A 46,154-nucleotide genomic window follows, 5' to 3' on the forward strand; every position below is an offset into this window, starting at 1 on the left:
ACCTCGTACGGCTGGACGACGATGAAGTTGCCGGGCGCACCGCGGAACTGGAGGTTCACGGTCTCCCCGCTGTGCCCCGGGTAGGCGTTGCGGTGCAGTCGCACCTGGCTGGTGACGATGACCTGCGCCGCCGCCGACCACGCCACCACCGACTGGGCGTCGGCGAACGTGGTGGGGGTGACGGGGAGGACGACAGGGGTTCCCTGCGTCTTGACCACCACGGTGCCGGTACCGGTGAACTGCATCGTGAACAGCGCGCCACCGGGGATGCCGTGGCCCTCGATCCGGCGGACCTCGTGCTGCAGCGACTCGTCGAAGGCGAGCACGTTGTCGGCCGAGACACAGATCGCGTCGCCCTGCAGTTCCACCGGGTGGACGTGCGCCGCGTTCTCGGCGAAGAACACCTGGCCGCGGCCGCTGCAGCGCATCAGCTGCATCTCCTGGCCGGTGGCGTTGCCGACCACACGGCCGGTGAACCCGGCGCCCTTGTAGGAGAAGTCGACCTTCCCCTGGTAGAGCACCATGCTGCCCTGCTTGGCGAGCACCGGCTGGCCGTCGACGCCGATGTCCGCACGGACGAGGGAGGGATTCTGCAGCGTCCAGCGCTGGCCGGTCGGCAGCTCGTGGTACTTCTGCAGCACCGCGCCCATGCCCGCCGCCGGGCCCTGTGGAATCTGCGGGGCGGCGTAGCCGCCGCCCGGCGCCTGCTGGGCGAACGGATTGGAGAGCTGCTGCCCACCGGGGGGTCCGGGGGGTCCGGGCGGCCCGGGCTGCTGGGGCTGGGGCGGCTGGTGCTGCTGGTATTGCTGCGGCGGCTGTGGGGCCTGGGGCGGCTGGACGGGGCCGGTCATGGTGGGCGCCCCATGGACGTCCGGCGCCACCGGCTGGGGCTGCGGCTGCGGTTGCTGGGGCGTGTACGGCTGCTGCGGCATCTGCGGTTGCTGCGGCACCTGGGGCTGTTGGGCCACCTGCGGCTGCGGGGCCGGAGCCTGCGGGGCCGGAGCCTGCGGGGCCGGGGCTTGCGGAGCCGGAGCCGGGGCAGGCGCCGGGGCGGGAGCCGGGGGCTGAGCCGCCTGGGGCTCCGGCGCGGGAGCCGGCGGAGGGGCGAAGCCGGGCGCGGGCTGCTGCGGCGGCGCGCCCCCTCCCGGTGGCGCGAAACCGGGCGCTGCCTGCGGTTCGGGCGGCTGCTCCTCCTCCAGCACCTCGCCGCCGAAGTGCTTCAGCAGCGCGTCCAGCCCACCGTCGAAGCCCTGTCCGATCGCGGCGAACCGCCAGACGCCGTTCTTCCGGTAGATGTCCCCCAGCATCACGGCGCGCTCGGTGGAGAACTCCGAGCCGTCGAAGGGATAGCGGGCCACCTCCTCGCCGCCCGCCACCAGTCGGATGTAACCGGGCCCGACCTGCGACATCTGGCCCGCTCCGTCGATCGTCGCGGTGAACGACAGCCGCTGCACCTGCTGCGGGATGCGCTCCAGCGTCACCCGGAAGGACTCGGTGTCCCCGGCCTGCGCCCCGAGGAGTTGCAGGGACTCCTCCGGCGACTTGGGCTGGTTGAAGAAGATGAAATAGCGATCGTCGGAGAGCCGTTCCTGCTCGTCCAGCCCGAAACAGCTGATGTCGAAGGAGAGTCCGGCTCCGGCGATCTGTACGCCCACGTACAGATCCGTGCCCGCCGTCAGATCACTGATCTTGGCCTTGTGGCCGCGTTGCAATTCCCTGGGCATACGTAACGACCGTCCCCCATCCCGTGCGGTGCGTGCTTCGACCATGCGGCCTGCGTTCGGCCGTTCCACCACCGCGGTGCGGTCGCGGGACGGCTCCCACAGGCTAATGGGTACCTACGACCGTGGGACCAGGAGTGTTCCCCGGCGCTCTGTACGGACTCCGCGCATGCTGCCCGGTGCCCGCGCCGGGGTGACCGCCCACCCGCGGGGCGAGCCGGAAGACCGCGTATCCGCGTATCCGCGTAACGGTGCGGCACAGGCTGGACACACCGGCCCGGCCGCCCTGTCGTGAGGGGGCGGTTACAGGGGGAGATGCCGAGCCACAGGCATTGTGGGTATCGCCACAAAGGCCGCAATCGATCTTTTCGGGATGGCACTCTGCAGGAAAGCGGTCCTTGAGGCGAGGTGTTCGATTGCCTCGGACCCCACTCCTCCCGGCGCCTTCGACCGGGAGATCCAGCTGCGGCGGACAGGGGTCGCCGCACCCCCCACCCCGTGCCCGTACGACACCCGGGAGCAGGCGACCGCCCGTGACCGCACTTGCCCGTTGGTGCCTGAGGCGCCGCCTTATCGTTCTGCTGCTCTGGCTCGCCGCGCTCGGCGGCGCCGTGACGGCCTCGTCACTCATCGGCAGCTCCTACTCCGACGACTACGGCGCCCAGGGCACCGAGTCGGGCCAGGCGGCGCAGCGCCTGGAGAGCGCCTTCCCCGACCGGGCCGGCGGCAGTGACACGATCGTGTGGCAGACGGACGGGACGACCGTGCGCGCCACCGCCGTCCAGGAGCGGATGGCCGAGACGCTGCGCGAGGTCGAGCAGCTGCCCGGCGTCGCCTCCGTCCAGTCCCCCTACAGCCCGCAGGGCGAGGGACAGATCAGCGAGGACGAGCACACGGCCTACGCCGATCTGACCTTCGACAAGCCCACCGACGAGCTCGGCAAGGAGAAGGTCCAGCGCGTCGTGGCGACCATCCAGGACGCTTCCGACGCGGACATCGGTCTGCAGGCCGAGGCGGGCGGTTCCGGCGTGGCGGCGGCCGAGGCCCCCAAGGCGCACCTGGCCGAGGCCATCGGGCTGGCGGCGGCCGCCGTCGTCCTCTTCCTCGCCTTCGGCTCGCTCGCCGCGACCGCTCTGCCGCTGATCACGGCGGTCGTCGCGGTCGGCACGGCGGCGGCCGGCATCGGACTGCTCAGCCAGGTGATGACCGTGGCGGAGTTCGCGCCGATGCTGGGCATGCTCATCGGGCTGGGCGTCGGTATCGACTACGCGCTGTTCATCGTCACCCGGCACAGACGGGGGCTGCGGGCCGGGCTGCCGGTGGTCGAGGCCGCGCGCCGCGCGGTGACGGTCTCCGGACGCGCGGTGGTCTTCGCGGGGGCCACGGTCTGCATCGCGCTGCTGGGTATGTTCATCCTGCGGCTCGACTTCCTCAACGGAGTGGCGATCGCCGCCTGTCTCACCGTCCTGCTCAGCGTGGCCGCTTCCATCACGCTGCTGCCCGCCCTGCTGGGCTTCATCGGGATGCGGGCGCTCAGCCGCCGTGAGCGGCGACAGCTGACCGAGCACGGTCCGCGCCCCGACCGGCCCACGGGCTTCGCCATGCGCTGGTCGGCCTTCGTGGAGCGGCATCCCAGGCTGCTGGGTGCGGTCGCCGCGGTACTGATGGCCGTGCTCGCGCTGCCCGCCCTCGGGCTGCACCTGGGCACCTCCGACCAGGGCAACGACCCGGCAGCCAGCACCACCCGCCAGGCCTACGACATGCTCGCGGACGGTTTCGGGCCGGGCACCAACGGCCCGCTGACGCTGGTGGGCGAGTTGGACGGGGCCGGCGACAAGCTGGCCTTCGACCACCTGCGGGGCGAGATCCGGGACACCCCGGGTGTCGCCCAGGTCAGCGGCCCCGAGTTCAACGGCAGCGGCGACACGGGTGTGATCACCGTCGTGCCCGACAGCTCCCCGCAGTCCCGTTCGACCTCGGATCTGGTGGACCGGCTCCGCAGCGACGTGCTGCCGCAGGCCGAGGAGGGCTCGACCATGGAGGTCCTGGTCGGCGGGACGACCGCGGGCCACGACGACTTCGCCGACATCATCGTCGGCAAGCTGCCGCTCTTCGCCGGTGTGGTCATCGGGCTCGGCTGTCTGCTGCTTCTGCTGGCGTTCCGCAGCATCGGCATCCCGGTCAAGGCCGCGGTCATGAACATCGCGGCCGTCGCCGCCGCCTTCGGAGTCGTGGTCGCCGTCTTCCAGTGGGGCTGGGGCAGCGAGCTGCTCGGTCTGGGCAGCGCGGGGCCCATCGAGCCCTTCCTGCCGGTCATCATGATCTCGGTGCTCTTCGGGCTGTCCATGGACTATCAGGTCTTCCTGGTCAGCCGGATGTACGAGGAATGGCGGCTGACCGGTGACAACAGACGCGCCGTGCGGGTGGGCCTCTCGGAGACCAGCCGTGTGATCAACTCTGCGGCGGTCATCATGATCTCCGTCTTCGGTGGCTTCGTGCTCAGCGGTGACCGGCTCATCGCCATGTTCGGCATCGCCCTGGCGGCTGCTGTGGCGCTGGACGCGTTCGTGCTGCGTACGCTGCTGGTGCCGGCCCTGATGCACATGCTGGGCGGCGCCAACTGGTGGCTGCCGCAGTGGCTGGATCGACGGCTGCCGCGCCTGAGCATCGAGCCGGACACCAGCGGCCATGAGGACGGCGACGCCGAGGCCCCGGCGAGCGTGGACGTACCGCTGGTGGGACAGCGCGCCGGGTCTCTCATCGGTCTCTCAGAAACCGCCCCTACGGTGACCGCCCATGGCTACCGAAAGCACGAAGACCACGCAGACCACGACTGAGAAGTCCCCCGCCGACGAGCCGGCCGACGAGGCGGTCGCGGCGGAGGAGACACCTGCCCGACCGGCCGACGGCCTGCGCGGCAAGGAAGCCGCCGACGCCCACGCCGACAACGCCGACGCCGACAATGCCGCCGACGCCGATGACAACGCCGACGACTCCTATGACGGCGACGGCGACGACGAGGCCGGACTCGACGCCCAGGGCCGGGCGGCAGGCCGGCGCAGTGACTGGGCGGGCGGCGCCTTCGCCGTCGTCAGCGCCGGTCTCGGCCTGGCCTCGCTGACCGGCACCTCCTTCAGCGAGATGCTGCGCGAGCGCAAGAGCCTCCTCGGGCAGATCAAGAGCAACGCCCAGGGCTCCGGCGGCTCGGCGGCCGACCAGGTCAACGCTCTGTACGGCGCACCCTGGCACACGGCCGCCGTGGTCAACGGGATCTTCGCCGTCCTCGCGCTCGTGGTGGGCGGTCTGCTGCTGGCGACGCTCAGCGGCCGTCCCGAGGCGCGCGGCTGGGTCAAGGCGGTCGCGCTGGGCGGAGTGGTGCTCGGCCTGATCGGCCTCGTCGTCGCGGGCGGCATGTACTTCGACCTGTTCGCTGCGCAGCCCGAGGTGCCCTCGGCCGGCCAGTGAGGGCGGGCGAGGGTACCTACGCGCCCTGCCCGGTGGTCTAGGGCCGGCAGCGGGCCGGCCTAAGGCTCCCGGGCCGCCAGGACGGGGCAGTTGCCCGATGTGCCGGGACCTCCTCAGGAAGCAGTGTGGGAGTACGCCATTCCGCACCACTCCCCGAGGGGGCCACCGTCATGTTGTACGACCTCAGCAACAGCCGGCACCACTACCGCATGGACGACCTGCGCCGCGAGGCGGAGCACGAGCGGCTGGTCCGTATGGCCAGGGCCGCCCGCCGGGAGCAGCGGGGCACCGCTCGCTCCTGGTTCCGCCGCGGTCGCCGCGGCCGGGACGAGAACGGACCGGTGTGGGTCCGGGCGGCATGAGCGCGGCCGTCCGCACCGCCGGCAGGCGTTCGCCCGCAGACAAGACAGGTGCCCTGGGCCGGTGCCGGATGCCATGCTGAGCGACGTGCCCCTGCAAACCACAGTCAGCCCCGTCTTCGTCGGCCGCACCGCCGAACTCGCCGCGCTCACCGAGGCCCTCGCCGTAGCGGACAACGGCGCGCCCCAGGCGCTGCTCCTCGGTGGCGAGGCGGGTGTGGGCAAGACGCGGCTCCTGGAGGAGTTCCTGGCCCGGGCCCGCGCGTCCGGCGGTGTCACCACCCTCGGCGGCTGTCTCGAACTGGGCGCCGACGGCCTCCCCTTCGCGCCCTTCACCACGGCGCTGCGCGGTCTGCGCAGCGCCGTGCCGCCCGCCGCGCTGGCAGCCGCCGCGGAGGGCCGGGAAGCCGAACTGGCCCGGCTGCTGCCGGACCTGGCGGTGCCGGGGCCGACGGCGCCGCTGCGCGAGGAGCACGACGACGGCGCCGACGGCGGACGTGCCCGGCTGTTCGAGGCGACCGCCCAGCTGCTGGAACGGCTGGCCGCCGACCGCACTCTGGTCGTCGCCCTCGAAGATCTGCAGTGGGCCGACCGCTCCACCCGCGAACTGCTCGGCTACCTCTTCCGCTCCGTACGCGCCTGCCGGCTGGTGCTGCTGGCCACCTACCGCACCGACGACATCCACCGCCGCCACCCGCTGCGCCCCTTCCTCGCCGAGCAGGACCGGCTGCGTACCGTCCTGCGTTTGGACCTGCCCCGGCTCACCCGGGCAGAGGTGCGCGACCAGATCACCGGTATCAACGGCACCGAGCCCGCGAGTGAACTCGCCGCGGAGATCTTCCGCCGCTCCGAGGGCATCCCCTTCTTCGTCGAGGAGCTGACCGCCACCGAGGCCGCCTGCGCGATCAGCGACTCGCTGCGCGACCTGCTGCTCGTCCGCCTCGAAGCGCTGCCCGAGCCGGCGCAGCGCGTGGTGCGGCTAGCAGCGGGCGGGGGATCGACCGTCGAGCACCCCCTGCTGGCCGCTGTCGCCGGGCTGGGCGAGGACGCGCTGCTGGAGGCCCTGCGCTCGGCGGTCGGGGCCAATGTGCTGCGCCCGACCGAGGACGGCTCCGGCTATCTGTTCCGGCACGCCCTGCTGCGCGAGGCGGTACGGGAGGACCTGCTCCCCGGCGAGCTGGCCGGGATCAGCCGCCGCTACGCCGAGGCGCTGGAGGCGGACCCGTCGCTGGTGCGGGCCGAGGAGCGGCTGGCGCGCCTGGCGCACTACTGGCACCGCAGCCGGGACGCGGCCCGGGCGCTGCCCGCCGCGCTCTCCGCCTCGGTCGCGGCCCGGCACCGGCACGCGTACGCCGAGGAGCACCAGCTGCTGGAGCGGGTCATCGAGTTGTGGGACGAGGTGCCCGAGGAGGCCAGGGCCGCGCTGCCGGCGCTGCGCGTCCCGCGGACGTTCCCGGCCGCTCGGGCGGGGGACGGTACCCAGCCCTTCACCCGGCCGCCGTCCTTCGTCGAGGTGCTGGCCGAGGCGGTCGTCGCCGCCCGGATCAGCGGTGATGTGGCGCGTGCCAAGGTGCTCGCCCGCCGTGCGCTGGCCCGGTTGGACGAGGCGAAGGACCCGCTGACCGCCGCCTGGTTCCAGCTGAAGCGGGGGCTGCTGCTGGAGGAGATGGGCAAGGGCGACGGATGGGAGCAGATCGCCAAGGCCCAGGAGCTGGTCCGCGGGCTTCCGCCGTCGGCCGTGCACGCGGAAGTGCTCTCCAGCGCCGCGAGCTGGGGCATGGTCCACCGTCCCGGCCGGGAGGCGCTGGCCACGGCCGTGCGCGCGGTAGAGCTGGCCCGGGTCGTCGGTGCGACCGCCATCGAACTGGAGGCCAGGGTCACCCTCGGCACCCTGCTCGCCGAATCCGGCGATCTGGAGGAAGGCCTGGCCGAGCTGGCCCGGGCGCGGGACGAGGCGGGCGAGGCGGGGGTCACCTCCGTGATGACCTGCGCCGCCATCAACATCGCCGTCGAACTGGAGGCGGTGGGCCGCTCGGCGCAGGCGGCCGAGGAGGCGGCCCGCGCGGCCCGCGTCGCCCAGGAGCGCGGGCGCCCCAACTCCTATGCGGGAGCCCTCGCCGGACAGGCCGAGGCACTGCTGTCGACGGGGGAGTGGGAGCGGGCGGCCGAACTCCTCGACCGGGCCAGGGACGCGGCGCGCGTCGCCGACGTACGCGCCTGGGTCGCGCTGCTGCAGGCCCGGCTGGCCCGTGACCGCGGGGACCTGCCGGGGCTGGAGACCGCCGTGGCGGAAGCGGTGGCCACCATGGGCTCCTCCCCGGCCAACGAGCCGCAGAAGGTGGTAGCGCTGCGGTACTTCACCATGGTGCTGGCGGCCGAGCGCGGCGAACTGGACACCGCACGCGCCGAGCTGGCCTCGGCACTGCGGGAGGGCTTCCCGCCGGGCGCCCACCCGCACGCCTGGGCCCTGCTGTACGCCGCCGCGTCCTGGGAGGCGGAGCTGCGCGGTCTGCCGGACGCGGAGCGGGGGCGGGGCCCGGTGCTGGCCGAAGTGCGCCGCGCCGCCCGGCAGCTGCCCCGGCCCGCACCGGTGTGGGAGGGCTACGCGCTGCTGCTGGAGGCCGAGCTGAAGCGGGCGGAGGGGCGGAACGAGCCGCAGCCGTGGGAGGCCGCGGCGCTGGCCCTGGAACCGGTGGGCCGGCCTCTTCCGCTGGCCCGCGCCCGGCTGCGCTGGGCCGAGGCGCTGCTGGAGGGCGGGGGCACATCGCATGAGGGCTCCCCGCGCCCGGAGGAGCTGCTGCGGCAGGTCCACTCGGTCGCCGAACGGCTGGGTGCCGCGCCGCTGCGGACCGAGGCGGAACAGCTCGCGGTACGCGCACGGATCACGCTGGGCCGCGGGGGAGCGGCGGAGGACGACCGGGCGCGGCCGACGGCGCCCGTGCCCGCCGACCCCGCCGAGTCGTTCGGTCTCACCCGGCGCGAGCGCGGCGTGCTGGAGCTCGTCGCCGAGGGGCGCAGCAACCGGCAGATAGCCGAACAGCTGCACATCGCGCCGAAGACGGCGAGCGTGCACGTCTCCAACATCCTCGCCAAGCTGGGAGTGGCGACGCGCGGTGAGGCGGCGGCGATGGCCTTCCGGCTGCGGCTGGTCGGCGCGAGCGGGCTCAGCGCCCCGGGGGCGCCGAGCGCCGCTCGGGCCGCGGCGGCTCCGGCTCCGGGCGCGGCCCGGGGCACAGCGCCGGCTCGGTCCGCTGCCCGGGTGGACGGATGAGCACCTGGCCGGAGGTCAGGTCGATCGGCCCCTTGCCGGGGTCGTTGCTGCCCTCCTGCACCCGGGTGTGCTCCAGCCGCCGCTGCTCGTCGTCCGCGTGTTTGCTGTTCGGCGAGAACAGCTCCTCGATCAGGTTGAACATCCGACCACCCTCAGCGCACCTGGAGACGCAGGATGCGGTCGTCCCCCTTCTCCGGTGAGCCACGTCCGTCCGTCTCGCTCGTGACCAGCCAGAGTCCGTCGCCACCACCGGTGCCGTGGTCGGCGACGACCGTCCGGAGCCGTCCGTATTTTCCTTTCAGGAACGCTTGGGGGGCCGCCGCGGGTTCCCCGCCCTTGAGCGGAATGCGCCACAGCCGCTCTCCGCGCAGTCCCGCCATCCACACCGAACCCTTGGCGACGGCCAGTCCGCTGGGTGACGCCTCGGCCGTGCGCCACTGCTCGACCGGGTCGCGGAAGCGTTTGTCGTCGCTCTTGCCCTCGGCGTCCGGCCAGCCGTAGTTCTCGCCCGGTTCGATCAGGTTGAGCTCGTCCCAGGTGTCCTGGCCGAACTCGGAGGCCCACAGCCGCTTGTCGCGGTCCCAGCCCAGCCCCTGCACATTGCGGTGTCCCCAGCTGTAGACCACCGAGTCCGGCTCGGGGTTGCCGCGCCCGGGCGGCTCGCCCTCCGGTGTCATCCGCAGGATCTTGCCGCCCAGCGAGTCCTTGTCCTGGGCGAGTTCGCCGTCGCCGGAGTCGCCGGTCCCGGCGTAGAGCATCTTGTCCGGGCCGAACGCGATGCGTCCGCCGTTGTGCAGCTGGCTCTTGGGAATGCCCTTGAGGATGGTGTCCGGGGCGCCGAGCTGCTCGCCGGGTTCCTTCTTGTCGTCGTAGACCATCCGCACGATGCGGTTGTCGGACGCGGAGGTGAAGTACGCGTACACCATCTTCCCGGCCTGCGCCCCGTCCGGCGGTACGGCCAGCCCCATCAGCCCGCCCTCGCCACCGGGCTCCACGCCCGGCACGGTGCCGACCTCGGTCTTCTTGCCGCTGTCGCCGTCGACGCGCAGGATCTCCCCCGTATCGCGTGAGGAGACCAGCAGATCGCCGCCGGGCAGCTGCGCGAGGCCCCAGGGGGTCTTGAGCCCGGTCGTGAGGGTCTTGACGACCTTCACGGAGCCCTTGGCGGGTGCGGCGCGGGGCGTGGCGGCGGCGCTGGAGCGCCCTTCTCCCCGGGAGGGCTCGGCCCCCGCGTCGCCGTCCCCGTCTCCGCCGGAACATCCCGCGCTCAGCGCCAGCGCACAGGCCATCCCGATGCTCACACCCGTCCTACGTCGCACGCTGCGACTCCTCATCCTCGGCAAGCGGCTCCCTCCCACAGGGGACCACATCGTCCCCCGTCCCCGCCCGTGGGACGCGGGGACCGGCCGGTTCCCCGCGCTGCCCGGGTCCGCGAGGGCCTCACTCCCAGGAGCCCTGCGCCGGAGGGAGGGCCGCGATCTCGGCCAGGTCCTCCGCGGTCAGGGCCAGGTCGGCGGCGCGGGCGTTCTCGGCGACCCAGTGGGCCTTCTTCGTCCCGGGAACCGGCACCACATGGCGGCCCTGGGCCAGCACCCAGGCGAGGGCGATCTGCGCGGGGGTGGCGTTGCCGTGGCGTCGGGCCACCCGGCGCAGACCGGCGACGATGGGCTGGTTGGCGGCCATCATCTCGGCGGTGAAGCGGGGGTGCCGGGCCCGTACGTCGTCGGGCTCGAAACCGCCCCCGGTGGTCAGCGCGCCGGTCAGATAGCCGTTGCCCAGCGGCATCGCGGCGAGGAACCCGATGCCGCGCGCCTCGCACCAGGGCAGCAGCGTCTCCAGCGCCTCGCGGGACCACGCCGACAGTTCGGCCTGTACGCCGCTGACGGGGAAGACCTGCTGGACACGTTCGAGCTGTCGTATGGTCCCGTCGTGGATACCGGCGCCCGCCCTTCGGTCCGCGCGGGCGCCCACCGCGCAGAAGCCCAGCGCGCGCACCTTGCCCGCCGTCACCAGCTCCGCCATCGCACCCCAGGTCTCCTCGACCGGTACCTCCGGGTCGGCGCGGTGCAGCTGGTAGAGGTCGATGACCTCGGTCTGCAGCCTGCGCAGCGAGGAGTCGCAGGCGCGTCTGACATAGCTGGGCCGGCCGTTGGCGACGATGTGCTGCTCGCCCACCAGCAGTCCGCACTTGGTGGAGACGAACGCTTCGGAGCGCCGCTCCTTCAACGCCCGCCCGATCAGCAGCTCGTTGGTGAAGGGGCCGTACATGTCGGCGGTGTCCAGCAGCGACATCCCCGCGTCCAGCGCGGTGTGCACCGCGCGCAGCGAGCTCTCACCGTGCTGCTCGGAGGTGGAGTACGCCCAGCTCATCGGCATACAGCCGAGGCCCACGGCGCCCACGCCGAGAGCTGCCGCACCGATTGTCCTGCGCTCCACCTGGTTCCCGCTCCCTCCCGGACGGCCCCCAACGTAACGGTTGCCCCCGGTGCCACACACGTTTGCTTCTGTCACACCGTCCTCCGGGCCTGGTCCGGGGGACACCCCGGACCTGCCGGCGCGGTCCGCCGACTAGTCTCTCCCCATGGCTGCTGCGACAGAGATCTGGCTCTCGCTCCCGCCCGAGAGCGTCGAGGGCCTGCCCAACACCCTGACGTACCGCTACTGGGCCGGGGAGCAGGAGTTCCCCGCGGACCCGGCCGACTGCGCCTTCTACGTCGTCCCCTATTACGTGGGTGCCGAGGTCGCCGTACGGCCGCTCGCGCGGATGACGGGTGTGCGGGTCGTCCAGACCCTCACCGCGGGGATCGACCACATCGCTTCCGCCATCCCACGCCTCCCCACCGGAACGCGGGTGTGCAACGCCCGCGGTGTGCACGACGCGAGCACCGCCGAACTGGCCCTGGCGCTCACCCTCGGCGCCCTGCGTGACCTGCCCGGATGTGTCCGTGCGCAGGACCGCGGCGAGTGGCTGCCGGGGTTCCGCCCGGCGCTCGCGGACCGCACGGTACTGATAGTCGGCTACGGCGCGGTGGGCGAGGCCGTCGAGCAGCGGCTGCTGCCCTTCGAGGTGGCCGCCGTGCACCGTGTCGCCCGCTCGGCGCGAAACGCTCCGCTGGGTCCGGTTCGGCCACTGAGCGAGATCGGCGAACTGCTCCCGCTGGCCGACGTCGTGATAGTGGCGACCCCGCTGACCGATCAGACCCGCGGTCTGGTCGACGCGGACTTCCTCGCCCGGATGAAGGACGGGGCGCTGCTGGTCAACGTGGCGCGCGGGGCCGTGGTCGACACCGAGGCGCTGCTGGCCGAGACCGGCACCCCCGCCTCTGCCCTGGGGGCGGAAGACGGCGTTCCGGGGCGGCTGCGGGCGGCGCTGGATGTGACCGATCCGGAACCCCTGCCCAAGGACCACCCGCTGTGGCGGGTTCCCGGTGTGCTGATCACTCCGCACCTCGGAGGGATCACTTCCGCGTTCCACCCCCGTGCCAGAAGGCTGCTCGTCGCGCAGCTGAGGCGCTGGGCGGCCGGTGAGGAGCTGGAGAACACGATGGCCGTGGCGTAGTTCCGGTAAACACCCTCAGGCCGTCAGGGGCCACTCTACGGATGCGTACGACTGCACCCTGTACCGAGCTTCCCTCTTATGGTTACGGTCTGTATTGGGACTATGTCCCTGAGTGACGAACCTGGTGTATCGTCCCGAGCGGGGGGCGAAACCCGGACACGAGGGGGGCGACGGGCGAATGCACGATCAACGGACGAACTGCCGCGCGGGACGCAAGGACAGCGCCTGCGGACATCCCGACTTCCAAGGACAACCCCCGCGTTGCGGCACCCCGCCGAGCGCGTCCCGCAACGGCCGGGCCGGCTCCGTCAAGTGGCCCCCGTCTCCAGGGGTGGCGCGATGACCACCCATGAAGCGGCCCCCAGGCGGGGCCCGTACTGGAGCGGAACATCTGCCAGGCCGACACGGTCGAGCTCGTCGGAGCCGTGCGGAGGAGGCTCCGACACCGGCGGACGCGTGGTGGTGCTGCCGCAGTTGGCGCTCATCGTGGTCTGCGCGGCCTACGCCGTGGGCGCCGCCTGCGGCTGGGGCTCCGAGACCGTCGCCGTCTTCATGGGCGACTTCGGACTCAGCGCCGCCGCACTGCTGGCCGGCGGCTCGTGCCTGTGGTATGCGCGCACTCAGCGGCGGGAGGCCGCCCAGGCGGCGGACGCCTACGAGTCGGCCGCGCGCGCCCGGCTGGAGGCCAGCCGTCCGGCGTGGGTGCTCTTCGGGGTCTCCTCGCTGATGGCGGCGCTCGGCAACGGGGTATGGGGCTGGTACGAACTGGTGCTCGGCCAGCAGGTGCCGCGCCCCTCCCTCGCCGACTTCTGCTTCCTGCTGTTCGCGCCGCCCGCCATCGTCGGACTGCTGGTGCTCGCCAAACGCCCGGTGACCCGCGCCGGCTGGGTCTGCCTCAGCCTCGACGCCTGGCTGATCGGCGGCTCGCTGCTGACCCTCTCCTGGTCGCTGGCGCTGGCCCACACGTCCTACTGGGCAGGCGACTCGGTGGCCAGGGCGGCGCTGAACCTGGCGTATCCACTGCTGGACATCGTGCTCGTCAGCATGGTGCTGGCGCTGCACTTCCGGCGCTCCTCGGCGCACCGCAGCGCCATCAACACCGCGATCGGGGCGCTCGCCCTCACGGTGCTGTGCGACGCGCTGTTCACCTCGCCGATGCTGCGCGAGCACTACGCCTCCGGACAGCTGCTGGACGCCGGCTGGTTCGCAGGCTCGCTGCTCCTCGCCTACGCACCATGGGTCGGCAAGACCCGCAAGGGCAGCAGAAACGCCACCGACGACAAGAAGGGGAAGGCGGACCTCGTTCCCGCTCAGCCGATGGCCGCAACGGACCGGCAGGCCGAGGCGCGGGCCACCCACCCCAGTCGGCCCATCTCCGGCTCGCTGAGCGCGCTGACGCCCTATCTCGCGGCCGCCGTGTGCACGCTGGGCATCCTCTACAACTCGGTGGACGGCCACGACATCGACCGCGTCGTCCTCTACACCGGCTGCACCGTCGTCCTCGCGCTGGTGCTGCGCCAGGGCATCATGCTGCTGGACAACATCACACTGACCCGGGAGCTGGCGCAGAAGGAGAACCACTTCCGCTCCCTCGTCCAGGGCTCCAGCGACGTCATCATGATCACCGCCGCCACGGGCCTGCTCCGCTACGTCTCACCGGCGGCGGCCGGGGTCTACGGGCGGGAAGCGGAGGACATGGAGGGCTGCGAGCTGTCCTCCCTCGTCCACCCCGAGGACCTGGGCCAGGTCAACCACGAGCTGCGCCGCTTCCTGGCCACCTCGGCGGACCAGGAGTCCAGCACCCGTATCGAGTGCCGCTTCCGGCACGGTGACGGCCACTGGCTCAACGTCGAGTCCACGGTCAACCGCTACCAGGGCGGGCTCATCTTCAACAGCCGGGATGTCACCGAACGGGTGAGACTGCAGGCGCAGTTGCAGCACAACGCCTCGCACGACGCACTCACCGACCTGCCCAACCGGGCGCTGTTCACCGAGCGGGTCCGGCAGGCCATCGGCGGTCGTCGCGGCGGCGACTGCGGCACGGCCGTGCTCTTCATCGACCTGGACGGCTTCAAGGCGGTCAACGACACCGTCGGGCACCAGGCGGGCGACGAGCTGCTGGTGCAGGCGGCGCGGCGGCTGCACGACTCCGTGCGCTCCGGCGACACCGCGGCGCGGCTGGGCGGCGACGAGTTCGCCGTGCTGATCCGCGGCGACGGCGAGCCCGGACGGATGCCGGACGCCGAGCGCGAGCTGCGCATCCACGACATCGCCGACCGGCTGCGGATCACCCTGTCCGACCCGTACCGCGTCGACGGCACGGAGCTGCGGGTCGCCGCCTCCATCGGCATCGCCTTCGCGGAGCCCGGCATCACGCCGAGCGCCCTGATGCGCAACGCCGATCTGGCCATGTACCGCGCCAAGCAGGCGGGCAAGGGCCGGGTGGAGCTGTACGCGCCGCAGATGCAGGCCGAGGTGGTCAAGCGGGCGGAGCTGGCGGCCCGGCTGCGCAGCGCGCTGCACGACGGCGAGTTCGCACTGCTGCACCAGCCGATCGTGGAGCTGGCCAGCGGCAAGATCACTGCCATCGCGGCCGAGGCGCGCTGGCGCTCGGCCCAGGGCATCCTGTTCACTCCCGCGGAGTTCCTGCGCACCGAGGGCGCCTCGGCGCGGGAGGCGCGCGGGGCCGGCGGCGAGCGGGCCGCCGAGGTGAGCCGCTGGCTGCTGGAGGAGGCGGTTCAGCAAGCGGCAGCGCGTCAGCGTGCCGGGTACGGCGCACCGGTGACCGTACGGCTGCCCGCGCGGCGGCTGACCGAGCCGGGCATGGAGCCGCGCAGCATCGGCGCGCTGCTGGCCCGGCACGGGCTGGCGGCGGCACCCGGTCCCACGGGAGGTACCGCGCTGGGTGCCCCCGCGGCCAACGCTGGGGTGCCAGGGGCGCCCGGAGCGCTGATCCTGGAGCTGTCGGACAGCGATCCGCGCATTCCGCTGGACGAGCTGGAGCGGCGGCTCACCGCGCTGCGCCGGCTGGGGGTGCTGATCTCGCTGGACGGCTTCGGCAGCGGCTATGCGGCGATCTCGGCGCTGCGCAGGCTGCCGGTGGACATCCTGCGACTGGATCGGGGACTGACGGACGGGATCCTGGAGTCCACCCGGCAGCGCAAGATCACCTCCGGACTGCTGCGGATCGCGGGGGACCTGGGGCTGACCACCGTCGCGGAGGGCGTCGACCTGCCGGAGCAGGCCACGCTGCTGCGGGAGATGGGCTGCACCCATGGTCAGGGTGCGGTCTTCTCCGGGCCGCTGGACGAGCACCGGCTGCGTGGGGCGCTCGCCCGCGGGGTCTACGCGGTGCCCGAGTCCACCCGCAGCGGAGGGGCCTCCGGGTACGGCGAGGAGCACCCCGAGGGCCGGGACGCGGCCGTGGCCGTCGCGGGGGCGCTGCCCGTCGCGCGGGGCGCCGGCACGCTGCCCGCACAGCAGGAGGGGGTGGCGGACCAGCTGACGCACTCGCCGGCGTCGCCCAAATGCTGAGACGGCCGTCCCACACACTTGACACCCGGGGCTTGACGGGGAGAAGGTCAGTGCCATGCGCACCCGAATTCTCGTACTTGGACAGCGCGTCGGCTGACCGCGGGACCCACTCATCCCGCGACCACCAGCGGCGCGCTCCCCTCGCTTGCCTCACGGCACGAGGGGTTTTTTGTTGCATCAGCACCTGAGCACGAACCAGCAGCAGCTGGAAAAAACCGCCCAAAACGAGCGTCAACCCTCACTCTCCGAGAAGAGATAAGCCGATGACCGAACAGGCCACCGGGGCCCCGAAACCGCAGCCGCGGGCCCGCAACAGCGGACAGTCCAACTCCGTTCCGGCCCAGGCAGCCCCCCGCATCACGGGCGCCCAGTCCCTCATCCGTGCTCTTGAGGAAGTCGGCGCCGACACCGTATTCGGCATCCCCGGTGGATGCATCCTGCCCGCCTACGACCCGATGATGGACTCCTCCCGGGTCAGGCACGTCCTGGTCCGTCACGAGCAGGGCGCGGGTCACGCGGCCACCGGCTACGCGCAGGCCACCGGCAAGGTCGGCGTCTGCATGGCCACCTCGGGCCCCGGCGCCACCAACCTGGTCACCCCGCTCGCGGACGCCCATATGGACTCCGTGCCGCTGGTCGCCATCACCGGTCAGGTCGCCTCCGGCGCCATCGGCACGGACGCCTTCCAGGAGGCCGACATCTGCGGCATCTCGATGCCGGTCACCAAGCACAACTTCCTGGTCAGAGACCCGGACGAGATCCCCAGGACCATCGCCGAGGCGTTCCACATCGCCTCCACGGGCCGCCCCGGCCCCGTGCTGGTGGACATCGCCAAGGACGCGCTGCAGGGCCGGACCACCTTCCAGTGGCCGCCCACCGCCGAGCTGCCCGGCTACCGCCCGGTGACCAAGCCGCACGGCAAGCAGATCCGCGAGGCCGCCAAGCTGCTCACCGAGGCCCGCCGTCCGGTGCTCTACGTCGGTGGCGGCGTCCTGAAGGCCGGCGCCACGGCCGAACTGAAGGTGCTCGCCGAGCTGACCGGAGCCCCGGTCACCACCACCCTCATGGGCATCGGTGCCTTCCCCGACAGCCACCCGCAGCATCTGGGGATGCCCGGCATGCACGGCACCGTGGCCGCCGTCACCGCGCTGCAGAAGGCCGACCTGATCGTCGCCCTCGGCGCCCGCTTCGACGACCGCGTCACCGGCAAGCTGGACTCCTTCGCGCCGCACGCCAAGATCGTGCACGCCGACATCGACCCCGCCGAGATCGGCAAGAACCGCGCGGCCGACGTGCCCATCGTCGGCGACGCCCGCGAGGTGCTGGCCGACCTCGTCGTCGCCCTGCAGGCCGAGGCGGCCGAGCACCCCGGCGAGCCCGGCGACCGCTACGCCGACTGGTGGGCCCTGCTGGACCGCTGGCGCAAGACCTATCCGCTCGGCTACGACCTGCCCGAGGACGGCTCCCTGGCCCCGCAGCAGGTCATCCAGCGCATCGGCGAGCTGGCCCCGGAGGGCACGATCTTCACTGCGGGCGTCGGCCAGCACCAGATGTGGGCCGCGCACTACGTCACCTATGACCAGCCCGCCACCTGGCTCAACTCCGGGGGCCTGGGCACCATGGGTTACGCCGTGCCGGCGGCCCTCGGCGCCAAGGTCGGTATGCCCGACCGCGCGGTGTGGGCCATCGACGGGGACGGCTGCTTCCAGATGACCAACCAGGAGCTGGTCACCGCGGCCCTCAACGGCGCGCCCATCAAGGTGGCGATCATCAACAACGGTGCCCTGGGCATGGTCCGCCAGTGGCAGACCCTCTTCTACAACCAGCGCTACTCCAACACCGTCCTGCACAACGGCGAGGAGGGCGAGCCGAGCCGGGGCACCCGTGTCCCCGACTTCGTGAAGCTCGCCGAGGCCATGGGCTGCGTCGGCATCCGCTGCGAGGACCCCGCGCAGCTCGACGCTGTCATCGAGAAGGCCAACGCCATCAACGACCGGCCGGTCGTCGTCGACTTCATCGTCCACGAGGACGCCATGGTCTGGCCGATGGTGGCGGCAGGCACCTCCAACGACGAGGTCATGGCGGCCCGCGGCGTCCGCCCCGACTTCGGCGACAGCGACGACTGACCGGGAACGCAGGAACGGAAAGGCACTCCAACGATGTCCAAGCACACCCTCTCCGTGCTGGTGGAGAACACCCCCGGCATCCTGGCCAGGATCGCCTCGCTCTTCTCCCGCCGCGGCTTCAACATCGACTCGCTCGCCGTCGGCGTGACCGAGCACCCCGACATCTCGCGCATCACCATCGTGGTGAACGTCGAGGACCTGCCGCTGGAGCAGGTCACCAAGCAGCTCAACAAGCTGGTCAACGTCCTCAAGATCGTCGAACTGGAGCCCTCCTCCGCGGTCCAGCGCGAGCTGGTTCTCGTCAAGGTCCGTGCCGAGGGTGAGACCCGCTCCCAGATCGTGGAGATCGTCCAGCTCTTCCGCGCCAAGACCGTCGACGTCTCCCCGGAGGCCGTCACCATCGAGGCCACCGGCAGCGCCGACAAGCTGGAGGCGATGCTGAGGATGCTGGAGCCGTACGGCATCAAGGAACTGGTGCAGTCCGGCACCATCGCCATAGGGCGCGGCGCCCGCTCCATCACCGACCGGAGCCTGCGCGCGCTGGAACGCTCCGCGTGATCGAGCGCCCCTGACCGACCCCGTCCGCCCGGCCGTCATAGGTTGGGCAGCACCAATCATCAGCACAAGGAGAATCCCCAAGTGGCCGAGCTGTTCTACGACGACGACGCCGATCTGTCCATCATCCAGGGCCGCAAGGTCGCGGTCCTCGGATACGGCAGCCAGGGCCACGCCCACGCGCTGTCCCTGCGTGACTCGGGCGTCGACGTCCGGGTCGGCCTGCACGAGGGCTCGAAGTCCCGGACCAAGGCCGAGGAGCAGGGCCTGCGGGTGACCACGCCCGCCGAGGCCGTCCAGGAAGCGGACGTGATCATGGTCCTGGTTCCGGACCCGGTCCAGGCCAAGGTCTACGAGGAGTCGATCGCCCCGCACCTCAAGGACGGCGACGCCCTCTTCTTCGGCCACGGTCTGAACATCCGCTACGGGTTCATCAAGCCCCCGGCCTCTGTCGACGTGTGCATGGTCGCTCCCAAGGGCCCGGGCCACCTGGTCCGCCGCCAGTACGAGGAGGGCCGCGGCGTGCCGTGCATCGCGGCCGTCGAGCAGGACGCCGGCGGCAACGCGTTCGCGCTGGCGCTGTCGTACGCGAAGGCCATCGGCGGCACCCGGGCCGGCGTCATCAAGACCACCTTCACCGAGGAGACCGAGACCGACCTGTTCGGTGAGCAGGCTGTGCTGTGCGGCGGTACGGCCGCGCTGGTCAAGGCGGGCTTCGACACCCTGGTGGAGGCCGGCTACCAGCCGGAGATCGCCTACTTCGAGTGCCTCCACGAGCTGAAGCTGATCGTGGACCTCATGTACGAGGGCGGCCTGGAGAAGATGCGCTGGTCCGTCTCCGAGACCGCCGAGTGGGGCGACTACACCTCCGGCCCGCGGGTGATCAACGAGCAGACGCGCGCCGAGATGAAGAAGATCCTCGGCGAGATCCAGGACGGCTCCTTCGCCAACAACTGGATGGCCGAGTACAACGCCGGCCTGCCCAAGTACAACGAGTACAAGAAGGCCGACCAGGACCACCTCCTGGAGACCACGGGCAAGAAGCTGCGCTCCCTGATGAGCTGGGTCGACGAGGACAAGTAACCCGCACGCCCTGTTGTGGGCGGTCGTTCCCCCCGGCGGCCCGACCGCCCACACCGGTGTGGACCCAAAGCGCCCACATCGGGGGCGGGACCCTCGATAGACTGCTGAGCCACAGGCTCACAGCGTCGTGCGTCTGCCCCTCCGCCCTCCGCCCTTCCCCCGGACCCCGTCCGGGAGGGACCCCCGGCCCCCGCAGGGAATCCGCAGGGAAAACGCGCCGTCCCAAGAATTTGGAGACCACGTGAGCAAGCCCGTAGTACTCATCGCCGAAGAGCTGTCGCCCGCGACCGTCGACGCGCTGGGCCCGGATTTCGAGATCCGGCACTGTGACGGCGCCGACCGGGGCGAACTCCTCCCCGCTCTCGCCGATGTGGACGCCGTCCTCGTCCGCTCCGCCACCAAGATCGACGCCGAGGCCATCGCGGCGGCGAAGAAGCTCAAGGTGGTCGCCCGCGCCGGCGTCGGGCTCGACAACGTGGATGTCCCCGCGGCCACCAAGGCAGGCGTGATGGTGGTCAACGCGCCGACCTCCAACATCGTCACCGCCGCCGAGCTGGCCTGCGGGCTGCTCGTCGCGACGGCCCGCAACATCCCGCAGGCCAACACCGCGCTCAAGAACGGCGAGTGGAAGCGCAGCAAGTACACCGGGGTCGAGCTGAGCGAGAAGACGCTCGGCGTCGTCGGCCTCGGCCGGATCGGGGTGCTGGTGGCCCAGCGCATGTCGGCGTTCGGGATGAAGGTCGTCGCCTACGACCCGTTCGTGCAGCCCGCACGGGCCGCGCAGATGGGCGTCAAGCTGCTCTCGCTGGACGAGCTGCTGGAGGTGGCGGACTTCATCACCGTCCACCTGCCCAAGACCCCCGAGACCCTCGGGCTGATCGGTGACGAGGCGCTGCACAAGGTCAAGCCCAGCGTGCGCATCGTCAACGCGGCGCGCGGTGGCATCGTGGACGAGGAGGCGCTGGCCGCGGCGCTCAAGGAGGGCCGCGTGGCGGGTGCGGGCCTGGACGTGTACGCCTCCGAGCCGTGCACCGACTCCCCGCTCTTTGCCTTCGACCAGGTCGTGTGCACCCCGCATCTGGGGGCCTCCACCGGGGAGGCGCAGGAGAAGGCGGGCATCGCGGTCGCCAAATCGGTGCGGCTGGCGCTGGCGGGTGAGCTGGTCCCCGACGCGGTCAACGTGCAGGGCGGGGTCATCGCCGAGGACGTGCGCCCGGCGCTGCCGCTCGCCGAGAAGCTGGGCCGGATCTTCACCGCGCTGGCCGGCGAGGTCGCCGTCCGGCTGGATGTCGAGGTGTACGGCGAGATCACCCAGCACGATGTCAAGGTGCTGGAACTGTCCGCGCTCAAGGGCGTGTTCGAGGACGTGGTGGACGAGACGGTCTCCTACGTCAACGCTCCGCTGTTCGCCCAGGAGCGCGGTGTCGAGGTGCGGCTGACCACTTCCAGCGAGTCCGCCGAGCACCGCAACGTGGTGATCGTGCGCGGCACCCTGGCCAACGGTGAGGAGGTCTCCGCCTCCGGCACCCTGTCCGGTCCCAAGCACCTGCAGAAGATCGTCGCCATCAACGAGCACGGCGTGGACCTCGCCGTCGCCGACCACATGGCCTTCCTGCGCTACAGCGACCGGCCCGGCGTCGTCGGCACCGTCGGCCGCATCCTGGGCGAGGCGGGCATCAACATCGCCGGTATGCAGGTCTCCCGCGCGGAGGAGGGCGGCGAGGCGCTGGTCGCGCTCACCGTCGACGACACGATCGGCGCCACGGTGCTGGGCGAGATCGCCGAGGAGATCGGCGCCACCCACGCCCGGGCGGTCAACCTCACGGAGTGAGCGAGTCCCGCCCTCGCCTTTTCCGGCCAGGGGGTGCCCCTGCCTGATATCCGCAGGGTGCGGGTGGGGTGTGGCTTGGCGCGCAGTTCCCCGCGCCCCTTCGGGGCGCGGGCCTCAGCCCAGGCGTTCGGTCTTCAACGCCATGTGGAGAAGGAGCCGGTCCTCGCCCTCGTCCAGGTCGAGCCCGGTGAGACGCTCCACCCGGGAGAGCCGGTAGTAGAGGGTCTGCCGGTGGATGCCGAGCACGGCGGCGGCCCGCCCCGCCTGGCCTGCGCAGTCGAGGAAGACCTCCGCCGTCCGTGCCAGTTCGCGATGGGTGGGGCGCAGCAGTTCCCGTACGGCGGGATCGGGTGGGGAGCCGGGGGTGCGGGGGATGCCGGTGAGCATGCGGTAGGGGCCGATGGTGTCCCACTCGGCGAGGGCGCCCGGTCGGGAGGCGGCGGCTGCCGCCCGGGCCGCGGCGCGGGCCTCGCGCCAGGCGGCGGGCAGGTCCGCCAGGTCGGTACGGGGGCTGCTCAGCCCGGCGGTGGGGCCCGGCCGGGCGGCGCCCTCGGGCTCCGCCGGGGGCGTCGCGGGCCGGCCGGGGGAGCGCAGCAGCCGGTCGGCCGCCGTACGGGCCGCCTCCAGACCGTGCGGGGTACGCAGCCGAACGAGCGCGGCCAGCGCGCCGTCCCGTACGCACTGCGCCGCGAGCCGGGGGAGTGCGGCGGGCGGCGGCGCCGCGGCCGGGTCCTCTTCCTCGGGCCACGGCAACACCGCCACCAGCACCAACGTCCCGGACGCGGCCTCGCCCAGTGCCGTGCGCAGCCCGGCGACCGCCTCGTCCCGTGCGGCCCCGCCGCGCTCGGCGAGCGCGGCGTGCAGCAGCCCTGCGGTCCGCTCCTCGGCGCGGGAGTCCGCCGCGAGCTGGGCGCCGGTGCGGCCGGCGACCGCCATCGCCGCGGCCAGCCGGGGATCGGTCAGCTCCAGCCGGCCGTCGTCCAGCAGCCAGATGTAGCCGTGGACGACCCCGCGGTCGCGCACCGGAAGACAGATCCTGCCGTGCACCACCCCCGCCGCCGGGTCGGGAGGGATCCGGACGGGGCCGTCGGCCCGGGCGATGCCGTAGCTCTCGAAGAAGGCCCGCACGGCCGGGGTGGAGCGGCGCTGCAGGATGGTGCGGGTGCGTACCGAGTCCAGCGCGGGCCCGGTCGCCTGCTCCTCGTCGTCCCCGCCCTCGTGCGCGCCGAAGGCGATCAGCGAGAAGTCCCGGCCCTCCAACGTGGCCGGGGTGCCCAGCAGCTGGGAGACCTCGTCGATCAGCGCCTGATAGTCCTCGCGCATGCCGTGGGCCTCCCGCAGCCGGTGCTGGTGTTGCTCGATGTCTTCCGGCGTCGCCCGGCGCCCCCGAGGGGCCGGTGTGTCGCCGTGTGTCGCCGCCACCATTCTCATACAGATGTCTGAGAGCCGGGCCACGGACGCGTGACACCTGTCGATGGTCCGGCCGGGGAAACGCTCCTTAACTTCGTAGTGGCTCCCGCGTCACGCCTTCGCTGCGCGCGCGTCATCGAGCCGCCCACAAGAACAATCCGTGGAGGTGCCCCGTGCTGGGACCCGTGCTCCTCGCCGCCGCGCGCAGCGACAGCATCCGCCGCCTCGTCTCGGCCGCTCCGGTCACCCGCCCGATGGTGGACCGGTTCGTGGCGGGCGAGCAGCTCGATCAGTGTCTGGCCTCCGTCACGACGCTCGCCGGACGCGGTATGCAGGTCACCATCGACCATCTCGGCGAGGACATCACCGACCGGTCGGAAGCCCTCCGCAACCGTGACGCCTACCTGGCGCTGTGCGACGCGCTGGCCGGTGCCGGGCTCGCGGAGCACGCCGAGATGTCGGTCAAGCTCTCCGCCTTCGGGCAGGCGCTCCCGGGCGGGCACGACCTGGCCTATGAGAACGTCCTGCCCGTCGTGGAGGCCGCCACCGCCGCCGGTACGACGGTCACCCTGGACATGGAGGACCACACCACGATCGACTCCACGCTCGCCGTCCTCGGACAGCTGCGTGAGCGCTTCCCCGGCACCGGCGCCGTGCTCCAGTCGTATCTCTTCCGCACCGAGGAGGACTGCCGCGCGCTGGCCGGCGACGGTTCCCGGGTCCGGCTGGTCAAGGGCGCCTACAAGGAGCCCGCCTCGGTCGCCTACCAGGACAAGCGCGAGGTCGACCGGGCGTATGTGCGCTGTCTGAAGATCCTCATGGCCGGCAAGGGCTACCCGATGGTGGGTTCCCACGATCCTCGCATGGTGGCCATCGCCCAGGACCTGGCCGAGCGTTACGGTCGAAAGCGGGACGACTTCGAATTCCAGATGCTCTACGGCATCCGCGGAGCCGAGCAGGAGCGACTGGTCGCGCAGGGTCACCGGATGCGCGTCTATGTCCCGTACGGCACCGACTGGTACGGCTACTTCATGCGACGCCTCGCGGAGCGCCCGGCGAACATGGCCTTCTTCCTGAGGTCCCTGATCACCCGGAGCTGATCACCCGGAGCTGATCACTCGCCGCCGACCACCCAGCTGAGACGCCGGCACCGACCGACCGCCCGACCCCGACACAAGGAGCAACCGTGGACGCTGTGACCCAGGTCCCCGCCCCGTACAACGAGCCGGTGCACACCTACGCACCCGGCAGCCCCGAGCGTGCGCGTCTGGAGGCCAAGCTCAAGGAGCTGGCCGACAACCCGCGTGAGCTGCCCATGACCATCAACGGCGTCAAGCGCATGGGGGGCGGCGAGCGCGTCGACGTCGTGCAGCCGCACAACCACCAGAAGGTCCTGGGCACCTACGCGACGGCCACCCGGCAGGACGCGCAGGACGCCATCGACGCGGCACTCGCCGCGGCTCCGGCCTGGCGTGCGATGTCCTTCGACGACCGGGCCGCGATCATCCTCAAGGCCGCCGAGCTGCTGTCCGGCCCCTGGCGCGAGACGATTGCCGCCTCCACCATGCTCGGCCAGTCCAAGACGGCCCAGCAGGCCGAGATCGACGCGCCCTGCGAGCTGATCGACTTCTGGCGCTTCAATGTGCACTTCGCGCGCGAGCTGATGACCGAGCAGCCGCTGGTCCAGCCCAACGGGATCTGGAACCGCATGGACCACCGCCCGCTGGAGGGCTTCGTCTATGCGATCACGCCGTTCAACTTCACCGCCATCGCGGGCAACCTGCCCACGGCCCCGGCCCTGATGGGCAATGTGGTGGTCTGGAAGCCGTCCCCGACCCAGACCCACTCCGCCGTGCTGCTCATGGAGCTGCTGGAGGAGGCCGGGCTGCCCAAGGGCGTCATCAACCTGGTGACCGGTGACGGCAAGGAGGTCTCCGAGGTCGCCATCCCGCACCCGGAGCTGGCCGGTATCCACTTCACCGGCTCGACGGCCACCTTCCAGCACCTGTGGAAGAGCGTCGGCGAGAACATCTCCACCTACAAGTCCTACCCGCGCATCGTCGGCGAGACCGGCGGCAAGGACTTCATCGTCGCCCACTCCTCGGCCGACCAGGCCGTACTCAAGACCGCCATCACCCGTGGCGCCTTCGAGTACCAGGGCCAGAAGTGCTCGGCCGCCTCCCGCGCCTACCTGCCCCGCTCCATCTGGGAGGGCGGCTTCAAGGAGGCGCTGGCCACCGAGGTGCAGGGGCTGGCGATGGGCGATGTGACGGATCTGTCCAACTTCATCGGCGCCGTCATCGACGACCGCGCCTTCGCCAAGAACAAGGCCGCCATCGAGCGCGCCAAGGCGGACCCGTCCTGCGAGATCCTGGTCGGCGGCACCTACGACGACAGCGTCGGCTACTTCGTCTCGCCGACCGTCATCGTCTGCTCCGACCCGGAGAACGAGGTCTTCAAGACCGAGTACTTCGGCCCGATCATCGCGATCCACGTCTACGAGGACGAGGAGTGGGACGCGATGCTGGACCAGATGGAGTCGGCCTCCGCGTACGCGCTGACCGGCGCCGTGCTCGCCAAGGACCGGGCGGTCCTGGCCGAGGCCTCCGAGAAGCTGCGGTTCGCCGCGGGCAACTTCTACCTCAACGACCGGCCCACCGGGTCGATCGTCGGGCAGCAGCCCTTCGGCGGCGCGCGGGCCTCGGGCACGAACGACAAGGCCGGCTCGAAGTTCAACCTGATCCGCTGGTCCTCGCCGCGCGCGATCAAGGAGACCCAGGTCGCGCCGACCGACTACCGGTACCCGCACATGGGCTGATGCCCCCGTGACCGCTGTGCGATGAGGGCCCGGCCCCCTTCTCCTCCGTACGGATGGAGGGGGCCGGGCCCGTTCTCGTGTTCGGCTCGGATGTGGGGCTCGTCTCAGATAGTAGGAAGCCCAACTATTTGGCGAGACATCACGGCTGAGGCCTTCTATCTTTGTAGGAAGCCGATCGTCCCGCTCGACCGAGCGCTTCGCGGATGTGGCGCCCGTGCGTCCCAGGCAGGTGATCCCTGCCGCACCGGTTGTCCCCGCACCGTTGGCTGTCCGGCAGATCTCTCCTCGCGTCTTGCGTCAAGCGTCATGCGCCGTGCAGAAGGAGTTGCATTCCTATGGCCACGCCCACAGCCACCCACGTTCCCGCCTCTCGCGTTCGCCGCTCCCGTGCCGCCGCCCGCCTCCGCGAAGAGGACCGCCGCAAGGCGGCCGAAGCGCTGCAGCGCGCCTTCGACCGCCGCTGACCCCTCCGGGGCGCCCAGCCCCGCAGAGGGTTGCCCTTGGGGGCTGGGAGGTGGCCCTTTCAGGGGCGCGGGGAACTGCGCGAGCGACCACAACGCGCCCGCAGCCTGCGACGCGCAGCAAGGGGCAGCCCCTCCCCGATCAGCGGCGCACCACGAAGTGGTCGACGCGGCGGCCCGACCGAGCCAGCGCGGTCACCGAGAGCGACGGCCGCCGCCCGCCCTCGCACTCCACGGCGAGGAACGAGAAGCCCGTGTAGCGGATACGGGACCACTCCACCTCGCCCCGCTCCTCGCGGCGGCCCTCACCCCAGCGGATGCCGGGAACGCTGTCCCGCTCCTCGATGTGCCCCTCGTAGCTGTCCGGCGCCGAGAAGTCGTACAGCTCCCTCCCGCCCCCGCCGGCGGTGACGTAGACCGTGCCGTCGCGCACCGGATCGGTCACGTCGCCCACCCGAACCGCCCGGGTGGGCGCACCGCCCCGCAGGGGATCGGTGCGTTCGTACACATGGTTGTGCCCGTTGATCACCAGGTCGACGTGGTGCTTCTCGAACAGCGCCACCCACGCCTCCCGCACCCCGCCGTCCGAACCGTGGGTGGCGGTCGAGTACGCGCAGTGGTGGAAGAAGACGACGACGAAGTCGATGCCCCGCGCGGCGCGCATCCGCTTGAGCGTGCGCTCCAGCCACCGCGTCTGCGCCCCGTCGGTGTAGCCCCGGTTGGCGGGGATCTCGTAGGAGACGTCGTTGGCGTCCAGGGCGATCACCCCCACGTTCCCGTACTCGAACGTGTAGACGCCGGGCGCCCGGTCGGGGTCCGGGCCGGTGCCGGGCAGGGACCAGCGGGCGGTCTGGCCGCCGTAGCCGTCGGGGGAGTACCACGCTTCCATGTCGTGGTTGCCCGTGGTCACCATCCACGGCACGCGGGAGGCGACCGGTTCGGTCTGGGCCAGGAGCTGGTCCCACAGGCGCGCGTCGTAGGTGTCGGACTTCTTGCCGTGCCCGGTGTCGTCGGCGTAGCAGATGTCTCCCGCGTGCAGATGGAACGCCGGATTCTGGCCGAGCACCGCCTGGCCGCCTGTCAGCGCCTCGGGGCCGACGCCCTGGTCGCCGAAGGCGGTGAAGACGAACGGCTCCGTGCTGTCGGCGGGCGCGGTGGTGAACGACCCCACGGTGCCCAGCCGTTCGGCGGCGGTGGGGTCGAAGCCGTCGTGTCCGACGCCGTAGTAGTACGTCGTGCCCGGGCGCAGCCCGTCCAGGCCGACGTGCAGATAGAGCTGCTCGACGGCGGGCAGCCCACGGCCGAGCGAGGGGGTGTGCAGGTCGCGTACCTCCGCCGGGACCTTCCGGTCCAGCTCCCACGGCTTGAGTCCGACCCGCAGATACGGGCGCCGGACGGCGAACGGCACCTGCCAGGAGACGTTCATCCGGGTCTTCGGGTCGGCGCCGAACGCCAGGTGGCGGCCGAACGGCGCCACCAGCTTGCCGTCCACCACGGCCTTGGACGGCGCCGGCGCGGGAGGCCCACCGGCGTCGGCGGGGTTGCCGGGACCTTGGTCGAGTGCGGTGTCGGAGCCGACGACCAGCCCGGCGGCACCGGCGGCGCCCGCCACCATCAGCCCGCCGCCGCGCAGTACCCCGCGCCGGGTGGGGCCGCTCCGGCCGGTGGAGCGGGGCGAGCGGGTCAGCTTTTCGCGCAGATAGGCGTGCTGCTCGGCCATGCTCATCCGCGCGGCGAGCCGGGCGGGGATCCCGAGGTTCGGCAGATCGTTCGCGGCCATGGGCCCACGGTCTCAATGAGCGCCAACTGCCGGAAGACGCCGACGGGTACGTGTGGTGAACGGCGTTCGTCGGCAGCCGCAACGGTGTGCGCGGGGCCTCGCGCCCTCCGCCGCCGTCCGTCATACGGACAGCCTTATGTCACAGCCTGGGACGGAGAGTAGTGTCGGGCGCATGTCTTCAGGAACGGCCTCCCGCACGGACCGCACCATCGACCTCGCAGTGATCTCCGGCGACGGAATCGGCCCCGAGGTCGTCGCCCAGGGCCTCAAGGTCCTCACCGCCGTCCTCCCGCAGGACGTCAAGCTGGAGACGCACGAGTACGATCTCGGCGCCAAACGCTGGCACGCCACGGGGGAGACGCTCACCGACGAGGAGCTGGAGCGGCTCAAGGCGCACGACGCGATCCTGCTCGGCGCGATCGGCGACCCCGGCGTGCCCTCCGGGGTGCTGGAGCGCGGGCTGCTGCTCAAGCTCCGCTTCGCCTTCGACCACTTCGTCAATCTGCGCCCCTCCAAGCTCTTCCCGAACACCACCTCCCCGCTGGCGGGCAGCCCCGAGATCGACTTCGTCGTCGTCCGCGAGGGCACCGAGGGGCCGTACGTCGGCAACGGCGGGACGATCCGCAAGGGCACCCCGCAGGAGGTCGCCAACGAGGTGAGCGTCAACACCGCGTTCGGTGTGGAGCGGGTCGTGCGCGACGCGTACGCGCGGGCCCAGGCGCGTCCGCGCAAGAAGCTGACGCTGGTGCACAAGAACAATGTGCTGGTGCACGCCGGTCACCTGTGGAAGGACACCTTCGACCGGGTGGGGCGCGAGTACCCCGAGGTGACCACCGACTATCTGCACGTGGACGCCGCCACCATCTTCCTGGTCACCGACCCGGCGCGGTTCGACGTGATCGTCACCGACAACCTCTTCGGCGACATCATCACCGACCTCGCCGCCGCCGTCAGCGGTGGGATCGGCCTGGCCGCCTCCGGGAACATCAACCCCACCCGCCGGTTCCCCTCGATGTTCGAGCCCGTGCACGGGTCCGCGCCCGACATCGCCGGGACCGGGAAGGCGGACCCGACGGCCACGGTGCTCTCCGTCGCCCTGCTGCTGCGGCACCTGGGATACGAGACCGAGGCCGAGCGCATCGATGAGGCCGTCACCACGGACCTCGCCGAGCGGGACACCGCAGCGGCGCGGACCACCGAGGAGATCGGGGACGCCCTGGCGGCCCGAGTGGCCGGCTGACCCCTCCGGGTCACCGCCCGGCGACACATGTGCGCGCTGAGCAGGGCTGCCGTACCCGCGTCCGGTGGCGGTTGACCTGCGCGCGATAATCGGGGTGTGGACCGCCCCCGGCGAGGGTGCCCGGAGCACCGGCACCGTGCGGGGGCAGTCACCCCGATGGTCAGCCGCACCGTCGGGGCGGCTCACCCCGTGGGGGTCCGCATCACGACGAGTTAAGGACGCGGACATGACGACGCCCCGTATCGCATTCGATCTGAAGCCCGCCGCTCAACCTCTCGGTGCAGCCGAGCGCGAAGCGGTACTGGCGGACCCCGGTTTCGGGCGGTACTTCACCGACCACATGGTCACCATCCAGTGGACCGAGGGCCGCGGCTGGCACGATGCGCAACTGCAGCCGTACGCCCCGCTCCAGCTGGACCCGGCCAACATGACGCTGCACTACGCGCAGTCGATCTTCGAGGGGCTCAAGGCGTACCGGCAGCCGGACGGCTCGGTGAAGGTGTTCCGGCCCGACGCCAACGCCCGCCGCTTCCAGCGCAGTGCGCGCCGGCTGGCGATGCCCGAGCTCCCGGTGGAGGCCTTCATCGAGGCGTGCGACCTGCTGGTGGGTCAGGACAAGGCGTGGGTGCCCGGTGGGGGCGAGGCGTCGCTGTATCTGCGTCCGTTCATGTTCGCCACCGAGGTCGGGCTGGGGGTCCGGCCGGCGAACCAGTACACGTTCATGGTCATAGCGTCCCCGGCGGCCTCCTACTTCCCCGGCGGGGTCAAGCCCGTCTCGGTGTGGCTGTCCGAGGAGTACGTGCGCGCTGCTCCGGGCGGGACCGGGGAGGCCAAGTGCGCGGGCAACTACGCCGCTTCGCTGGTCGCCCAGGCCGAGGCCGCCGACAAGGGCTGTGACCAGGTCGTCTGGCTGGACGCCGTGGAGCGCCGCTACATCGAGGAGATGGGCGGCATGAACCTCTACTTCGTCCACGGCACCGGTGCCGACGCGCGGATCGTCACCCCGGAGCTGACCGGCACGCTGCTGCCGGGCATCACCCGGGACTCGCTGCTGCAGATCGCCGCCGACCTGGGATACGAGACCGGCGAGACGCGGATCACCACCGACGAGTGGCGCGCGGGCAACGCCGACGGCTCGATCAGCGAGGTCTTCGCCTGCGGGACCGCCGCCGTGATCACGCCTGTCGGTGAGGTCAAGTCGGCGCGCGGCGAGTGGAAGGTCGGCGACGGCGGTGCGGGGGAGATCACCATGAAGCTCCGGGAGAAGCTGCTGGCGATCCAGACCGGTCAGGCCGAGGACGAGCACGGCTGGATGCACACTGTCGCCTCCTGACGGGTAGCCCCTCACAGACATCGTGGGGCGTATCGGGTAAGCCCGGAACCGACTCGGCGTACATGTACCTGACATGCAGCGGTCGGGCTTCCGTAGCTGAAGTGCCTTTCGGCAGCGCTGTGATGACGGTGTCATCGACTGCCTCCCGGGAGGGCCGAGATCCACGATGCCGCCTCATGAGACGACACAGCAGGATCAGGAGAATCAGCAGGAGATCAGACGAGCGGCGGCCGCTTGGGGCCGCCGCCGTCTGCTGACCGTCACGGGCGCCGCCGCGGCACTCGCTTTCACCACCAACCTCCCGGGCAGCGCCCAGGCGGCAGAGGCGGACGCGCGCACGGCTGTCCGCGCCGACCCCTTCACCCTGGGCGTCGCCTCGGGCGACCCGCTGCCCGGCTCCGTGGTGCTGTGGACCCGGCTCGCGCCCGAGCCCTACGAGCCCGGCAGCGGACTGCCCAAGGCGCGGATCACCGTCCGGTGGGAGCTGGCCCACGACCGGCGCTTCCGCCGTGTCGTGCGCCGGGGGAAGACCACCGCGCACCCGGAGCTGAACCACGCGGTCCATGTGGAGGCCGAGGGGCTGGGTGCCGACCGCGTCTACTACTACCGTTTCCGCGTCGGCAAGTGGATCAGCCCGGTGGGCCGTACCCGGACGGCGCCGGCACCCGGCGCCGACCTGAACGAGCTGCGGCTGGCCGCCGTCTCCTGCCAGGCGTACCACCACGGCTACTTCACCGCCCACCGCCACCTCGCCGAGGAGGACGTGGACCTGGTCTTCCACCTCGGCGACTATCTGTACGAGTACGCCGTCGACGCGCACGGCGGCTCCCGCGCCTACACCGACCGGGAACTGCCGGCCCTCTTCAACCGGGAGACCGTCTCGCTGGAGGACTACCGGCTGCGGTACGCGCTCTACAAGTCGGACCCCGATCTGCAGGCCGCACACGCCGCGCACCCGTTCCTCGTCACCTGGGACGACCACGAGACGGAGAACAACTACGCGGACGACATCCCCGAGGACGGCGGTTCCACGGAGGACTTCCTGGTGCGCAGGGCCGCCGCCTACCGCGCCTACTGGGAGAACCTGCCGCTGCGCAGGCCCCAGCGGCCCAAGGGCCCCGACATGCAGCTCTACCGCCGGGTACGGTTCGGCAAGCTCGCCCAGTTCGACATCCTCGACACCCGCCAGTACCGCTCCGACCAGGCCTACGGCGACGGCTGGCACCGCCCGGGGCCCGAGTCGACGGACCCCTCCCGCACCATGGTCGGCGCCGCGCAGGAGCGCTGGCTGATCGACGGCTGGCGGGCCTCGGACGCCGTGTGGAACCTCGTGCCGCAGCAGGTCACCTTCTGCGAGCGGCGCAGCACCAGCGCCGCCGACTACAAGGTCAGCATGGACGCCTGGGACGGCGCCCCGGCCTCCCGCGACCGGCTGCTGGCGGGTGCGGAGAAGGCCGGCGCCACCAATCTGATGGTGCTCACGGGGGATGTGCACCGGGGGTACGCGTACGACATCAAGCGCGACTTCGGGGACCAGAAGTCCCGCACCATGGGCACCGAGATCGTGGCCACCTCCATCACCAGCGGCCAGGACGGCGAGGACAAGCCCGCCAACTGGGACAGCTACATGGGCGCCAACCCGCACATGAAGTTCTACAACGGTCACCGCGGCTATGTGACGGTGCGGCTGGACAAGCGCCAGGCCCGTGCGGACTTCCGTACGGTCGCCGTCGTCACCAGGCCGGGGGCGCCGATCAGCACCGCGGCCTCGTTCGTCACCCGGGTCGGCGATCAGGGGCTGCACGAGGTGTGAGCCGACGGGCCGTTTCCGCATCGTGAGACGGGAGGGGGCACTGGGGCGGTGTTGTGCAAGACTTCCCCCGTGCCCTCGTTCGTCATGATTATTGGCAGCAGGCGCGCCGGTCCGCAGTGACCGACTGCCGTGGAACGACCCCTACGGCAGCGGCCACCGTGCCCCAGACCCGCGCGCAGACCTCTCGCACCCGCGAGGGGTTTTTTCGTTTTCCGGCCCACCCGGCCGAAGGCGGAGGCGCGAGGGATGATGGGGGCAAGTGGAGCGTTTCCTTCCGCAACCACTGAACCCAGCAGGAGCCATCAGCCATGACCCCCGACGACAGCTTCCACGTCTTCGACACCACCTTGCGTGACGGAGCACAGCGCGAGGGCATCAATCTGACCGTCGCCGACAAGCTGACCATCGCCCGCCACCTGGACGAGTACGGCGTCGGCTTCATCGAGGGCGGCTGGCCGGGCGCCAACCCGCGCGACACCGAGTTCTTCGCCCGCGCGCCCAAGGAGATCGACTTCCAGCACGCGCAGCTCGTCGCGTTCGGCTCCACCCGCAGGGCAGGCGTCCCCGCGCAGATCGACCCGCAGGTCAAGGCGCTGCTCGACTCGAAGGCACCCGTGGTCACCCTGGTCGCCAAGGCGCACGACCGCCATGTCGAGCTGGCCCTGCGCACCACGCTGGAGGAGAACCTGTCGATGATCTCCGAGACGGTCGCTCATCTGCGCGAGCACGGCCGTCGGGTCTTCGTCGACTGCGAGCACTTCTTCGACGGCTACCAGGCCAACCCCGGCTACGCCAAGCAGGTCGTCCGGGCCGCGCACGAGGCGGGCGCCGACGTGGTCGTGCTGTGCGACACCAACGGCGGCATGATCCCCGCCCGGATCCAGGCCGTCGTACGCACCGTCGCCGCGGACACCGGCGCCCGGCTGGGCATCCACGCGCAGGACGACACCGGCTGCGCCGTCGCCAACACGCTGGCCGCCGTGGACGGCGGCGCCACCCATGTGCAGTGCACCGCCAACGGCTACGGCGAGCGTGTCGGCAACGCCAACCTCTTCCCCGTCGTCGCCGCGCTGGAGCTCAAGTACGACAAGCGCGTACTGCCCGAGGGAGCGCTCGCCGAGACCACCCGCATCTCGCACGCCATCGCCGAGGTCGTCAATCTGACCCCCTCCACCCACCAGCCCTACGTCGGCACCTCGGCCTTCGCCCACAAGGGCGGGCTGCACGCCTCCGCCATCAAGATCGACCCGGACCTCTACCAGCACATCGCCCCCGAACTCGTCGGTAACACCATGCGGATGCTCGTCTCCGACATGGCAGGGCGCGCTTCCGTCGAGCTGAAGGGCAAGGAGCTCGGCTACGACCTGAGCGGCGAGCGGGAACTGGTCGGCCGCGTCGTCGAGCGCGTCAAGGAGCAGGAACTCAAGGGCTACACCTACGAGGCCGCCGACGCCTCCTTCGAGCTGCTGCTCCGCGACGAGGTGCACGGCGGAGCGACGGGCACCGCGCCCCGGTTCTTCCGCGCCGAGTCCTGGCGCGCCATCGTCGAGCAGCGGCCCGACGGGATGCAGGTCAACGAGGCCACGGTGAAGCTGTGGGCCAAGGGCGAGCGGATCGTCGTCACCGGCGAGGGCAACGGTCCCGTCGACGCGCTGGACCGGGCGCTGCGGGCCGGACTGGAGCGCATCCACCCCGAACTGGCGCGGCTGAACCTGGTGGACTACAAGGTCCGCATCCTGGAGGGCGCACACGGGGCGTCGTCCACCACGCGGGTACTGCTGTCGATGAGCGACGGCAGCGGGGAGTGGACCACGGTCGGCGTCGGCGACAACGTCATCGCCGCCTCCTGGCAGGCACTGGACGACGGCTACACGTATGGGCTGCTGCGCGCGGGGGTCGAGGCCCACGACTAGGGGCGCCGCTCTCCCCGCGAAGCTGGGGGAGGGGTACGCGACCGTGGGCGGTCAGTCGCCGCCCGGCGTGAGGGACTCGTCGAAGTGGTCGCGGACATGGCCGAGCGCCAGCTCCCGGTCCATGCCCGGCAGCCCCACCACCAGATGGGTACCGAAACCGTCCAGCAGCGCGCGGGTGCGGGTGGCGAACCGGTCCGCGTCGACCGCCGCGAACTCACCCTGCGCCATGCCCTCCACCAGCAGCGCCACCAGGTCCCGGTGCCAGCTCAGCTCCAGTTCGAGCTGGCGGGCCCGTACCTCGTCGTCGCCGGACTGCGAGCGGTTCCACACCTCCAGCCACAGCGCCCAGTGCGGATCCCGGTGGCCGTGGGGCAGATAGAGCTCCACCAGCGCGTCAAGCCGCTCGCGGACCGGGGTCCGGCGGGCCAGCGCGGCGCGCCGGGCCGCCCCCAACTGCTCCTCGCTCCACTGGAGGGTCTGCAGCAGCAACTCGTCCTTGGTCTTGAAGTAGTAGACGAGATGGCCGCTGCTCATGCCGACCTCGCGGCCGAGCGCGGCCATCGTCAGCCGGTCCAGACCGCGTTCGGCGATCATCTCCATGGCGGCGGCCAGCACCTGCTCCCTGGGCTGCGCCGCACGCCGAGGACTCCGCCGGCGCTTGCCCTCCGCCTCTGTGACCACCGCTGCGTTCCTCCAAGCCCCTCCGCGAGCCGTCGACCGTCGAGCCTAACCGGCCCGGTTCACACCCGGGGCTGCTGCTGGGTGATGCAGTGGATGCCGCCCCCGGCGGCGAACACCGTACGCGCGTCCACCAGCGTGACCGTCCGGCGGGGGAACAGCCGGCGGAAGATGTCGGCCGCGTGCTCGTCGCGCGGGTCGCCGAAGCCGCACAGGACGACCCCGCCGTTGCACAGGTAGTGGTTGACGTAGCTGTAGTCGACCGGCTCGCCCTCCGGGGTGTGCGTCACCGTCGGCGCGGGCAGCTCGACGACCTCCAGCTGCCTGCCCTTCGCGTCGGTGGCCGAGCGCAGCAGCTTCACCGTCTCCTTGCACAGGTCGTGGTCGGGGTGCGCGGGGTCGGGCTGGGTGTGTGCGACGACCACGCCGGGCGCGGCGAACGCGGCGACCAGGTCCACATGGCCCCGGGTGCCGTACGGGCCGTAGTCGGCGGTCAGTCCGCGCGGCAGCCAGATCGCCTTGCGGGTGCCGAGCCGCGCGTGGACCTCCGCCTCGACCTCCTCGTGCGTCCAGCCCGGGTTGCGCTCGGGGCCCAGCTGCACCGTCTCGGTGAGCAGCACCGTGCCCTCGCCGTCCACATGGATGCCGCCGCCCTCGTTGACCAGCGGCGAGGCGTGCACGGCAGCGCCCGCCCGCCCGGCGACGTACGCGCCGATCAGCTTGTCCCGCTCCCAGCGGGCCCACGGCTGGGCGCCCCAGCCGTTGAACGTCCAGTCGACGGCGGTCAGTCGGCCGCCCTCGACGACGAAGGTGGGGCCGATGTCGCGCATCCACGCGTCGTCCAGCGGCTGCCCGACGACCTCGATCTCGGGGCCGAGCTGTTCGCGCGCGCCCGCGACATCGTCCGGGCCGGCCACCATGGTGACCGGCTCGAAGCGGCGTACGGCGCGGGCGACGGACGCCCAGGCGGTACGTGCCTCGGCCAGCACCTCGGCGTCCTCGAACGTCGGGTTGGCGGCGGGCCATGCCATCCAGGTCCGCTCGTGCGGTGCCCACTCGGGCGGCATGAGGGGGGAGGCGGCGGGCGTGCGGGTGCTCATGGGTGGCGATTCCTTGTGGTTCTCGGTCTCTGCGGAGAGTGCTCGGAGGAAGTGTCGGAGGAGGGTCACAGGAAGTAGAGGCGGTTGAGCGAGACGCTCTGTGCCGGCTCGGAGCGCAGCGGCTCGCTGTCCAGCGTCACCAGGCCGGTGTGCTGGTCGACCTCCACCGTGCCCAGCCGCGCGTTGTGCACCAGGTCGGCCGGGCCGATCCCGCGGGTGCCGCGGACGCCGACCCGGCGGCGCCGGGTCGGCAGCATGTCACCGCCCCGCTCGACGGCGGCCTGCGACACGAAGGCGACGGACAACTCGGCGGGCGCCGCGCCGTGCGCCCCGAACTGCGGGCCCAGCACCAGGGGCTGGCTGGTGTCGGTCGCGGCGTTGGGGTCGCCGGTGACGCCCCAGGCGGGGAAGCCGGACTTGAGGACCAGCTGCGGCTTGGCGCCGAAGTAGGCGGGGTGCCACAGCACGATGTCGGCCATCTTGCCCACCTCCAGGGAACCGATCTCGTGCGAGAGACCGTGTGCGAGGGCCGGATTGAGGGTCAGCTTGGCGATGTAGCGCAGCACGCGCGCGTTGTCGTCCTCGCCGGCCCCGCCCCCGTCCGTCCCCGTGATCGCCTCGGCGCCCTCCAGTTCGCCGCGCTCGGCCTTGAGCTTGGCCGCCATCTGGAACGTACGGCGTACCGTCTCGCCCGCGCGGCCCATGCCCTGCGCGTCGGAGGAGGTGATGCCGATGGCCCCCAGGTCGTGCAGCACGTCCTCGGCGCCCATGGTGCCCGCGCGGATCCGGTCGCGGGCCATGGCCGCGTCTCCGGGCAGGTCCGGCTTGAGGTCGTGCACCGAGACGATCATCCCGTAGTGCTCGGCGACGGCGTCCCGGCCGAACGGCAGCGTCGGGTTGGTGGAGGAGCCGATGACGTTGGGCACCCCCGCCATCCGCAGCACGTTGGGTACATGACCGCCGCCGCAGCCTTCGATGTGGAAGGCGTGGATGGTCCGCCCGTCCAGCACCGCGAGGGTGTCCTCCACGGCCAGCGCCTCGTTCAGCCCGTCACTGTGCAGGGCGACCTGGACGTCGTACTCCTCGGCCACCCGCAGCGCGGTGTCCAGCGCCCGGTGGTGCGCGCCCATGTCCTCGTGCACCTTGAACCCGCAGGCCCCGCCCTCGGCCAGCGCCTCGACCAGCGGCGCCGGATGGGAGGAGGAGCCCCGACCCAGAAAGCCGATGTTGACCGGCCAGGCGTCGAACGCGGAGAACGCGTGCCCCAGCGCCCAGGGCGAGTTGACGCCCACGCCCCAGACCGGGCCGAACTCCTGACCGATGACGGTGGTGACACCGGAGGCCAGCGAGGCCTCCATGATGCGCGGGGACAGCAGATGGACATGGGTGTCCACGGCGCCCGCCGTGGCGATCATCCCCTCACCGGAGACGATCGAGGTGCCGGTGCCCACGACGACGTCCACCCCGTCGACGGTGTCGGGGTTGCCGGCGCGGCCGATCGCGTGGATACGGCCCTCGCGGATGCCGACGGACACCTTGCGGATGCCCTGCACGGCGTCGATCACCAGCACATTGCTGATCACCACGTCGCAGGTCTCCCGGACGGCTGCCGCCTTCAGATGCAGCCCGTCCCGCGCCGTCTTGCCGAACCCGGCCAGGAACTCGTCTCCCGGCTGCTGCGAGTCGGACTCGACGCGTACGACGAGCCCCGTGTCGCCCAGCCGCACCCGGTCACCCGCTCGGGGTCCGTGCACGGCCGCGTACTCACGCGCGTCCACGCTCATGCCTCTCCCTCCTCACGCTGACCGCTCCGGGGCCCGGCGCCCAGATATCCGCAGGCCGCCGCGCGTCGCAGCGCCTCCTCGCGGGCTCCGGGCGCGTCCAGCGGACCGTCCACCAGACCGGCGAAGCCGATGGCCACCCGCTCGCCGCCCAGCGGGACCAGTCCCACCTCGGCGGTGCCGCCCGGATCGAAGCGCACCGAGGAGCCGGCGGGCACGGCGAGCCGCATCCCGTAGGCGGCGGCCCGGTCGAAGGACAGCCGGGGGTTGGCCTCGAAGAAGTGGAAGTGCGAGGTGACGCTGACCGGTACGTCGGCGGTGTTGCGTACGGTCAGCGACAGCGCGGGCGGCCGCGCCGCGTACGCCGCGTCGGTGTGCTGCTCGGGGCCCGCGGGCAGCACGGCGCCGGGCCCCTGTCCGGTGCCCGGCCCGAGCGGGGCGGGGACCACCGCGAGCCGGGAGCCGTCGTCGAAGACGGCCTCCACCTGGATCTCGGTGAGCACCTCGGCCACCCCGGGCAGCACGTCGTCGGGGCCGAGCACCGCGCGGCCCGCCTCGATCGCCTCGGCGAGCCGGCACCCGTCGCGGGCGGCCTCGCACACGGTGTCGGCGATCAGCGCCGTTGCCTCCGGCACGTTGAGCCGTAGCCCTCTGGCCCGTCTGGCCCGTGCCAGTTCGGCCGTGCCGAAGATCAGCAGGCGGTCACGCTCGGTCGGACCCAGCCGCACGCTCTCCCACCTTCCGGTCGTGGTGATTGTCCCGATGTGTGTCCGGTCAGCATTTAGAGCATCGCTCAAATAGTCAAGTCTCTGTGCCCACCCATTGACCTCACAGCTACCCATGCTTCAGATTGAGCGCTGCTCAAACAAATGCCGGCCCCAGTCACAGGGAGCACCATGCGGATCGAGCAGCACGGCGTCGATGTGATCCCCGAAGCGGAGCGCACAGGCCGCCCCCGCGACATCGTCAGCTTTCTCATCGGGTCGAACCTGGCGCTCGGTGTCGTCATCTTCGGCTGGCTGCCGGTCTCCTTCGGGCTCGGCTTCTGGCCCGCCGTCTCCTCACTCGCGGTGGGCACCCTGGTCGGCACGGTGCTCGTCGCCCCGCTCGCGCTGGTCTCACTGCGCACCGCGACCAACCTGTCGACCAGCAGCGGCGCCCAGTTCGGCGTACGCGGTCGGCTGCTGGGCTCCGCGATCGGGCTGCTGCTCTCGCTCGGCTACACCGCTTTGACACTGTGGGTCGGTGGCGACGCGATGGTCGGCTCGCTGGCCCGGCTCTTGGGAATGTCCGACTCGGCCGCCGGCTACGCGCTCGTCTACGCGGTACTTGCCGTGTGCACCGCCGTGTGCGCCGTCTACGGCTACAAGCTGCTGCTGCGGCTGAGCCGCGTCCTGGCCGTGGGAATGACCGCGCTGCTGATCGTCGGTCTGTTCGCGTACGCGCCGCACTTCACCACCAGGGCGCCGGCCGGAACCGAGTATCTGCTCGGCGACTTCTGGACCACCTGGCTGCTGTCCGTCGTGGCTGCCGGACTCAGCGGTCCCATCGCCTTCATCACCCTGCTGGGCGACTACACCCGCTACATGTCGCCGACCCGCCACTCCTCCCGCCGCGTCTACCTCACCACCTGCGCCGGGCTCGTCCTCGGACTGCTGATACCCCAGCTGTTCGGCACCTTCACCGCGGTGGCCGTGGGCGCCGCCGACGACTACGCGGGGCCGCTGGTGCAGCAGGCGCCGTTCTGGTTCCTGGTACCGCTGCTGCTGGCCGCCTCCTTCGGCTCGATCGGCAACGCGGGACTGATGCTCTACTCCATGGGCCTCGACCTGGACGCCATCGTTCCGCGCACGACCCGAACCAGGGCCACCTACGCCGTGGCCGCCCTGGCGACGGCGCTGGTCTACCTCGGCCACTTCGTATGGGAAGCACAGGACGCGATGACGGCCTTCGTGCTGCTGCTGACCGCCGTCGGCACCCCCTGGGCCGTGATCGTGCTGATCGGGCACGCGCGCTGCCGGGGCCGCTACGACGCCGAGGCGCTCCAGGTGCTCAACCGGCGTTCGGTGGGCGGCCGTTACTGGTACACCGCGGGCTGGAACCCGCGCGCCACGCTCGCCTGGGCCACCGGCTCCGCCGTCGGCCTGCTGGCCGTCGACACCCCCCTTTACACCGGCCCCCTCGTCCCCCGCCTCGGCGGCTTCGACCTCAGCTTCCTCCTCTCCGCCGCCGTCACGGCGTCGGTGTTCCTGCTGGTGTCGGCGCCCGTCGGCGCGTCGACCCCCACCTCCGGGCCGGCCCCTGCCTCCGGGCCGGCCCCCGCCTCCACCGCCGGGGACACGCCGGGTGGCCGGCGCTCCGGGGAGGGCAGCCGGGACGTGGAGGGGCCGGCAGTGGCTCGTCGGCCCTGAACGGTTCGTCGGACCCGAGCACCCGGGCAGCACGCCACCGGGTACGGGCGCCCGGTACGGTGTGCTGCACCACGGCTCCGGTGGCCCGATCGACCACCGACAGGGGGCTGTGGGAATCCCACAGCCCCCGAGGCCTGCAATGAGAGAGTTCGCTGCTCATCGGCCGCCCCCTCATAAGGTTCTGTCCAGCGCTGCCATGAAACAGCCGCGGAGACTGTACGAATCTGACGACGGTGATCGGCGCTGCGGTTTCGTAGGGTCTATACATGACCGATCTGTCCCAGCCCTCGCCCCAGGCCGAGCAGGCTCCGCCTGGTTCGCCCGGTTCCATTCCCGCGCAGGACACCACTGCTGCGCAGGACACGCGCGGGCGCGTGGCCGAACTGCACGCGATCCGTGCGCAGGCCTACCAGGGCCCCAGCGAGCGGGCGACCGAGGCCCAGCACGCCAAGGGCAAGCTGACCGCCCGGGAGCGGATCGAGCTGCTCCTGGACGAGGGCAGCTTCCGCGAGATCGAGCCGCTGCGCCGGCACCGCGCCACGGGCTTCGGGCTGGAGGAGAAGAAGCCGTACACCGACGGCGTGATCACCGGCTGGGGCACCGTGCACGGCCGGACGGTCTTCGTCTACGCGCACGACTTCCGGATCTTCGGCGGGGCGCTCGGCGAGGCCCACGCCACCAAGATCCACAAGCTGATGGACAAGGCGATCGCGGCGGGGGCGCCGCTGGTCTCCCTCAACGACGGTGCCGGCGCCCGTATCCAGGAGGGCGTCGCGGCCCTGGCCGGGTACGGCGGCATCTTCCAGCGCAACACCAAGGCGTCCGGTGTCATCCCGCAGATCAGTGTGATGCTCGGCCCCTGTGCGGGCGGCGCGGCATACAGCCCCGCGCTGACCGACTTCGTCTTCATGGTCCGCGACACCTCGCAGATGTTCATCACCGGCCCGGACGTGGTGCAGGCGGTGACCGGCGCCGAGGTGAGCCAGGACGGCCTGGGCGGCGCCGATGTGCACGCGGCCACCTCCGGCGTGGCGCACTTCGCCTACGACGACGAGGAGACCTGCCTGGAGGAGGTCCGCTACCTCCTCTCCCTGCTGCCGCAGAACAACCGGGAGAACCCGCCCGCCGAGCCCACGGCGGACCCCGCCGACCGGCGCGGTGAAGCCCTGCTGGACCTGGTGCCCGCCGACGGCAACCGGCCGTACGACATGCGCAAGGTCATCGAGGAACTCGTCGACGACGGCGACTTCCTGGAGGTGCACGAGCGCTGGGCGACCAACATCATCTGCGCCCTGGCCCGGATGGACGGCGAGGTCGTCGGCATCGTCGCCAACCAGCCGCAGTCGCTGGCCGGAGTGCTGGACATCGAGGCCAGTGAGAAGGCGGCACGCTTCGTGCAGATGTGCGACGCCTTCAACATTCCGATCCTCACCCTGCTCGACGTGCCGGGCTTCCTCCCCGGCGTCGACCAGGAGCACGGCGGCATCATCCGGCACGGCGCCAAGCTGCTGTACGCCTACTGCAACGCCACCGTGCCCCGTATCTCCGTCGTCCTGCGCAAGGCGTACGGCGGTGCGTACATCGTCATGGACAGCCAGTCCATCGGCGCCGACCTGACGTTCGCCTGGCCGACCAACGAGATCGCGGTGATGGGGGCCGAGGGCGCCGCCAACGTCATCTTCCGCAAGCAGATCGCGTCGGCCGACGACCCCGAGGCCATGCGCGCCCGCATGGTCAAGGAGTACAAGGCCGAGCTGATGCACCCCTACTACGCCGCCGAACGCGGCCTGGTGGACGACGTCATCGACCCGGTCGAGACCCGCGAGGTGCTCATCCGGTCCCTCGCGATGCTGCGCAGCAAGCACGCCGACCTGCCGTCGCGCAAGCACGGCAACCCCCCGCAGTGATGGGAGCACACATGAACGAGACCCCGAAGGAGCCCGGCAGTACGGGCCCGCTGAGCGCCGAGGCGAACAGCGTGGTGCGCGTGGAGAAGGGCCGGGCGAACGCGGAGGAGCTGGCCGCGGTCACCGCGCTGCTCCTCGCCCGCGCCGCCGCCTCGACCCGCGCCGAGCACACGCAGCCGTCCGCGCACCGTGGGCGCCCGACCAAGGCGGGGTGGCGCCGGCTGGAGCGACAGCACGGCTTCCGCGCCCCGCACAGCTGGCAGGGCTGAGGCGCGGCCGCAGGGCTGAGGCCGAACAGACGACAAAGGCGCGTGCCCGAACCCCGGGAACAGGGTTCCGGCACGCGCCTCTGGTTCTTCCGGGTCGCGCAGACGACTGCGCACCTGGCTGTGTGACCAGCGCTGCTGTGTCCTCGGGCGCCGGGCCCGAAGGCGAGGGTCAGCTCGCCGGGGAGTCGACCAGTACGGTGCGGCGCGGGTTGGCGGTCCGCTCCGGAAGGGTGGCTTCCGCCTCCTGGGCCTCATGAGCGGCGACCGCTTCGGTCGTCAGCTCGTCGGCGTCCTTCAGGTGTGCCAGGGTGGTGCGCCGCGGGTTGGCTATGTTCCGCATGGTCGGTGTGGACTTCACTGGTGCCCTTACCTCGCTCGGCTTGTCATTTCAGTGCGCTGTGTAAACGCCGAGAGTAGGCGCGCTATTCCCATCCGGAACGTGATCTAGGCAACGACAGGTATGTGAGTTTGCTCACGAGACCGTTACCAAAACCGACATAAGTAATCGTTGAAACCGGGACCGTAATCGGACACGGCGGGCTAAAGGTGTAATACGCGCGCACTGCCGAGTAGTTGGACACCGCACGCATCGTCGCGGTCCCGTGCGTTCGACCGGGAGGAATCCGGCATTCCATGGCGGCGGCCGAACTCTTTGTAAAAGTTTGTGTGCGTTCGGTTACCGACTCTCAAGGGTTATCCACAGCCCTTGTTGGAGATCCGGCACTGTGCTGGAATTCCACGGACCGCCGCAGGACGAAACAGACCGGAGCGCGACGGGTGCCACAGAGCGGCGCCGCGCGACGGTGATGAGGGGACGCGCCGGTCATCACGACCGCCATGGGGGACTCGGACCCCCACGACTCGATACCGTCCCGCCGTCGCGAGCGGGGGGACGCCTGGTCCAGAGGTTGCGACGCTAGTGCAGGGACGTTTCAAGAGGGATGGCAGCGCTGAGGGAGCCCCGGAGGCGCAAGGCTCGGCCGGCGGTTCCCAGCCCCAGCGTGCCCAGGACGGCGGGCCCGCGGGTGGTGAGCAGGGCGCGCTTTCCGGTCAGCAGATGAGCACCGCGCAGGGTGCCGGGAAAGGCAAGGCCGACAAGGGAAAGGCCGGCAAGGGGAGCAAGCAGGGCAAGGCCGACAAGTCGGCCAAGGGGGAGAGCGGCGCCAAGGGCAAGGACACCCCCGAGGGCCCCGACCTCGGATCCCGGGTGGCCCTGCGCAACTGGCGCATCAGCACCCGCCTGGTCTCCCTCCTCGCGCTGCCCGTCATCGCCGCCACCACGCTCGGCGGCATGCGGATCTCCAGCTCGCTGCAGAACGTCGACCAGCTCGACAACATGAAGCTCCTCACCGAGATGACGGAGCAGGCCACCAATCTGGCGGCGAAGCTTCAGGACGAGCGCGACAAGTCGGCCGGCCCGCTGGTGAGCACCGGCAACGAGAAGGACGAGTCCGTCGTCGCCCCGCGCGAGGAGACCGACAAGGCCTTCCGGTCCTTCAAGAAGGCCACGGCCGACATCGACAGCAGCGACAAGGTGATGGCGGGGGTCAACTCCACCGTCCTGGACATCCTGCGTCAGGTCGAAGCGATCAACTCGATCCGCGAGCGCGCCTACGAGAACCCGGACAACGTCTCCCAGACGGTCAACGCCTACAACCAGCTGATCGACTCGCTGCTCTCCCTCTCGCAGGACATGGCGCAGGCGACCAGCAACTCGGAGATGATCCGCAGCACCCGCGCGCTGGCCGCCTTCTCCAGCGCCAAGGAGTACGCCTCCATGCAGCGCGCGATCATCTCCGCCGGACTGGCCCACCAGCCCCGCCCCAAGCTCTCCGAGAACGACCGGCTCTACGCCCGGACCGCCGACGACAGTGAGGAGGCCGAGCTCGACAGCTTCGGCCAGATCTACGGCGCCAAGGACACCGAATCCCTCCTCAAGCCGCTCACCGGCGGCGATGTCAACGTCCGGCTCGCGGACAACTACAGCAAGCGGATGCTGCACAGCCCGGACGCGATCCGGAAGCAGAAGCGCACCTACGTCGACTGGATGGACCAGGACGCCTCCAAGATCGACAACATGGGGAAGATCGAGCGCACGCTGCTGGAGCAGATGGAGCAGCAGGCGCGCGAGCTGCGCTCCGAGGCCCAGCGCGAAGCGCTGATCAGCGGTGCGCTCATCCTGCTCGTCCTCGGCATCTCGCTGGTCGGCGCGTTCGTCGTCGCCCGCTCCATGGTCCGCTCGCTGCGCCGCCTGCAGGACACCGCGCAGGACGTGGCCCGCAAGCGGCTGCCCGAGCTGGTCAAGCAGATGTCCGAGGCCGAGCCGCAGGACGTGGACACCTCCGTGGAGTCCGTCGGCGTGCACAGCCGGGACGAGATCGGCAAGGTGGCCGCGGCCTTCGACGACGTCCACCGCGAGGCCGTCCGCCTCGCCGGTGAGCAGGCGCTGCTGCGAGGCAACGTCAACGCGATGTTCACCAACCTCTCGCGGCGCAGCCAGGGCCTGATCCAGCGCCAGCTCTCGCTCATCTCCGAACTGGAGTCCCGCGAGGCCGACCCGGACCAGCTCTCCTCGCTCTTCAAGCTCGACCACCTCGCCACCCGCATGCGCCGCAACGGCGAGAACCTGCTGGTCCTCGCCGGTGAGGAGCCCGGCCGCCGCTGGACGCGCCCCGTCCCGCTGGTCGACGTGCTCCGTGCCGCCGCCTCCGAGGTGGAGCAGTACGAGCGCATCGAGCTCAACTCGGTACCCACGACCGAGGTCGCGGGCCGCGTCGTCAACGACCTCGTCCACCTGCTCGCCGAGCTGCTGGAGAACGCCACCTCCTTCTCCTCGCCGCAGACCAAGGTCAAGGTCACCGGCCATGCGCTGCCCGACGGCCGGGTGCTCATCGAGATCCACGACACCGGTATCGGGCTGTCGCCCGAGGATCTGTCCGCGATCAACGAGCGGCTGGCCAACCCGCCGACGGTGGACGTCTCCGTCTCCCGTCGCATGGGCCTGTTCGTGGTCGGCCGGCTCTCCTTGCGGCACGGCATCCGCATCCAGCTGCGCCCCTCCGACTCCGGGGGCACGACCGCGCTGGTCATGCTCCCCGTCGATGTCGCACAGGGCGGTGCCCAGGGTCCGAAGGGCCGTCCCGGAGCGGGCACGCCCGGCGGCCAGGGCGGGCCGCCGCCCCCGCAGGCCAGGGGCGGCAGCAAGGGCGGCAACCTCGCGGCGGCGTTGCAGCGCGGCCCGCAGAACGGCGCCCCGGGCGCTCCGGGTCAGGCGCCCGCCGGTGCCGGGATCGGCGCCGGTGAGCCCTCGCGCATGGGCGCGCTGCCCCCGCGCGGCCAGGACACGGGCGGATCCCGCCCCGCGCTGCCCGCCCGGGACGCCGGCCGGACCCAGGTCGGTTCGGGCGGCGGCAGTTCCGTCAACTTCTTCGGCGCACCGCCCAACCCGGCCCGCCCGGGCGAGGCACCGGCCGGCCCCGGCAGCGGGGGCGACTCCCCCAACGGCGCCACCCCGCCGCTGCCCAACCGCGGCCAGGGCGGTCCCGCGGCCGAGCTCCCCGGCGCCCCGTCGGCTCCGCGCCCCCAACCGGCCACCGGCACCGGCCAGTTCGCACTGCCGCAGTCGGGCGATCCCGCGCAGACCGGCGAGTACCCGGGACCGGGTGGGCAGCAGCAGGGCCCCGGCAACACGGGACAGTTCCCGCAGATCGGCCAGGGCGGCCCCGCCGACACGGGT

The 46,154-nt window shown here is 71.6% G+C and carries 32 protein-coding genes; 21 read left to right on the forward strand and 11 right to left on the reverse strand.

The annotated features are described in order from the left end of the window. Nucleotides 1-1,724: TerD family protein (locus JW613_RS34170; protein WP_209214958.1), on the reverse strand; the 1,724-nt coding region annotated here is incomplete at its 3' end. 530 nt (nucleotides 1,725-2,254) lie between these two features. Here JW613_RS34170 and JW613_RS34175 point away from each other — a divergent pair. The 4 genes from JW613_RS34175 (at nucleotide 2,255) to JW613_RS34190 (ending at nucleotide 8,816) form a co-directional block, all read left to right on the forward strand. Further along, nucleotides 2,255-4,558 carry an MMPL family transporter gene (locus JW613_RS34175; RefSeq protein WP_209214960.1) on the forward strand — a complete coding sequence of 768 codons (2,304 nt, stop codon included), beginning with the start codon at nucleotides 2,255-2,257 and terminating at the stop codon, nucleotides 4,556-4,558. Beyond that, entirely contained in the window at nucleotides 4,518-5,186 is a 669-nt protein-coding gene (locus tag JW613_RS34180) for a hypothetical protein (protein ID WP_209214962.1), read from the forward strand. The genes JW613_RS34175 and JW613_RS34180 overlap by 41 nt, the downstream gene beginning before the upstream one ends. A 170-nt stretch (nucleotides 5,187-5,356) precedes the next feature. After that, the gene (locus JW613_RS34185; protein ID WP_209214964.1) at nucleotides 5,357-5,548 is read left to right on the forward strand and encodes a hypothetical protein; all 192 of its coding nucleotides are present in this window, start codon (nucleotides 5,357-5,359) and stop codon (nucleotides 5,546-5,548) included. A 73-nt stretch (nucleotides 5,549-5,621) separates the two neighbouring features. Next, nucleotides 5,622-8,816 carry a helix-turn-helix transcriptional regulator gene (locus JW613_RS34190; RefSeq protein ID WP_209215035.1) on the forward strand — a complete coding sequence of 1,065 codons (3,195 nt, stop codon included), beginning with the start codon at nucleotides 5,622-5,624 and terminating at the stop codon, nucleotides 8,814-8,816. Here JW613_RS34190 and JW613_RS36205 read toward each other — a convergent pair. The 3 genes from JW613_RS36205 to JW613_RS34200 form a co-directional block, all read right to left on the reverse strand. Beyond that, nucleotides 8,710-8,958 (reverse strand): DUF6191 domain-containing protein, encoded by a 249-nt coding sequence (locus tag JW613_RS36205; RefSeq protein WP_245226834.1) that lies wholly within the window; start codon nucleotides 8,956-8,958, stop codon nucleotides 8,710-8,712. The two genes, JW613_RS34190 and JW613_RS36205, sit on opposite strands and share 107 nt — an antisense overlap. A 10-nt stretch (nucleotides 8,959-8,968) precedes the next feature. Then, nucleotides 8,969-10,150, reverse strand: a complete 1,182-nt coding sequence (locus JW613_RS34195) for a PQQ-dependent sugar dehydrogenase (protein WP_209214966.1) — start codon at nucleotides 10,148-10,150, stop codon at nucleotides 8,969-8,971. A 106-nt stretch (nucleotides 10,151-10,256) separates the two neighbouring features. Beyond that, on the reverse strand, nucleotides 10,257-11,252 hold the full coding sequence (locus tag JW613_RS34200; RefSeq protein ID WP_209214969.1) for an aldo/keto reductase: 996 nt from the start codon (nucleotides 11,250-11,252) through the stop codon (nucleotides 10,257-10,259). Nucleotides 11,253-11,397: 145 nt separating this feature from the next. Here JW613_RS34200 and JW613_RS34205 point away from each other — a divergent pair, with 145 nt between their 5' ends. The 6 genes from JW613_RS34205 to serA all read left to right on the forward strand — a co-directional run bounded on the left by JW613_RS34205 (nucleotide 11,398) and on the right by serA (nucleotide 21,504). Next, a complete protein-coding gene (locus tag JW613_RS34205; protein WP_209214976.1) occupies nucleotides 11,398-12,375 on the forward strand; it encodes a 2-hydroxyacid dehydrogenase in 978 nt (325 codons plus the stop codon). Between the two features lie 339 nt (nucleotides 12,376-12,714). Then, nucleotides 12,715-15,909: a putative bifunctional diguanylate cyclase/phosphodiesterase gene (locus JW613_RS34210; RefSeq protein WP_245226836.1), complete on the forward strand. Its 3,195-nt coding sequence runs from the start codon at nucleotides 12,715-12,717 to the stop codon at nucleotides 15,907-15,909. A 263-nt stretch (nucleotides 15,910-16,172) separates the two neighbouring features. Continuing rightward, entirely contained in the window at nucleotides 16,173-18,035 is a 1,863-nt protein-coding gene (locus JW613_RS34215) for an acetolactate synthase large subunit (protein ID WP_209214980.1), read from the forward strand. 33 nt (nucleotides 18,036-18,068) lie between these two features. Further along, on the forward strand, nucleotides 18,069-18,593 hold the full coding sequence (gene ilvN / locus JW613_RS34220) for an acetolactate synthase small subunit (protein ID WP_099884516.1): 525 nt from the start codon (nucleotides 18,069-18,071) through the stop codon (nucleotides 18,591-18,593). Nucleotides 18,594-18,674: 81 nt separating this feature from the next. Further along, complete coding sequence (gene ilvC / locus JW613_RS34225; protein ID WP_209214982.1) at nucleotides 18,675-19,673, forward strand: ketol-acid reductoisomerase; 999 nt, start codon at nucleotides 18,675-18,677, stop codon at nucleotides 19,671-19,673. Between the two features lie 241 nt (nucleotides 19,674-19,914). Continuing rightward, complete coding sequence (gene serA, locus JW613_RS34230; RefSeq protein ID WP_099884519.1) at nucleotides 19,915-21,504, forward strand: phosphoglycerate dehydrogenase; 1,590 nt, start codon at nucleotides 19,915-19,917, stop codon at nucleotides 21,502-21,504. Nucleotides 21,505-21,618: 114 nt separating this feature from the next. On the opposite strand, the gene JW613_RS34235 is transcribed toward serA, so the two are convergent. After that, a complete protein-coding gene (locus tag JW613_RS34235) occupies nucleotides 21,619-22,827 on the reverse strand; it encodes a PucR family transcriptional regulator (protein ID WP_209214984.1) in 1,209 nt (402 codons plus the stop codon). 260 nt (nucleotides 22,828-23,087) lie between these two features. Here JW613_RS34235 and JW613_RS34240 point away from each other — a divergent pair, with 260 nt between their 5' ends. The 3 genes from JW613_RS34240 (at nucleotide 23,088) to JW613_RS36510 (ending at nucleotide 26,196) form a co-directional block, all read left to right on the forward strand. Next, on the forward strand, nucleotides 23,088-24,014 hold the full coding sequence (locus JW613_RS34240) for a proline dehydrogenase family protein (protein ID WP_209214987.1): 927 nt from the start codon (nucleotides 23,088-23,090) through the stop codon (nucleotides 24,012-24,014). A gap of 86 nt (nucleotides 24,015-24,100) precedes the next feature. Then, complete coding sequence (gene pruA / locus JW613_RS34245; RefSeq protein WP_209214989.1) at nucleotides 24,101-25,732, forward strand: L-glutamate gamma-semialdehyde dehydrogenase; 1,632 nt, start codon at nucleotides 24,101-24,103, stop codon at nucleotides 25,730-25,732. Between the two features lie 335 nt (nucleotides 25,733-26,067). Continuing rightward, entirely contained in the window at nucleotides 26,068-26,196 is a 129-nt protein-coding gene (locus JW613_RS36510; protein WP_019355765.1) for a hypothetical protein, read from the forward strand. A gap of 139 nt (nucleotides 26,197-26,335) precedes the next feature. Here the strand turns inward: JW613_RS36510 and JW613_RS34250 are convergent, their stop codons facing one another. After that, nucleotides 26,336-27,973, reverse strand: coding sequence for a purple acid phosphatase family protein (locus JW613_RS34250; protein WP_209214991.1), 1,638 nt, complete (start codon nucleotides 27,971-27,973; stop codon nucleotides 26,336-26,338). Nucleotides 27,974-28,145: 172 nt separating this feature from the next. Here JW613_RS34250 and JW613_RS34255 point away from each other — a divergent pair, with 172 nt between their 5' ends. The 4 genes from JW613_RS34255 (at nucleotide 28,146) to cimA (ending at nucleotide 34,272) form a co-directional block, all read left to right on the forward strand. After that, a complete protein-coding gene (locus JW613_RS34255) occupies nucleotides 28,146-29,213 on the forward strand; it encodes a 3-isopropylmalate dehydrogenase (protein ID WP_209215000.1) in 1,068 nt (355 codons plus the stop codon). Nucleotides 29,214-29,439: 226 nt separating this feature from the next. Further along, nucleotides 29,440-30,546 (forward strand): branched-chain amino acid aminotransferase, encoded by a 1,107-nt coding sequence (locus JW613_RS34260; RefSeq protein WP_209215002.1) that lies wholly within the window; start codon nucleotides 29,440-29,442, stop codon nucleotides 30,544-30,546. A 166-nt stretch (nucleotides 30,547-30,712) separates the two neighbouring features. Then, entirely contained in the window at nucleotides 30,713-32,359 is a 1,647-nt protein-coding gene (locus JW613_RS34265) for an alkaline phosphatase D family protein (protein ID WP_209215009.1), read from the forward strand. A 308-nt stretch (nucleotides 32,360-32,667) separates the two neighbouring features. After that, nucleotides 32,668-34,272, forward strand: coding sequence for a citramalate synthase (gene cimA / locus JW613_RS34270; protein WP_209215011.1), 1,605 nt, complete (start codon nucleotides 32,668-32,670; stop codon nucleotides 34,270-34,272). A 51-nt stretch (nucleotides 34,273-34,323) separates the two neighbouring features. Here the strand turns inward: cimA and JW613_RS34275 are convergent, their stop codons facing one another. The 4 genes from JW613_RS34275 to ureA form a co-directional block, all read right to left on the reverse strand. Continuing rightward, nucleotides 34,324-34,872, reverse strand: a complete 549-nt coding sequence (locus tag JW613_RS34275; RefSeq protein WP_245226859.1) for a TetR/AcrR family transcriptional regulator — start codon at nucleotides 34,870-34,872, stop codon at nucleotides 34,324-34,326. Between the two features lie 140 nt (nucleotides 34,873-35,012). Beyond that, nucleotides 35,013-36,050: an agmatine deiminase family protein gene (locus JW613_RS34280; RefSeq protein ID WP_209215022.1), complete on the reverse strand. Its 1,038-nt coding sequence runs from the start codon at nucleotides 36,048-36,050 to the stop codon at nucleotides 35,013-35,015. A gap of 65 nt (nucleotides 36,051-36,115) precedes the next feature. Continuing rightward, nucleotides 36,116-37,834, reverse strand: coding sequence for an urease subunit alpha (locus JW613_RS34285; protein ID WP_209215024.1), 1,719 nt, complete (start codon nucleotides 37,832-37,834; stop codon nucleotides 36,116-36,118). Then, nucleotides 37,831-38,559: an urease subunit gamma gene (gene ureA, locus JW613_RS34290; RefSeq protein ID WP_209215026.1), complete on the reverse strand. Its 729-nt coding sequence runs from the start codon at nucleotides 38,557-38,559 to the stop codon at nucleotides 37,831-37,833. The genes JW613_RS34285 and ureA overlap by 4 nt, the downstream gene beginning before the upstream one ends. A gap of 168 nt (nucleotides 38,560-38,727) precedes the next feature. Between ureA and JW613_RS34295 the strand changes: the two genes are divergently transcribed. The 3 genes from JW613_RS34295 to JW613_RS34305 all read left to right on the forward strand — a co-directional run bounded on the left by JW613_RS34295 (nucleotide 38,728) and on the right by JW613_RS34305 (nucleotide 42,418). Continuing rightward, on the forward strand, nucleotides 38,728-40,242 hold the full coding sequence (locus tag JW613_RS34295; protein ID WP_245226840.1) for a cytosine permease: 1,515 nt from the start codon (nucleotides 38,728-38,730) through the stop codon (nucleotides 40,240-40,242). A gap of 266 nt (nucleotides 40,243-40,508) precedes the next feature. Next, nucleotides 40,509-42,149 (forward strand): acyl-CoA carboxylase subunit beta, encoded by a 1,641-nt coding sequence (locus JW613_RS34300; RefSeq protein ID WP_245226843.1) that lies wholly within the window; start codon nucleotides 40,509-40,511, stop codon nucleotides 42,147-42,149. Between the two features lie 11 nt (nucleotides 42,150-42,160). Next, the gene (locus tag JW613_RS34305) at nucleotides 42,161-42,418 is read left to right on the forward strand and encodes an acyl-CoA carboxylase epsilon subunit (protein ID WP_209215028.1); all 258 of its coding nucleotides are present in this window, start codon (nucleotides 42,161-42,163) and stop codon (nucleotides 42,416-42,418) included. 169 nt (nucleotides 42,419-42,587) lie between these two features. Here the strand turns inward: JW613_RS34305 and JW613_RS34310 are convergent, their stop codons facing one another. Next, complete coding sequence (locus JW613_RS34310) at nucleotides 42,588-42,776, reverse strand: hypothetical protein (protein WP_209215030.1); 189 nt, start codon at nucleotides 42,774-42,776, stop codon at nucleotides 42,588-42,590. A gap of 561 nt (nucleotides 42,777-43,337) precedes the next feature. On the opposite strand from JW613_RS34310, the gene JW613_RS34315 reads away from it, so the two are divergent. Then, a partial coding sequence (locus JW613_RS34315; RefSeq protein ID WP_209215033.1) for a nitrate- and nitrite sensing domain-containing protein occupies nucleotides 43,338-46,154 on the forward strand: 2,817 nt, incomplete at its 3' end.

This window comes from Streptomyces smyrnaeus, from assembly GCF_017676345.1.
GTDB lineage: Bacteria > Actinomycetota > Actinomycetes > Streptomycetales > Streptomycetaceae > Streptomyces > Streptomyces smyrnaeus.

What these genes read in the sequence shown, in the direction of transcription:
- JW613_RS34180 (WP_209214962.1), top strand. Translation starts at nt 4,518, where the DNA reads ATGGCTACCGAAAGCACGAAGACCACGCAGACCACGACTGAGAAGTCC.
- JW613_RS34185 (WP_209214964.1), top strand. Translation starts at nt 5,357, where the DNA reads ATGTTGTACGACCTCAGCAACAGCCGGCACCACTACCGCATGGACGAC.
- JW613_RS34190 (WP_209215035.1), top strand. Translation starts at nt 5,622, where the DNA reads ATGCTGAGCGACGTGCCCCTGCAAACCACAGTCAGCCCCGTCTTCGTC.
- JW613_RS36205 (WP_245226834.1), bottom strand. Translation starts at nt 8,958, where the DNA reads ATGTTCAACCTGATCGAGGAGCTGTTCTCGCCGAACAGCAAACACGCG.
- JW613_RS34195 (WP_209214966.1), bottom strand. Translation starts at nt 10,150, where the DNA reads ATGAGGAGTCGCAGCGTGCGACGTAGGACGGGTGTGAGCATCGGGATG.
- JW613_RS34205 (WP_209214976.1), top strand. Translation starts at nt 11,398, where the DNA reads ATGGCTGCTGCGACAGAGATCTGGCTCTCGCTCCCGCCCGAGAGCGTC.
- JW613_RS34210 (WP_245226836.1), top strand. Translation starts at nt 12,715, where the DNA reads ATGACCACCCATGAAGCGGCCCCCAGGCGGGGCCCGTACTGGAGCGGA.
- JW613_RS34215 (WP_209214980.1), top strand. Translation starts at nt 16,173, where the DNA reads ATGACCGAACAGGCCACCGGGGCCCCGAAACCGCAGCCGCGGGCCCGC.
- ilvN (WP_099884516.1), top strand. Translation starts at nt 18,069, where the DNA reads ATGTCCAAGCACACCCTCTCCGTGCTGGTGGAGAACACCCCCGGCATC.
- JW613_RS34235 (WP_209214984.1), bottom strand. Translation starts at nt 22,827, where the DNA reads ATGCGCGAGGACTATCAGGCGCTGATCGACGAGGTCTCCCAGCTGCTG.
- JW613_RS36510 (WP_019355765.1), top strand. Translation starts at nt 26,068, where the DNA reads ATGGCCACGCCCACAGCCACCCACGTTCCCGCCTCTCGCGTTCGCCGC.
- JW613_RS34250 (WP_209214991.1), bottom strand. Translation starts at nt 27,973, where the DNA reads ATGGCCGCGAACGATCTGCCGAACCTCGGGATCCCCGCCCGGCTCGCC.
- JW613_RS34255 (WP_209215000.1), top strand. Translation starts at nt 28,146, where the DNA reads ATGTCTTCAGGAACGGCCTCCCGCACGGACCGCACCATCGACCTCGCA.
- JW613_RS34260 (WP_209215002.1), top strand. Translation starts at nt 29,440, where the DNA reads ATGACGACGCCCCGTATCGCATTCGATCTGAAGCCCGCCGCTCAACCT.
- JW613_RS34265 (WP_209215009.1), top strand. Translation starts at nt 30,713, where the DNA reads ATGCCGCCTCATGAGACGACACAGCAGGATCAGGAGAATCAGCAGGAG.
- cimA (WP_209215011.1), top strand. Translation starts at nt 32,668, where the DNA reads ATGACCCCCGACGACAGCTTCCACGTCTTCGACACCACCTTGCGTGAC.
- JW613_RS34275 (WP_245226859.1), bottom strand. Translation starts at nt 34,872, where the DNA reads ATGGAGATGATCGCCGAACGCGGTCTGGACCGGCTGACGATGGCCGCG.
- JW613_RS34280 (WP_209215022.1), bottom strand. Translation starts at nt 36,050, where the DNA reads ATGAGCACCCGCACGCCCGCCGCCTCCCCCCTCATGCCGCCCGAGTGG.
- JW613_RS34285 (WP_209215024.1), bottom strand. Translation starts at nt 37,834, where the DNA reads ATGAGCGTGGACGCGCGTGAGTACGCGGCCGTGCACGGACCCCGAGCG.
- JW613_RS34295 (WP_245226840.1), top strand. Translation starts at nt 38,728, where the DNA reads ATGCGGATCGAGCAGCACGGCGTCGATGTGATCCCCGAAGCGGAGCGC.
- JW613_RS34300 (WP_245226843.1), top strand. Translation starts at nt 40,509, where the DNA reads ATGACCGATCTGTCCCAGCCCTCGCCCCAGGCCGAGCAGGCTCCGCCT.
- JW613_RS34305 (WP_209215028.1), top strand. Translation starts at nt 42,161, where the DNA reads ATGAACGAGACCCCGAAGGAGCCCGGCAGTACGGGCCCGCTGAGCGCC.